Raw genomic sequence first — 57,671 nt, forward strand, 5'->3', positions numbered from 1 at the left:
TCTTTGTCGTGATAATTCCAGTTAAGTCCCGGCGCAATGTTATTTCCATACCCTAAAAAGAATGGAATGTGATAGGTCCAGCCATTTTGCGGATAGGGATAAATTGTAAAAGGTTTATAAACCAGACCTGCTTCAATGCTGTTATTGGCATTTAAGTTATAGCCAACGTATGCCTTTTCAATAGATGTTTTCTGCTGATCTTGAAATAGATAGCTGGCGTTGATGTAAGCATCATCAAACTTACCTTTTAAATCGACTCTGAAAATATCAAAATAGAGCTTACCGAAACCGCGGTTTGGGCCTTCCCAATCTTCATAGCGCTGATTTAACCGAACCACCCCACCTAACTTTAATGAGTCGGTGCCGTCATCACTTTTCCATTCAAGCAATGAGTCTTTTGCAAATGCATTGACGCTTACCCCCATCGTAAGCTGCGCAATGAATGCCATGATCAATGAAGTCTTTTTCATCTCTACATCCTTGATTGAGTTCCAGCGTCCTGCTGGAACTTTATTTGTTTTACCTGTAAAACTTCGTTTTTATTGTTTTTTAGACAAAAAAATTTATCTAAAAAAAGGATGGCTTAGCAGCTCCCATCGCATATGTACTAAACCATCCAAACTGGTTAATACAGTTTCTTTTGCGGTGGACCCGCGAAGTTTAATGGTCCAATCGAGTTCATATCGAGTTCGATTACGGTTGGCCCTTCAAAAGCGACAGCCTCTTGAATAACCGTTTTAAACTCTTCTGCACTACCGACTTTCCAGCTTTTCACACCCATTGATTCGCCAAGAAGTTTATAGTCTGGAGTATGCAGTTCATTGAAATACTGGCGACCACCAAAGTAGTTATTTTGAATGCCACGCATTACGCCATAACCACCGTCATTCATAATCATTAGGACCATATTGGTGTTTTCTTGCACCATAGTTGCAATTTCACCAATACCAAGCATTAAGCCGCCATCGCCGACTAAACCAATTACTTTTTTGTCAGGGTTAGCAACTGAAGCACCGATTGCTGTTGCAAGGCCTAACCCAATTGCACCCGCAAGTGAGTGGATGTTTTGGTTTGGCGCTTGTACTGGGAATAAACGACTGCCCCATGTACTACCCGACATGGTGATGTCACGTACAAAAATACCGTCTTGCGGTAAAGCTGCACGTAAGTGATCACAAATTAAAGCGTACTGATCGATTTGCTTACGCAGCGCATCAATTGCAGCTTGTTTAGCCGCCACTACAGCAGTATCGTAATCGGCATCAACTTTTGAAGTACCTTGAAGTTGTTCTAACACACGTGTTAAGACATCTTTGGCATCGCCACAAATGAAGTTGCGGATTTTGTAATTACGTTGCTGAGCCACTGGGTTGGCATCTACCTGAATAATGTTTTCAGGGAATTCAACCGAATAAGTTTTGGTTTCATTACTACGTAAACGAGAACCCACTACCACCATCAGGTCAGCATCTTTTAATAATTGCTCAACACCTGCCGAGTTATGGAACGCACCTAAACTACGTGGATGATCATCTGGCAACACCCCACGAGCATGAGTCGATGAAACAACCGGAATACCTAAATCTGCAATTGCTTTCACTTCTGCAACGCTATTTAAAGTTCCACCGCCAATCCAGAAAATCGGACGTTTTGCTTTTTTAATTTCGTTTACCAGAAGATCGATTTCAGCTTGCTCTGCCTGTGGCAACTCAAGTGCTTTGACTGGTCCTAAGTTAAGTGGCAAATCAATCTCTGCTGCTTGTACATCAATGGGTAGCTCAACACTTACTGGTCCCATTGGAACAGTGGTTGCGACACGAATAGCCTCACGAATCACGCCAACAGCATTGTCTGGACTGGTAATACGAAACGCCGCTTTGCTTGATGCTCGTAAGAATGTAAGTTGGTCTTTAGTTTCATGAATAAAGCTTGCATCACGGTCGAGATATTCACGCTCAACTTGACCAGTTAAATGCAATACAGGACTACCCGCATTCATTGCTTCAATCAGTGAACCCACCGCATTACCTGCCCCAGCACCCGTACTGGTCAGCGCTACACCTAAGCCTTTAAAACGTGAGTGTGCATCTGCCATGGTGACTGCACCCGCTTCACCACGCGCTGCGACAAAGCGCATTTTTTCACGGCGCCCTACTGCATCGGCAATAGGTAAATTGTGGATGGAAATAACACCATAAATACTATCAACTTGGTGCGCTTCTAATACTCTTGCGATTGCTTCGCCTACATTTACACGTTCAGTCATGTCTGTTCCTCAAAATTTGTTTTCAGTCCTTGAATTTATTAATCGCACCAAGGGTTAGGCTGTTCATTCAGCCCCATATAGATACTCTTTTGTTGCATGTACGATAAAATGCCCAAACGGCCTTTTTCGCGCCCAATCCCACTGTCTTTAAAGCCACCAAACGGCGCACTAATCGAGAATTTTTTGTAGGTATTAATCCATACCGTTCCCACTTCTAAAGCACGTGCAATTCGCCAAGCTTTGCGATAGCTTTCAGTCCAGATACCTGCGGCAAGACCAAAACAACTATCATTGGCTTGGGCAATTAAATCTTGCTCGTTGTCATATTTCATAACGACTAAAACAGGACCAAAAATTTCTTCCTGACAGGTTTGAGCACTGTTATTTAAGCCCGTGATAATGGTGGGTAAGTAATAGCTTCCTTTCGCATAGTCACCAGTCGTAAGTGCCTCACCACCAATCAGAACCTGACCACCTTCGCTTTTGGCAAGTTGCACATAGCGGTCAACTGACTGCAAATGTTTGTCATTGACCAGTGGCCCTAAATGCACACCAGCTTGTTCTGGATGGCCCACACGTAAGCCTTTGGTAATTTCAACTAAACGCGTTAAAAACTGATCGTAAAGACTGCTATGAATAAACAAGCGAGAACCTGCGATACACGCTTGGCCTGCCGAGCTAAAAATTCCGTACGCCACACCTTTAGCAGCCAATTCAACGTCTGCATCCGGCAAAACGATGGTTGGTGACTTACCACCCAACTCAAGTGAAGTGGTAATCAGTTTGTCAGCGGCAATGTGTGCCAAATGTCGCCCCGTGGTTGTTCCACCCGTAAAAGAGATTTTACGAACCAGCGGGTGCTGAGCAATTGCGTCACCAATGATAGAACCACGACCAACTAGCACACTAAGTAAGCCTTTTGGTAAACCTGCTTCTTCAAAAATTTTGGCAAGCTCTAAAGCAATGAGTGAAGTTGCTTCTGCTGGTTTTAACACCACGGCATTTCCTGCTGCCAAAGCTGGAGCAAGCTTTTGAACTTCACTCGCAATTGGAGAGTTCCAAGGGGTAATTGCTGCCACAACACCCACTGGTTCATGCACGCTCATGGTCATAAAGTCTGGAGCACGTTGAGTGGTGAGCTCATCGTTCAATGTTTCACATGCCGCAGCAACATAACGTGCAGTTGCCGCCGCGCTCATCACCAAGCCACGAGTTTCGGTTAAAGGCTTACCATTATCACGTGTTTGTAATTTCGCTAACTCATCTACACGCGCTTCAATAATGTCTGCAACTTTGTAGAGAATACGTGCGCGCTCATGCGGCAAACTGTTTTTCCAGCTCGGTTCACGCCACGCCTGATCTGCTTTTTCAATTGCTTCATTTACATCTTCAAGCGTTGCTGTTGAAAGCTCAGCGTTAACCGACTGATCTGCCGGAAACAGGCTTTGAATGACTGCACCACGGCCTAAACGCCATTCACCCGCAATATAAATTTCCTTTGCCATGATCAAATCCTTCTTAAATCTGTATTGCTTCTACACTGTTGCGACAAGCACGAATCACGCTAAGCGCAGCCAAAGTTGATGTTTTCGGGTTACTTGGCAGCGGTACTCCCACCAGTTCAATGGTCATTTGCCCAAAGCCACCTTCTGCTACAATGGTGTGTTTATTTTTGTTGATGGTTGGATCAACAGTTAACTCAACCATGGTTTCATCCATTCCAAGCCCTGCAAGTGCAATGGTTGCTGCAACATTGGCGTTGGCAGGAAATTTCATGGCAGCTTCACGGGCAGTTCCAGTAAAAAAGACCGTAGGTTCTGAAACATGGTCTAAATCGACCAATTGCTCTGCATAACTGCCCTTCCAGCTTTTTGGACTTTTACAGCCTTTATAAGTGACTTTTTGCAAACCACCTTCTTTGGCCGCAGAAATACCGTCAATACCTGCGATAGCCCCTGCCAGTAAATGCAGATGGGCATCATTTTTTTCAGCAGTTTGTTTAAGCTGAATTAAAAACTCGCTATCAGCCAAAGTACCCACCGAAATCAGACCAATGGTCCAGCCTTTCGCTAAAACTTTTTGAGCATGCTCTTTCACGGCTGCTTGACCTGCCACCTCAATGACATAGTCTGGCGTACCATCACATTGCTCAATATCTGAAATCACCTGAATGTCAGACGTGACTTGTGATTGAACTTTTTCAATACTGCGAGATGGCACGACAATCCATTTAAGTTGCAGATCTTGAGGCAAATGGGCATACACTTCTGCTGCCATTGCGCCAAAACCAATCATCATCAACTTTTTCATGACAGCACCTGATATTTATAAATGTTTGTTAAAACCACCTGAGACATCTATTGCCGAACCTGTGGTGTAAGATGCCAATGGTGATGCCAAGAAAACTAAAGCACGTGCAGGCTCTTCCGGGCGGCCTAAACGCTGCATTGGGATACCACGGTTTTTTGCGATATTGCCGGTCCACTCTTCCCATGACAGATTTAAATCTGAACGGGTCTCATAACGGCGTTTCCACTGCGCAGATTCGACCATACCGAGTAAAATCGAGTTCACACGAATGCCATATTGAGTAAATTCATGTGCCAAAGAATGGGTTAAATTCAACAGTGCAGCGCGTGCAGATGAAGTCGCAATCATGTGCGGTTCTGGTTGCAATGCCAGTAACGAGTTCACATTGGTAATTGAGGCATTTGCCGACTGTTTTAAGTCGTCAAGAAAAGCACGTACCGGATGTAAAACACTGAAATATTTCAGCTCAATTTCTTTCATCCAGTCTTCATCTTGCGTGTTTTCAAAATTTGAAACACGACCTTGCCCAGCATTGTTAATGAGCATATCCACGTTGCCCAAATTGAGTTTGACCTCTTTGGCAAATTGCTGAACTTCTTCTTTTTTCAACACATTACATGCTTTGGTAAAAATATTGGCATGTGGAAATTTTTCTAAAATATAGTGCTTAGAAGCATTTAAACGTTCTTCATCGCGACCACACCACGCAACTTTTGCACCCTCTGCAACCAGTATTTCAACAGCAGCCAGCCCAATCCCAGATGAGCCACCGGTAACAACTGCAACTTTTCCTTCAACTTGGAAGCTCATAATCCTTAATCTCTCTTACGATTGTTCCTGAATCGTCAACATAATTTGGTTAAATGCTTGCGGTTGGTCGACATAACTTAAATGTCCTGCATCTTCTATGACGAAGCGCTGTTCCAACTGCAATTCCTGAGCAAGCTCTTGTATACCTAACGCAGGAGTGATTTGATCTTGCTGCCCTGCAATCACTGTGCATGGGACTTTTAAATCGGTTAAGTAATTACGTATTTCGTCATATGCCAATAAGTACGATGCATGTGTGAAACCCTGTAGGGTCAACTGTTGCATCACTTCTGAAACTAAAGCTAAGGCTTGCGGCTCTTGTTTATAAATCAAATGAGGTCCACGGCTTTGGGCCATACCTTTAGCGCCGAGTTCTTTCAACATTTTTGGTCTTTTTTCAAAAACCTGAATTTGTGTTTGTTCATCGTGACGTTGGTAGCCTTGAGCTAAGTTAGCAACAACCAAGTGTTCCACTCGCTCTGGGTAAAGTGCAGCAAATGCACTCGCCTGTAAGGCGCCTAATGAGTGTCCGACCACAATCGCTTTTTCAATTTTTAAAACATGGAATAACGCTGCCAAACGCTTTGCGTAGTCGGTTGCATTCGGTTGATCCGTTAAAAGTTCATCTGATTTGCCATAGCCCGGTGCATCCCAGGCAATGACATGAAAATGATGAGACAGCACTTCAAGTTGGTTTACCCATGAAGCAGAACCTGAACTAATGCCATGCAACAGCACAAGGTATTCGCCCTGACCAGCTTCCCGATAGGCTTGCTGCTGGCCTTGAACATTGACCGTTTTCACCGGAAATTCTGCTAACTTTTCAATGAGTGTCATCATTTTCAATTCTTTTCCTTCATTCACTTCATCAAACAATTAACGTTTGATTTGAGACAATGGATGCTCTGGTGGATAATTAGGAATTGTTGGTTTACCTGTTCCCAACATCACGCACATCAAGGCATCTTCTTGACCTGGGTTAAACAAACCACGGTAGATCCCCGGTGGAATTGAAATCAGGTCACGCTCTTTTAAACGGGTCTGGAATTTCTCGCCGTTGTGCTCAATAAACAAATCAATTTCGCCGCGGAGCATAAAGAAAACTTCTTCAACATCGTGGTGAATGTGCAAAGGACCTTCACACTGTGGTGGTAGCACCATAGTCGAAAACGTAAAGTTCTCTGCAGGTACAGTGTTGCTGTCATTTGCAACACCAGTTGCACCCGTACCCATATAACGCATTTGAGCACGACGATATTTCGGGTCGTAATCGGCTTGGAACTTCAAAGCCTCAAAGTCATATTTACGAGTCTCAAAGCGAGCAATACGTGTGTTTAACCAATCTTCTAAAGAAGCGCCTTCCGGCTGTTTCCACGATTCGAATTGTTGTGTAGTCATTTTTTAAACTCCTATACAGTGAATTAATAACGTTTTAAAAGAGGAACCAAGAACAACGACCCAATGACAGCGACTGCAGCCAAGAAGGTAATTCCCAAATTAAAACTATGTGTTTGCATCACGATGTAACCGATAAGAACAGGCGCAATTGCACTTGCAAAATTGCCTAAACCGTTAAATATTCCACCCGCAGTCGCCCCTACATTTGAGGTAGTTACTCGGGCAAGCAGAGCAAATACCGCAGCTACTCCAAAGCCCCACGCCATCGCACTTAAAGACATGGCAGCAATAATCAATAATGGCTGGGTCATAATGACCATCACATACATGAAGATGCCCGCGAGTAATAAACCGCTAAATACCTGAATAGCGCGGCGGCCTAATTTGTCAGATAAAAACGCACCCACCACTTCGCCAATTAACATGGCAATGAATGGAAAGCTTGAATACATCCCAAACTCTTTGAGATTGAATCCTTTGTCTTGCATAAGATAAGAAGGAACCCAACTGTTTAAGCCCCACAAATAAGTCATCAATGCAATGTTAAAGAGGCAAACCAACCAGAATGCGCTGTTGCTGAGCAGCAATTTAGTATTGGCAATGTGACCCTTGAAGTTGGTGCGTTTACTCTCGCCCTCAATTTCGACAGTTTTCTTGAGCTGTAAGTTACGTAAACCAAAAACAATGCTAAAAATGGCGATCAGTGTTAAACCAGCCATCACAAAAAAAGTGGTGTGCCAGTCGTGATGAGCTAAAACATTTGCAGTGATCGGGAAACCAAGGAATGCACCAATCGGTGTACCCAGTAAGAACATGGTTGAGGCACGTGCCTGCTGACGGTCTGTGTAAGTCTGTTTAACAATGGTGTATGCCAAAGCAAATAGCGGACCTTCTGCCAAACCAAGTAAAACCCGTAAAATCAACATGCCTGAGTAGCTGGTGGTAAAGCCCATGCAAAGCATGAGTAAACCCCAAGAGGTCACACTCCAGAACAGCATTTTCTTTGGGTTAAAAATGTCGCCTAAAAAGCTTAGAAAGACTGATGAAAACCCATAAGCAAGTAAAAAGCTTGTCATGAGCCATCCGAGCTTGGCTTTATCTTCAGCAATTCCCATCGAGCTTTGAAAATGTGGGTCTGAAAATAAAACCGCAATACTGATCTTGTCGAAAAAGGCCAGTACTACACACACCATAAGGACAAAAGCAGGCACCCAATGCTTTAATCCACTTTTTTCTTCATTACTCATGTGTCATTCCTTCGATTTGGTAATGAGAACCAGATTTAATGTTTACGGTTTTAACTTCATGACATTAAATTCAGCATCTGCTAATAATTTTGGATCTAAAACGGTGTTGGCTTGCATCCAACGCTTTGCCAGCTTGATTAACTTCGAGTCATTAATGGCTATCATATTCAGCAAGCGATTTTCATGGTCTAGATATAAATAGCTCACCTGATCTTCACCGCCTTGGCGAATCACCATTTCTTTAGTTTTTTCAGGTTGATACGTTCCTAAAATCTGGATATTAAAATGGTATTGATCAGACCAGAGCCAAGGAATATCGGTATATTCAGTTTCAATTCCGAGCATTGATTTCGCAGCTGCAATCGCCTGATTTTGTGCATTTGCCCAAGACTGAATGCAATATCCCAAACCCGGATGAATCGCGACATCACCTGCGGCATAAATGTCTTGATCTGAGGTCTGTCCAAAACAATTCACCACAATGCCATCTTTCACATCGAGCCCAGCGTGCACGCCTAACTCTTTCGCAATCTCGGCACCTGCACCCACTACAACACAATCAAATAACTGACTATGTTGAGGATGGTTCACCACTTCAACTTTTTGATCTGGTGCTTCCACCAAGTGAAGGCTCTTGCTGTCTAAATGAATTTTTGTGCCTTGAGCCTCATGCATATTTTTTAAAAATGCAGAAACTTCAGGACTCACACTTCTTGCACACAAACGGTCGCCATATTCAAAAATATGAACATCTTTCCCTTGCTTACGTGCAGTTGCAGCGATTTCCAAACCAATCCAACCACCGCCAATCACAGCAACATTTTTTGCATTCTTTAAAATTTCAGCCAGACGTTCACAGTCATGTACATTGCGTAAAGTCACAACATTAGGAATGAACTGCCATGTATTGACGGGTACACGGGCACGGCTTCCTGTTGCAATCAACAATTTGTCATAGGGTAAAACCTGCCCACTTTCTAAATGAACCTGCTTTTGCTCGCGATCGACTTTTGTTGCAATTTCTGGTTTATGCCATTGAATGTTGAACTCTTGGACCTGTTCTGGGGAGAACAGATTCAAACTTTCATATGTTGCTTCTTTTGAAAGTACTTGCTTAGACAGAGGCGGACGCTCATAAAACACCTGATCTTCATTTGAGACCACATGAATTTCACCCACATAACCATTTTGACGTAAGGTGCTGACTGCCCAACCTGCAGCTTGCCCCGCCCCTACAATTACAATCTTTTCCATAGCCTTTCTTCCTTGTAAAGCAATACCTGTTACACAGGCTTTACCTGACGGCGGGTTTTGTCATCAAGACCACCTTCAATCGCCCACTCAGTGAAAAGCTCTAGACGATGTTCTTCTACACGTGGCTGCCATTCTTCAGTCAAATAATCATCGTTGGTGTAATATTCAAATGCACCACCCAATGGTGAGTTGACGTACCAGAAATAAGCAGAAGAAATTGGATGACGTCCTGGTCCAATAAAGGTTGACCACTCTGAACGGTTCATATGTAATCCGCCTCCAATCACCTCATGAATATCACGAACAACAAATGCAACGTGATTTAGACCAGCAGGTTTATTTGGAACGCTAAGTAAGAATAAATCGTGGTGATAACCTTCACCGCGGCAACGTAAGAATGCACCGCGATTTTTGTAAGCATCAGATAAGTGGAAGCCTACTTTTTCAATATAGAAGTTTTCAGTAGTTGCCAAATCCGGTGTGAAAAACACCACATGTCCAATCGCAACAGGTTGACCTTTTTTATAAACAGGACTTGCTGCATTAACACGCTGAATATTGCCGTATTGGTTAATACCTTCCGTTTTAAGTTCAGGTACTTCCTTAACAAAACTTTGTTCAAAACGAATGGTCATGCCATTTGGGTCAAGACACTGAACTGTATTTTCAGTACGTTTAAAACCGTCTACATCGGCCAAACGAGCTGCCAAGTCTTCAAGGTCTTGAAGACTATCAACACCCCAAGTGACTTCACGTAAAGTTGAACCTTGCTCAATAGCAGGCGGCAAACGGTTATCATCACAATTAAATAGATAAATCTTGCTGCCGTTTTGAGTCTGGTATAAATCTGCACCTTCAATATCAGAAGTACTTTGGCTTAAACCAAAATCTGCCAAAAACTTGTTTGAAGCGGCTCTATCTTCAACTCCAAACTTTAAAATCTCGATCCCTGTAATCATTTGACTACTCCTTAGTTAAAGACAAAACCGCCATTGACCGGAATATTTTGACCTGTCACAAAAGAGGACAAATCCGACAGTAGATACAATGCTGTTCCATTTAAATCTTGTGGAAGTTGCTGGCGTTGAATCGCTCTTCCGTTGACATATAAATCATGACGTTCCTGTGGCACATACTCGGTTGCTTCAACCAGAGTCAGCCCCGGAGACAAGGTGTTGACACAGATATTGAACTGCCCCAACTCTCTTGCCATTGAACGTGTCATAGCAACAATTGCACCTTTACTTGCAACATAAGCCATCAGGTTCGGCGCACCCCAAAGTGCTGTATCTGACGCAACATTAATAATCTTGCCAGCAGTCGATTGTTTTAAATGTGGAATACACGCTTTTGTAATTAACCATGTGCCTTTCACATTAATATTCATGACCCGATCCCAAAGTTCAGGATCGTAATCAATCATATTTTTTCCACCGACATTGGTTGCAAGCGCTGCACAGTTCACAAGACCATCCAAACCATTTAACAGTTCAACGCTTTTTGCGACAGCATTTTCAATAGAGTCTGCATTGCCAAGGTCAACAGTGACTGCATGGACCTTGAGTCCTTGTTTTTGCAAGGCTTGTGCTTCTTGTTGCACGAGGTCAGATAAAATATCTGCCATTACAACTTCAGCGCCCGCCTCAGCAATGGCTTGAGCGAAATCTCGCCCTAAACCACGTGCAGCACCAGTCACTAAAACTTTTTTGCCTTGCAACAACGCTACATTAGCCATGAGCTTCTTCCTGCATCTCAATACGGTTTGATGCATTTAGCGCAGCAATTTTCTTTAATTGCTTCTCAGCTTCTTTTTTCATTAAACGGCGTAAACGTGCAAGCCCAACATCGTGTTGATATAAGAATTCTCGTGCACGTGCATTTGGCGCAAGGTTTTCTAAAATAATGCGGTCTTGTTCCAATACATCCCAATGCAATTGTTCTAAGTGATTGCGATATAAGAAGCGCCATACATTACGTTGCCAACCACTCACTTTACGACAGCGCCAGAAAAATACACGGGTATTGTTGGCATCAATTGGTGTTGCATAACCCACAATCCAGAATTCACCACCCGGACCAAATTGTTTACGGTATGGAATGGAAAGACGTAACCAACTTGCACCTGTCGAACCGTACTCAACCCAGTCAAAGTTCACACCTGTTTGGCCTTCTTTTTCAAAAACAAAACCATTTTCAGTTGTGCGGTGTTTCATCTCTGCGGTACGTTCACCTTCTGCCATTGAGTGTGACGTACAGTGCAAATATGTACCGTGCATTGGATCCATGACGTTATCAATGGCATATTGATGGTTTACTTTCCAATCTGCTTGGCAAAGGAATGAACTCCACTCTTCGCTTGCAAGTTGCTCTGGAAACTCAAGCGCTGCGGGTTGTTCATTTGCATCGATACCAAACCAGATGAAGATAGCACCATGCTGTTCAATGACCGGATAGCTCTTTAAACATTTGGTTCCAGTCATTGGACATTCATGAACGGCTGGTACATCGGCAACTACACCATCGGCACGAACTTCAACACCGTGATACCAGCAAGCAACTCGATCACCCAAGTTCCAGCCGAGTGAAAGACGAGCACCGCGGTGTGGACAGCGATCTTCAAGCGCATGAACCTGACCTTCGGCATCACGCCAAACCACAATGTTTTCACCTAAACGGGTAATCCCAACCGGATTAGCAGCGACTTCCCAACTTGCTAAAACCGGATGCCATTGGTCACGTAAACCAAGTTCTAAATATTCTTCAGCGCTTTGTGAAGTTGATACGATTGCGTTCATTTTATTCTTCCCTGAATCAATAACCTAAACGTTGCATTTCTTCTGTAAAGCTCTCAGAAGTCCATTCATCACCAGATTCACAACGGAAACCTTGCTGATTAAGTGCAGAAACAACCTCATCTAATTCTGTTGCGCCCGCAGAAAATGCCTGAATCAAGTTCTTTACAAAGTCTTGTTCGTAGAGAGTCGGTTCTTTATAACGTGTTTGCCAAACCAACAATTCAGATTGACCTGGAACTTGAATATTGTTGATACCTGCTTCGGTTGCCGGCGTTGCATGAATCCAGCTTGCCAACTTTTCATTAAATGTCTTCATTGTTCTGCTTCCTTGTACATGTGAGGACTAGAGTTGAATTTGAATATCCTGTCCTTCAACACGAACTGGGTACGTACATAGGTTTCTACACCCGGGTCCACTTTTTAGCTCACCTGTCTGAATGTCAAAAATTGCTTCGTGCAATGGACATTCCACAGTTTGATCTTCGATAAATCCTTCCGTTAATAAGGCATACGCATGAGGGCAAACATTTTCGATAGCGAAGTAATTTTCATCGACAAAAAAAACACCAATTTTTTTCCCTTCAACTTCGACGGCTTTCGGCTCATCTTCGCTAACGTCACCCTGCTGACAAACTGAGATCCAACTCATACCTTGCGTCCTCATTTTGTTTTATATACAAAACATAATTTGATTTTCAAAACACAAGCTAAGCATAATCCTCTTGGTTATTTTTTGTCAAAGTAAAAATAATTATTTAAATCAATTAACTAATAAATTTTAAATAATTTGTTACGTTTAAGAATAGAAACATTGTTTTAAATATAAAAATTGTTTTATGTAATCTTTATAATTACAATTGTTCTAAAATAAAGCATAATGCCCTAATTCGAACCCTGTTTTATTTATAGGAAAACAACACGAATGAGCCTAGAGATTGAAGAAGATTCTCAAGAATCAGAAACAACAAAAAATGATGATCGGTATTTAGTACCAGGGCTTGTGCGTGGTTTAGCCATCTTGCAAGCATTTAATCAACAAGCACAAGAAATGACGATTACAGAAATTGCCGAAATTTTGGAAGTGAACCGTTCTAGTGCATTTCGGCTTATCTACACACTTGAAGCTTGCGGTTACTTAAGAAAAGCTTCACAAAAAACGTATGCGCTTGATTCAAAAGTTATGGAGCTTGGTTTTAACAGTTTATCAAAGCTTTCATTACTTGATTTATCGACTCCTTTAATGAAAGAACTACGTGACCAGACCAAACTTGCCGTACATTTGACTGTTTTAGAAGGTACACATATTGTTTTTGTAAATAACGTTCAATCTATGGGTACGTTTACTAGCAATATTAGTTTAGGCACTCGCTGGCCTGCCCATGCGACAGTTATTGGTCAAATGTTATTGTCAGATTTACCAGAAGCAGAAGTACGACAACGCTATCGTAATTTCAATGACTGGGATAGTTACTCAGAACTGACCCCAACCAGTTTAAAAGCGTTATTGCAAAAATTGAATTATGTAAAAACTCAAAAGTCGATGGTGAGCTGGGGTCATTACAACCATGATATGGCTGCTTGTGCTGCCCCTATTTTCAAACAATCAAATGGAAAAATGGTGGCTGTCCTTTCGGTAAGTTGCCCAATTACCACTTATGATGAAAAGACCTTTAAAGAAGATATTGCCGCTCTGGTCATCGCAACGGCAGATAAAATTTCAAAATTTATCTATTAAAAAAAGCGACGTTAAGTCGCTTTTTTTGTGCTTTGATTTCATCAATTAAAAATTACACTTAAAAGTTTCACCATTCATATCCTGAAAACTCAGTGTTGAATGATTTTCTTTAATATCAAACTTTAAGTATTGCTGTTTAAACTGTACTACTGCATAAAACTCTTCAGCCCCATCATCTAAACCTGTCGCAGAGACTTGGGTCCCTTGGGGAAAGTCCTTGAGCCAAGCAACCTTATAGAAATCTGACACTGAATTAAAATCTATATATTTTGCAGGCTCAGCCATAATTTTTTCAGCAATTTGATCAAACTGTTGTTGCTTATAAGCCTCTAAACTCAACAACATGGTTATTCTCCCAATTAAAGCTGCCCAGCACCCAAGTTCTGCTTTCTTTTAACCTTTTCCCATTGATACCAACCATAAGCTGCCATTAATACAAAGGCTGCATATAAGGCAGAAGTTAAAAATAGATCTTTATAAATAAACATTCCCACATAAATAATGTCGACAAATACCCAAAGTATCCATGTCGCAATATGCTTTCGGCTGGTCCAGTAAGTGGCAAGCAAACTAAATGCGGCAAGCTGTGAGTCGAGCATCGGCACCGCTGCATCGGTAAAGTTTTTAAGTATCAGACCAAAGAGCAAGCCACCTACCGCGGCAATGATCATTTGAAAAATTGCAACCTTAGGAGCTATTGGTTCTATACGAATGTCATGATCTTGCTGCTTTCCTTTGAGCCAATAGTAAAAACCATAAAAATTTACAGCCATAAAAAAGAACTGCAAAATCGTTTCACCATAAAGCTTAAATTCATAAAACAAATAAGCGTATAAAACAAAGGCGAAGAAATTAAACAGCCAGCACCACATATTACGGATTACCGTTAACCCGACACCAATGAGGCTAATTAAGACTGCAAAAATTTCTAGAGGTGACATAAGAGAAGCTGCTTATTGAGATCAATTTAACAGCGTATTATGAGAAAAATATGAGACTAAGCAAACTGCTAATTTAAATAAATCATGAAAATTGACATTATCTTAGGATCTGTCTTTTCGTATGAAATTGATTTACTTCAATACATACACAAAAGAAATACTGATCAAGTCACTAACAATTTCTATTTGCTAGTTTTTAAATGATTGTTTAAAAGATAATTAAAGACAAATAAAAGAGCTTGAAAATATGTCAAATCAAGAAGGAAAAGTCAGCCGTGAAACTCGCGGACATATTTTTTTAATTGGCTTAGATCGCGCAGCAAAACGTAATGCCTTTGATAGTCACATGATTAAAGACTTATCACTAGCGCTCACCGAATATGAAAATAATGACGCCCTGCGCTGTGCGATTGTTTTTGCTCATGGAGACCATTTTACGGCGGGTTTAGATTTGGTTGAGTTACAACCTAAGCTTGCTACAGGTGTTTTTGATTTTAGTGAAAATGAAATTAACCCGTGGGGCACAGTAGGCCGAAAACTGAGTAAACCTTTGATTGTGGCAGTACAGGGTTATTGCTATACCGCTGGCATAGAACTATTTCTTAACGCAGATATTGCGATTGCAAGTGAAAATACTCAGTTTGCTCAAATGGAGGTTCAACGTGGTATCTTACCTTTTGGCGGAGCAACTGCACGTTTCACTCAAGCCGCGGGTTGGGCCAAAGCCATGAGATATTTGCTTACGGGTGACTCTTTTGATGCCAAAGCAGCTTTTGACATGAACCTCATTACAGAAATATGTCCAGAAGGTACAGAGCTTAAACGTGCCATAGAACTCGCTGAACATATTGCTCAAGCAGCCCCCCTTGCCGTAAAAGCCACTCTTGCCTCTGCACGTGAAGCTATTAATGAAGGTTACGAGGTTGCTTTTCATCAATTGCAAAATCATCTACAACCTTTACTCACCACAGAAGATGTTCAAGAAGGTGTTTTCGCCATGCTTCAAAAAAGACCACCAGTGTTTAGAGGTAAATAAAATCGATTTAAACACTAGGCTTCGGGGTCTAAAATTTATGACTCACTAAGAGTAAATATGCAAAAAAGAAAGCCCACATGAAGTGGGCTTTCTTTTATTTATTAGATTTATTCAACTCTAACGATTTTACCAAATTCATCATGGTGAACGACCGTAATTTTTTGGCTACGGCCCTGTTCAATTTCTTGTTCTGGCAAATCAAAGTAACGTGCATAATCATCTGTCTGTTTCATGTTAAGTGCACTCCCTCCAACACGGCGTTCAGGCAACACATGACTCCAGAGCAGCAAGCCAATTGCACAAGCAATCAGAGCAGTAATGCCATGTTCAATTCCTACACCAAAAGCACTAAACAAACGATGTACTAAATGAGTTTTTTGGAGCTCTGCCAATACCCAAATAAATACAAACGGACGCCACAACAACAACCAACCGCCCCACATCATGGCTGTGCTTGTTGTAGAAACATAGCGTTTGTGCCATGGTAGTTGACGACGTAAATCAATAATCAACGAATTTGTCTTCATTTCTCTTTACCTAACGAAGTGCTGCGGTTTTTCCCCAGACATCAATACAGCACGATCTTTAAAATCTCATGACTCTTGCATTTCATCTAACGAATGCCCCGATCCGGGCTCACCCAACGTGCTCGTTTCTCATCTCCACGTCGTAAGACCTTTGGAAATGCCACAATGGTTGCCGAAATGGTGATTAGCCAAAAGACCAATGGATACCAGATCATCCAGAAATAATTTTTTCCTAGATGCGGTTCATAGCGACTATCCATCCATTTGCTTAAAGCAAACTGAATTAGACAGGTTGCCCCCAATAAAATACCGCTACCATACGGTAAAAATGGGGAACTCACAACGGCTAAAGCAGGGATTGGTAAAATAAAATGTACCAACCACAATAAAGCCATTGCCAGCATTAAATATGACCATACTAAAGTTAAGCAAAGCTCAAACATTAGAGGCCATAAAAAATTCAATTTTGGTTTGGTGAACACATCAATGTTTTTAATTAAAACCTGTGCTCCACCCATTGCCCAACGTAAACGCTGTTTCCATAAACCATTTAAAGTTTCAGGCATCAGAATCCAAACCAAGGCATTCGGTTCAAAACGAATGTCCCAGCCTGCACGCTGCAACTTCCAAGTAATGTCGATGTCTTCAGTCAACATATTTGGTGACCAATAATCGACTTGATGAACAGCACTTTTACGGAAAGCTGTAATTACACCAGACACTGTAAATAAACGACCAAATGTACGCTGTGCACGTTTAATCATTCCCACAATCGAAGAAAACTCACCGACTTGAATACGGCCTAACAAAGTTGAACGCGTACGTATACGTGGGTTTCCAGTTACAGCTGCAACCGTTGGGTTCTGAAGAAAATGACGAATCATCCATTTTGCTGCATGTGGGTCAAGCAAAGCATCACCATCGATACCAATTAAAAATTCGGCATCGGTCATCAGGCTACCCGCCTGTAGTCCCATCGCTTTTCCTTGGTTTTGTGCAAGGTGAACAACACGAAGTTTTTCGTATTGTTCAGCTAAACGATCGAGCACTTCACCCGTATTATCCGAACTACCATCATTAATCGCAATGACTTCAAAATTTGGATAATCCAATTTTAAAGCATGGCTAATGGTTTCCTCTGCATTATCACCTTCGTTAAAGCAAGGGATGAGTACAGCAACTTTCGGATAGCTTTCTAATGGAGCGGGTTGATCATAAGGTGGAGCCTTACGTTCCTTCCAATAGAAAATGATCGCACCAATCATCCATAGATATGACATAAACAATGGATAATAAAAAACGAATTTTAGGGCATGCGACCATATTGCAGCAAAGATTGTCATGTTTCAGCCTCGTCTATGGCACAAGACGAGATGACTTTTCAGCAAATGCTTTATGCATCACGTTCACGTCCGGATGATCTTTAATTGGGTCATCTGGATAGTATGCAACATGCATTGCACCTTGTTCATAGAGAGAATGAATCGTCGCAGCCATTTCAGTTGAAGGTACCTTTTCGTTATTACGCCAGTTTGTTGCCTGTAGCTCAAAAACTGTTTTCTTAATGCCATTTGGATATTTTTTCACGCGATCAACCATATCTTTATAGAATTGATCTGGATTTTTCACTTGCTCCATATAAGGCATCGCCATAATAGCAGTAAAATCATAACGGTTTAGTGACTCTTCAAGTGACTGAGAGTACCAATTTTCCGCATATGGTTTTAAAGCCACTTGCGCATATAAATTACGTGCTGTTAACAGGAACGGTTCATATTGACGAACCTCATCAACAAGCTGCATCGCAAAATCATCTAAATATCTTGTTTTAAATGCAGTCCACTTTTGCAAATCTTCGTCATTCGCACGAATTTTTGCCAAGTCTGTTGGTAAACCTTGTTTTGCATAAGCTTTTAAAGCATCTGGACTTGCATCTTCATAATCAGACAAGGTCACATCGTCATGGAATAAAATTCCATTAAAAGACGATGATTTTGCTAAATCTTCATATATTTCACGGATAGTTTGACGCGCTTCTGGTGAAAAAGGACTTAAACGAATGTATCCCATATTGAGGTGTCCACTCGTCTTATCCTGTTGGGTCACAACCAAGTCTTTTGATACTGGATCAGTTTTTGGTAGTTCCCATGCCAATAATGGCATCCACGCATAAATACGGCTTACAGGAGTACGTGTTTGAATTTGCCATGCAACACGGTTGAATAAATCAGCACGCATAGGAATATGTCGATTTGGGAAGTATACCATATCGGCAGAACCATTCGCATCTGCATCAGAGAAAGCCTGCAAATAAACTGTATTTACACCCATTGCATTAATACGGTCGAGTAAATTACCTAAATTGCGCTCTTGCTGTTGCGGGTCTGGATCATAAATATAGTCGAGATCCACATGCATGATTTTTTGCGGACGATTATTATCCGTTAAATTTAACTCACGATTTTTAATTTCTTGAGCTAAATCATTCGTGCTCATTCCACCCTCTACCAAAATACGACTCATATTTTGTAGAGACTGTTTTGCATGATCTGCCCCATCATCAAGTGTGATAGTAATTGGCATACCAAGCTTTTTAGCAATTTGAACAGTTTGCATATTATAGCGACCATATGGCCACACCATAATACGTGGTGAACGTATACCATGTTCTTTAAGCAACTGATTATTCTTTTTTAAATCATTATAAATTCGGGTCTGATATTGGCTGTCATTTTCATACGTTTTAGTTTTTACGTCATAAAAACGAGTTGTCGCCGCAGGTTCAGAGTTGCCTTGTGGGTTACCAGTAATACCACGGTGTAAATGATAGCTGTGGCTTGCAATTTCAACAAAACCGCTGTCTTGCATTTCTTTAAGTTCAGGCCAGCTCAAGATTTTATCACGTGAAATTTCTTCGCCAGAAAAATCTACTTTTTGATTTGCTTTTGGCTCTAGCCATGAACCAACAACAGCAAGCACTACCGGGATTTTTTTAGCCTTAATAACTGGATAGGCATTTTGATAAAAAGACTGATAACCATCATCTACAGTTAATAAAACTGGCTTGGTCGGCAGTGCAGCTTTGCCCTGATGAGCACGAATCAACTGATCTACAGTAATAAAATGGAAACCATTTTTTTGCAGCCAATCGATATGCTCACCAAATTGTTTTGTGGTCACTGCATATTGAGGAATTAAGGCATTTTTAGTATCGGTAATTTCATGATAGCCAATAACAGTAAGTTCTGAAGCATCTATTTTAGGAGGCTTAGCTAGTGCCATACCTGACAAGCCTGCTAAAGCTAAGCCAAGCGTTAGATTCAACAAAGGAGATGCAAAACGGGTAATCATGAAATAGCGTCTCAATAGCAATATAGATTATTTATGTGAAATTTAAACTTAAGAACTAAAACTCTTATTTATTTAGTTCTTAAGCTCAAACTGCCCCAAAAGAACAGTTTTTCAGTTCACCTTTATAATGAAATAAACTGAAAATAATCTTAAATATTCAAAAAGCTAAAATATAAATAACGAATATATTCATATTTAAAGCTTATATAAAAAAATCAAACGGTAAAATTTTGTTTTCATTCATCACGAGTTTTTACATCAAACAATTCAATTTCAAAAATCAAGTTTGAGTTTGCCGGAATAATTTTACCCATTTTGCGTTCGCCATAAGCCAAATGCGCAGGAACAATAAGTTTACGTTTACCACCAACTTTCATTCCCATGATGCCTTGATCCCAACCTTTAATCACACGGCCTGTACCAATGACACATTCGAAATAATTTCCGCGATCAATAGAAGAGTCAAATTTAGTACCATCTTCTAACCACCCTGTATAGTGAGTGGTAATCAAGGCGCCTTTAACCGCTTCTTTACCTTCGCCTACTTTTAAATCGATAATTTCTAATTCAGTGATCATAACATTTCCGTTTCATTTAATTTCACAGCTCAGACTCAATCTTTAGTCTAGCAAGTGAAGTTGTAAAATTTGTTGCGCTTTTCAGTTTTACTGTAATTGTGTCCACACCACATTTGCTTGGCCCTTGTCACTTAACAAAGTCCATTCGTTATCCATAACATTTAACTGTAGCTGCATGGTACGTTCACAAAGTTGTTCTAACTCTGCTGTACTTTCAGGCGCGATTTGCCATACTTGAACATTACCCAGTGTTTTAATTTTACTGTTTCTCTTCCACCAGTCTTCGACTTGGGAACCATAGGCAACAATTGCCACAGTTTTACAACGAGCACTGGCTTTTCTGACTTTATCTTCAGATGGTAAACCAACTTCAATCCAGGTTTCTAACTGCCCTGTTAGGTCTTTTTGCCAAAGTGCTGGCTCATCGGTTTCAAAAAGGTCTTTAGTGAATTCAAGACTATCACTGGCAAAGCGTGCAAATGCCATAACACGAACCATTAATCGTTCTAAAGTTTCTGAAGGATGTAAGGCAAGGGTCAATTGATAATCGCCATAAATATGGTCATCCATATTGGCAATATTCAAGTCTGCCTTATAAATTGTTGCTTTAAGCGCCATAGTTGAGATGTCCAAAAATTTGGCGCTAAGAATACTCGATTTTAATTAAAAATTTATAGAAAAAACTCAGTAATACAAAACTTCTTTCATGCTTCATTTGCATCTTATTCCAAAACAGCCGAGTACTTTCAAAGTTGGCGGGCTTTTTGCTTTAAAGGGTTGTATTCCTCTCTTTTGATTTGATGACTTATGTGGCAAAAAATTAAACGTAGTTTATTTCTACAAGTCCTCTGCGCTCTCTTCCTTGGTATTGCAGTGGGTCTTGCTTTTCATGATTTCTCCCTAGCTTTAAAACCTCTTGGTGATGGTTTTATTTCTCTCATTAAAATGTTGATTGCTCCAATTGTATTCTGTGTAGTAGTACTGGGAATCTATGGTGCAAACGATATTAAAAAAATGGGCAAAGTCGGTGCAAAAACCATTCTTTATTTTGAAGTAGTCACCAGTAATGCTTTAATTTTGGGAATTATTGTTGCTTATGTCTTTAAACCGGGCGTCGGCATGAATATTGATATTAGCCATTTAGATGCTAAAGATTTAAGTACCTATACCGACCGTGCTCACGACATGCATACGGGTTCGGACTTTCTGCTTAATATTATTCCTAAAACATTTACGGCTGCTTTTGCCAACGGTGATATTTTACAGATTTTACTCATCGCGATTTTGTTTGGTGTTTCTCTCCTTTTAATTCCTAAACATTTAGCAGAGCTGGTACGTCAGGCACTTGAAGCTTTTTCTGAAGTTTTCTTTAAAATTATGGGACTGATTATTCGTCTCGCTCCAATTGGTGTATTCGGTTCAGTTGCCTATACCACTGCAAAATTTGGATCAGACTCACTCCTGCAACTCGGTTATCTGGTTTTACTCTTTTATGCAACCTGCATTTTATTTGTTGTGATTGTTTTAGGTTCAATTCTAAAGCTTACCGACCTGAACATTTTCAAGTTTGTGGGCTATTTTAAAGATGAGCTCGCGATTGTATTAGGGACCGCCTCTTCTGACTCGGTACTTCCTCAAGTCATGAAAAAGCTTAAAAACCTAGGCATTAAAGATTCAACAGTCGGTCTGGTCATCCCAACCGGTTATTCTTTTAATTTAGATGGCTTTTCAATTTACTTAACTCTAGGGGTGATCTTTATTGCACAGGCCTGCAATATCGATCTTTCTATGCATGACTTGTTGGCTATTTTGCTGGTTTCGCTCATTACCTCTAAAGGCGCACACGGTATTCCGGGATCTGCCTTAGTGATTCTTGCTGCAACACTTTCAGTCATTCCAAGCTTACCTGCAATTGGTTTAGTACTTTTACTGTCTGTAGACTGGTTTATCGGGATTATCCGTGCCTGTACCAACCTCATTGGTAACTGTGTTGCGACCGTAGTCATTGCCCATTGGGAAAAAGACATCGACCATGCACAAGCAAAACAAGTACTTGATATAAAAAATTGAATTTTTTATGGAGAACATTGAAGTATCTTTTCAATGTTCTCTATTCAGCAATTCTGCAGTCTAATAATTCAGATTCAAATGCCAGCCAGTCGTGGTCATGTTGACTAATCATTTCAATACGATTATCAATCCCTTCTTCACCAGACTTATAGTTAAACTGTTCAGGATTAAAGTTAAAGGTCTTCCATCCCTGATCTGTATTAAAAATTCCTTTAATACGTAGCCAGTCTTTCTGTGCACATAACACATCGAGCAGAGCATAAAATTCAAATTTCCAACGTTTAGGTAATTTCCAACCCGCCACAATATAACCTTGTGCCGACTCAACATAGTGATATGGCAATTGATGAATTTCTTTAGCAACTTCAGCTTCGGTCATTTGTTTTTGAAGCTTCAGTAAAGGTTGTATAGAGCGTGCAGTTAAACGAGCAGGCATATCAATTTGCGCCAGTTCAAGTTGACCATGTTCGGTCTTTAGCCATTGCTGCTGATAAGGTTGGTATTCTTCTTTAAGCTCAACCAGTGCCTGTTCATCTTCAAAAGTCATGGTGTCAGCATGAGAGACCACCACAATTTGTGCAGCCTTTAACTGATCTTCATACAGATTTTGTTTAACCCAATTGGTGTCATGCAAACGGCTACCATCGACAACTGTAACCAATGCACGCATAGCCAAGCTGTTTTGCCAATGCGGTTCGGTTAACTGATCAAATAATTGCGAAGGGTGCCCAAGCCCAGTAGGTTCAATAAAAAGTCGGTCTGGCTTTTGTTCACTTAACAAGCGAGCCAAAGCAATATGCATTGGGAGTTGACTACTACAGCATAAACAGCCGCCCAATAATTCCTTTACTGCATAGCCCTGATCTTGTGGTAGGAGTTGTTGATCAACTCCAATTTCCCCAAACTCATTCATTAAGACCGCCCACACTTCATTTTTGGGTTTCTGACTTAACAAATGCTGCAATAACGTCGTTTTCCCTGCTCCTAAAAACCCTGAAATAATATGGGTAGGAACAGTTTTTTGGGCAAAAATTTTCACAGGTGGCTCAAATCAACAAGGTTTAAAAACTAAAAAAGGTATATCACTGTTTAACTACTATGAAAATGTTTTTTCATTTTGAAGCTATAGTTTTCAATTATCCGGCTAAAACAACCTTTATGTGACATAAATCTCATCAATTATTTAAATTAACTTTAGATAAAAAAGAATTAAACGGAATATTCTATTTATAGGCATTCATAATTCATGCCAGAGTGTTTTGTTTACGTAAACAATTTGGCTTTTTTTTACTCAACAAGAAATATTCTTTCACATTTTTAGCGTTCAACTAGCGCTTTAATTTTACAGTAGACGCACATAAACGGCCCGTATATTTCATATTGTTAAGATAGGCGTAATAGATTGTTAAGTTAATTGATGTAATCCAAAGCTCGGCTTAGCATGTGTCCTAGCTTAGTCATTCAGCCATACATGTTTTATCTCCGTTAGGTTGAACGATTAGGTTTGATTTATTTTTTAATGAATTTAAGGATGCCATAAAATGAAATTAGCTAAAACTTTACTCGCTACTACCCTAGCTTTAACTGCTGCTTCAACTTTTGCTGCTTCTAAACATGATAAAGTTCATGCTCCAGCAGAAGATAAAGTTGTAGTTTCAACTCAAGAACAAGCAAACACTGCAAATGCTGCATCTGAAGCGGTAGGTTCTGCTTCTGAAGCTGCTCCTGCTGCTCAATAATTATCTCTGTACTCTCCTCCAAGCTCAGAGATAATTTTGCTGAAACGAAACAGGAAGTTGAATTTCAGTGAATAAAAAAAAAGATCGAACCATGCTGCGGTTCGATCTTTTTTATTTTAGTCGTTTTTCTTTTTAAGAAGTTTTTTTATACATGCTACAAGAAGGATTATGATTTTCTTGTAGGCGTAATACCTTGCGGTGTTCTGCCGCTTCAAATCGACAGCGTTTCCACTCTGTATCGAGTTTTAATTGAGGCACTTCACGAGGTTTACCATTCTCATCAACCGATACCATCGTGAAATAACAGCTATTGGTGTGGCGCACGGTACGCTTTTGAATATTCTGTGCTTCTACACGAATACCCACTTCCATTGAAGTACGACCCACATGGTTCACACTCGCTAAAAATGTAACGAGTTCGCCCACATAAATCGGTTCTTTAAAATTCACTTTATCTACAGACAACGTTACGACGTAGCTGCCTGAATAACGACTTGCACAAGCATAGGCCACTTGGTCTAGCAGCTTTAGAATTGTTCCACCATGAACATTACCTGAAAAATTTGCCATATCCGGCGTCATTAAAACTGACATGGTTAATTCTGACTGATCATCAGTTACGGTTGTCATTTCATCTAATGTAGGCATGACTCAACTCTGTCTCAAACAAGCTCAGAAAACATTATGGTTGATAATTCACAAAAAAAACATGCTTAAATCCACAACATAGCATCGTATTTTTTAATATTGTTAATTCTTTTTTTGAACGAATATTTTTTAAACTATTATTTTTAATTATTTTTTAGTTTTTCTTAAATAAAAATTTGAGAAGCAGCCAAAAGTAATCAAAAGATGCTATGCCATTTTGTTCCATTTTAAATGACATAGCATCGTTTTATATGAGCCTGACTATACTTTATGGATCAGTCCGGTAATACCATTAATAATCATATCAACAGCAATCGTACCGATTAATAAAGCAGATAAACGCCCGACTATATCAAAATAGCGATCGATGTATTTTGCATGTTTGTAGCGTAAATGATCATGTGAAAATTTCATCAAAATCAAAATACTGCATGTTAAAAACATGGTAAATCCGATCACAAGTGCCGCAGCACCAATCGACATTTCAATACCTGTCACCACAGCCGCACTAATGGTACCCGGCCCGATCATAAAAGGCATCGCGATGGTTCCAGCTAAATGCTCAGGAGCACCGCGCATTTCACCAATGGTGTCGGCCCCCTGAAACACGTAGCGATAGCCAATCACCAAAAAGATAAGGCCACCAAAAATCTGGAAAGCCTCAAAGCGTACATTCAGGTATTTACTAAAGATTGCTTCACCGCCCCATGCAAACAGCATAAAGACGATATAAGCAATCAAGCTCCCCTGAATTAAGGCTTTGTTAAACACCTTGGTTTCTGAATGGCGGATCAGGCCAATCATATAAATGCTCATTAAAAAAGGATTGAGCAAAGAGAAAAATAAAGCAAAAGAATGCAGATATGGTGAGACCATGCATATTCCCCTTAAGCTTGCGGATCTGGGAATAATGGACGGTTCCCAGGGCTAATACGATTAATATGCAAGAACGTCATATGTCGTTCATATTTATCTAAAATATCATTAATGACCTGTTCTTTACTGTAACCAACAAGGTCGTTGTCTTGAGAACCTTCATAAAGATAAGTTTCGAGACGGTAATAGAACTGTTTGCCTCGTTTTACACGCTGACTAAAGTTAGGCGCGCTATAACGGACAGGCCAAATCTGATACACGAAGTTTTGCTCTTCTTCCAAATGAATGGTGATATCGAGGTGATATAGTGCCTCTTCATCTTCAAGTGGGGTTTGCTGCACATCTACGTTCATACCTTGCTTAATGAGTTCGTCAGCTACGGCCTGAACAGCAGGTTTGCAAACGGTATCGAGCATACGTCTGGTTTCAGAGGTTCCCGGATGATGCATAACCCGAGTCAAACGCTGTTTCCAATTGAGGATATCGACGTTACCCACCACAGGTGCTGCGTTCATACTGCGGCTGGCATGCCTATAGTCTTCAAGCCTGAGCGACTTATAAAGACCAGCCATCACTAAGAACATCACGAAACTAAACGGCAGTCCCATAATGATGGTTGCATTTTGCAAAGCGGTAATCCCGTTGGTCATCAGCATAGCAAGCGTTAATAAGCCAATGGCAATTGCCCAAAACACACTTAACCAACGCGGCGCATCATTATCAATATGAGTAAGCTTGGTCGTGAAGTTACCTAAAACCAATGCCCCCGAATCGGCAGAAGTCACATAGAACAAAAGACCTGTTACTGTTGCGACTGAAGCAATAAAGGTAAAGCCCGGGTACTGCGCTAACAGGTCATAAAAACCATGTGCCGGATTAGATAATACCGTTGCAGCCAAAGTCTGGTTGCCTTCAAAAATAACGCTGTGCAATGCGCTATTACCAAAAATGGATAACCACGTTAAGGTAAATAACAGAGGAATAATTAAAGTCCCGCACACAAACTCACGAATGGTACGGCCTCTAGAAATGCGGGCCAAAAACAGCCCTACAAATGGCGACCAAGCAATCCACCATGCCCAGAAGAACAAAGTCCAACTGCTCATCCAATCTTTAGGTTGCTCAAAAGCAAAACTTTGAAGAGCCAAGGTTGGGAAGCGAGTTAAATAATCACCAATATTTTGTACCAGCGCATTGAGTAAAAACTCGGTATTGCCCAAGAACAAAATAAACAGTAAAAGACCAATCGATACATAAATGTTGATTTCAGATAAAATCCGAAGGCCTTTATTCACCCCCGATGTCACTGAAATAATACTAATACCGACCGCAATGGCAATCAGTGCAAACTGCATCCAGATATTCTCTGGCAGTCCTAATAAAACATGTAAACCATAATTCAGCTGTACCACGCCAATCCCACAGGTGGTCGCAATACCAAAAATTGTCCCGATGACGGCGGCAGTATCTACACTATGGCCAATTGCCCCATTAATTCTGTTCCCAAAAATTGGGTAAAGTGCAGAACGAATGGTAAGCGGTAAGTTATAGCGATAACTGAAATAACCAAGTGCCATACCAATCAAGGCATACATACACCATCCGGTCAAACCATAGTGAAACAGCGTCCACACCATACTTTGGCGTGCCGCTTCATAGGTCTGGCCTACGCCAACAGGTGGCTGCATATAATGAGATAATGGCTCAGCCACCGAGAAGAACATTAAATCGATACCAATACCTGCCGAAAACAGCATGGCAGACCAACTCAGTAAACTAAACTCAGGCTTTGAGTGTTTAGGGCCAAGTTTAATCTCACCATACCGTGAGCAGGCAATGAAAATGACAAACACCATATACAGCGTTGCAGCCAGTAAATAGTACCAGCCAAAGGTTGACGTTACCCACGCAAGAACGGTATTAATGGTTCGATTTGCGAAATCGTTAAATAAAAAAGTAACGAGAGAAAAGATTAAAATGATTAGAGCTGAAATATAAAAAACCACACGGTTAAGCGGGTCTTTTTTAGATTTAGATAATGTTAAATCATCAACTGCTCTTGGATTATCTGTTGCCATACAATCCTCAAGGAATAGAAGAAAAATAAAATATTCAATTTAGTCTTTTCACTATTTAACAATAATGAAAAGACTGCTTTGAACGCAAAAAATATAAATAAATGTGATGAACCAAGGTTATAAAACCTCGGTCACTTTGTTCTGGTCACAATTCGATGGAATAGAAATGTCTTTTGAAATAGCTAACTGCTTTTTCGCAACATTCGGGTCAAAATCATCTTGCTTTAGGGCTTTGGCTAGGCCAAACATATAAAGCAAAATAATCACAGAAAATGGTAAACCACATAACACCACTGCACTTTGCATGGAGTTAAAACTACCTGCTAATAATAAGCCGATACTTACAATGGTAATGACCACGGACCAAAAGATGCGTAACCAGATCGGTGAATCACTATCACTGGTGCCCCCTTTCGAGGACAAATTGGCGATCATTAGTGTACCAGACCCAACCGGTGTCAAAAATAAAACGAAACAAATTACAACAACAATCCCGGCAATATAAGGATTAAACGGGAGATATTCGAGTAATTTGAATAATGACAACGCAGGGTCACTTAAAACCATATCACCTAAAACTTTCTGTTTCTGGTTAAGAATAAAATGAATTGCAGTATTTCCAAAAATCGAGATCCAAGCCAAGGTGAAACCTAATGGAATGAGGCATACACCTAAAACCACTTCTCGAATAGTTCGGCCTTTGGAAATGCGGGCAATAAACATTCCTACAAAAGGCGCCCAAGCAATCCACCATGCCCAATAAAACACAGTCCATGAACCCAACCAGCCACTGGCTTTTTGATTGTATAAATACATATCAAAACTTTTACCCATAAAATTATTAAGGTAATCGCCCGTATTTTGTACAAGACCATTTAACAAATGGTTAGTCGGTCCGGTTAAAAATACAAATAAAAGCAAAGCATAGAGTAAACGTAAATTAATACGCGATAACCATGCTAAGCCTTTTTCAATCCCGATCACTGTAGTGACTGTCGCCACAAACATCATGATTAAAACTGCAGTGATTAAAGTTGCAGAGCTATGCGGTATTTCAGGAATTAAATAACAAATACCTGAAACTAACACCAAAGCACCAATACCTAAGTTGGTCACTAATGAAATGACAGTTGCTAAAATACCAAAGCCATCAACAAAATCGCCAACTAGACCATGTACTCGCTCTCCAAAAATTGGATAGAGCGCCGAGCGTAGTGCGAGGGGTAAATCTTGTCTAAAGGCAAAATAACCTAATGTCACACCTAGCAAGGCATAAAGTACCCAGCCATGAATCCCCCAGTGCAAAAAGCTATAGGTCATAGCATTACGGGCGGCCTGAACAGTACCTGCCTCACCTTCTGGTGGTCTTAGAAAATGGTCAACAGGTTCAGCAACACCATAATAAAGTAGCGCGATACCAATACCTGCTGAAAACAACATAGAGGTCCAAGCCAAATAGCCAAACTCAGGTTTGTCGTAGTCTTTTCCTAAAGGAATTTGCCCTACTTTTGAGAAGGCAAGCCAAGCCACAAAGCCTAAACACAGCACAATGACCAACATGTAATACCACCCAAAAAAGTGGTTTACCTGCTCTTGCACATAGGTCAGCCAAAACTGACTTTTTTCTGGAAACAGTACAAATAATAGGCCAAAAATGCCGATACTGACTGCCGAACTCCAAAATACAAAACGATTTAACCGAATATGGTCTGAAGAATATCCATCACTTTTCAACACCATCTTATTGCTCCTTGCAATCGGTGTATTTTTTCCAAAATAACGTGATAAGTACTGGACTTATGCGCATCATCCTATCCGTAAGAACTTCTGATTCTACCTCTTCTTCCCCGAAGTCAGATTCAAAAATTCATTGATTTTTACACATCATACTTGTTATTGATTGAACGTTCAATCAATAACAAGTATGATAAAAAAAGTGCTATGATGCTCTGCAAGTTAACATGCTGAATTTAAAGCACCCCTAAAAGTGCTGATGTGGAAAATCATGACAAAACGCAGAGTAAAACCAGAGCATGTGCGCCGTGAAGAGATTATGAACGCTGCACTCGACGTAATTTATGAAGTGGGGTTATCCAATACCACCATTGCACAAATTGCAAAAAAAGCCGAGTTGTCGACCGGTATTGTCAGCCATTATTTTGGCGACAAACAAGGGTTAATAAATACCTGTATGCAAGAAATGCTCAATGTTTTGCGTCGGAAAACCGAACAATACAGAGCAGAAGCAGATTCGCATCCGGAAAGCCAGATTAAGGCAATTATTGACTCTAACTTTGACATTAGTCAGGTAAATGAAAAAGCAATGCGGGTCTGGTTAGACTTTTGGTCTGCAAGTATGCATGTACCGGACCTGAGCCGTTTGCAAAAGATTAATGATCAACGCCTGTATTCCAACTTGAAGTTTTATTTTCTCAAGTTAATGGATGAACAACAGGCCAGTGTTGCCGCAAGAGGTCTGGCAGCATTGATTGATGGATTATGGCTACGTGGCAGTTTAAGCCGTCACAATGAATTTGATAGCGAGCTGGCCCGTTCCATTGCTTACGATTATGTAAAAACGCAATTGCAATTTGCGAACAAGCCTTTGCAGGAGAGACAAAATGAGTGATGTACAAGTTTATCAACTGTATATCCATGGACGCTACGTTGAAGCAACCAGTGGTAAAACATTTAATAGTATTAACCCTGCCAACGGCGAGACAATCGCGACTCTTCAACAGGCATCTGAACAAGACATTGAAGCTGCTGTAAAAAGTGCCCAACAAGGACAAAAAATCTGGGCAGCCATGACCGCTATGGAGCGTTCACGTATTTTACGTCGCGCTGTCGATATTCTCCGTGAACGTAATGATGAGCTTGCCCGTCTTGAAACACTCGACACCGGTAAAGCCTATAGCGAAACATCTACCGTCGATATTGTGACTGGTGCAGATGTACTCGAATACTACGCCGGACTTGCAACAGCTATTCAGGGCGAACAAGTCCCACTTCGCGAATCAAGTTTCTTTTATACACGCCGTGAACCTTTAGGCGTGGTTGCAGGTATTGGTGCCTGGAACTATCCAATCCAAATCGCTTTATGGAAATCTGCCCCTGCCCTTGCTGCTGGCAATGCCATGATTTTCAAGCCAAGCGAAACAACGCCACTTACTGCATTAAAACTTGCAGAAATCTATACAGAAGCTGGCTTACCAGACGGCGTATTTAACGTAGTACAAGGTGCTGGTCGTGAAATTGGTCAATGGCTCACTGAACATCCTGTGATTGAAAAAATCTCATTCACGGGTGGCGTAGAAACTGGCAAAAAAGTGATGGCAAGCGCTGCTGGCTCTACCCTTAAAGAAGTGACTATGGAGCTTGGTGGTAAGTCACCACTCATTATTTGTGAAGATGCTGACCTTAACCGTGCAGCAGATATTGCGGTTATGGCGAACTTCTTTAGCTCAGGTCAAGTATGTACCAACGGTACCCGTGTATTTGTTCCAAAATCACGTTTAGCCGATTTTGAAAAAGCCGTTGTAGAGCGCGTAAAACGTATTCGCATTGGCGACCCAATGGCTGAAGACACAAACTTCGGTCCGCTCACGAGCTTCCCTCATATGGAAAAAGTGTTGTCTTTCATTGAGTCAGGCAAACAACAAGGCGCTAAAGTGTTAATCGGTGGTGGCCGCGCAACTGAGGGCGAACTTGCCAAAGGCGCTTATGTACTACCAACGGTATTTAGCGACTGCACTGACCAAATGGCGATTGTTCAAGAAGAAATTTTTGGACCGGTTATGAGCATCTTAAGCTATGAAACCGAAGAAGAAGTGATTCAGCGTGCCAACGACACGACCTTTGGTTTAGCTGCCGGTGTGGTTACTCAAGATATTAGCCGCGCTCATCGCATTATTCACCAAATTGAAGCTGGTATTTGCTGGATTAACACCTGGGGCGAATCACCTGCCGAAATGCCAGTCGGTGGCTACAAGCAATCTGGTGTGGGCCGCGAAAATGGCTTAACCACGCTTGGGCACTATACCCGTATCAAATCTATTCAAGTTGAACTTGGCGATTATCAAAGCATTTTTTAATGCCTCAATCGCACTAAAACCTTCAACCTAAATCACATATGCCGAGCAGTCTTTATAGATTGCTCAGGCAAACTGTTAGTAAAAAAAGGATAGTTATGAATATTAAAGAATATGATTACATTATTATTGGCGCAGGATCTGCCGGAAATGTACTCGCTGCGCGTCTTACTGAAGACAAAGATACCACCGTTTTACTGCTAGAAGCAGGTGGACCAGATTATCGCTTGGATTTCCGTACACAAATGCCGGCAGCTTTGGCCTACCCTCTTCAAGGTCGTCGCTATAACTGGGCTTATTTAACTGACCCAGAGCCACATATGAATAACCGTCGTATGGAATGTGGTCGTGGTAAAGGCTTAGGTGGCTCATCTTTAATTAATGGTATGTGCTATATCCGCGGTAACGCAATGGATTTAGAACAATGGGCGACCCATAAAGGCCTTGAAAACTGGACTTATGCCGATTGTTTGCCTTACTACAAAAAAGCCGAAACTCGTGACATTGGTGGCAATGACTATCATGGTGATAGCGGTCCTGTATCAGTGGCTACACCAAAAAATGGCAACAACGTGCTGTTCCATGCTATGGTTGAAGCAGGTGTACAGGCAGGTTACCCACGTACTGACGACTTAAACGGTTACCAACAAGAAGGTTTTGGTCCAATGGACCGTACGGTTACGCCTAAAGGCCGTCGTTCAAGTACCGCACGTGGTTATTTGGATATGGCGAAAGGCCGTCCAAACCTGACTATTTTGACTCATGCAACGACCAACAAAATCTTGTTTAATCAAAAGCAAGCGATTGGTGTTGAATACATTATTGGTGCCGACCAAAACAACCTGCAACGCGCATTGGTTAAACGCGAAGTATTACTTTGTGCAGGCGCAATTGCGTCACCGCAAATTTTACAGCGCTCAGGTGTAGGTCAAAGTACCTTCTTAAAATCAATGGACATTGATGTGGTTCATGATTTGCCGGGTGTGGGTGAAAACTTGCAAGATCACTTGGAAATGTACTTACAGTATAAATGTAAGCAACCCGTTTCTTTATACCCGGCTTTAAAATGGTATAACCAACCTGCCATTGGTGCCGAGTGGTTATTCAATGGTACAGGTATTGGTGCAAGCAACCAGTTTGAAGCGGGTGGATTTATCCGTAGTTCGGATGAGTTTAAGTGGCCAAACATTCAATACCATTTCTTACCAGTAGCTATTAACTACAACGGTAGTAATGCTGTAAAAGAACATGGCTTCCAAGCACACGTGGGTTCAATGCGTTCGCCTTCACGCGGTCGTATCAAACTTAAATCGAAAGACCCATTTGCGCACCCAAGTATCTTGTTTAACTACATGTCGACTGAACAAGACTGGCGTGAGTTCCGTGATGCAATCCGTATTACGCGTGAAATCATGCAGCAACCTGCGCTTGATCCATATCGTGGTGATGAAATTAGTCCGGGCAAACATTTGCAGACAGATGCAGAGCTTGATGACTTTGTTCGCAACCATGCAGAAACAGCTTACCACCCGTCTTGTAGCTGTAAGATGGGTGAAGACGAAATGGCTGTTGTAGATGGTCAAGGCCGCGTACACGGTATGAATGGTTTGCGTGTGGTTGATGCCTCAATTATGCCGCTCATTATTACCGGTAACTTAAATGCAACCACCATTATGATAGCTGAGAAAATTGCAGACCAAATTCGTGGACGTGAAGCATTACCACGTTCAACTGCACCTTTTTATGTAGCTTCATAAAACTATTTAGGGCATATTTCTTATACAGGAATATGCCCTAAATTTAATCCATACCCCACAAGCATTAATAAGAACTATGTATGACAAAAAATAAGCGACTATAAGGTGAACATTTACATAAATCGGGTATGAAATAAAAATTAATTTATTTTTATAGGCAAATTACTATTAAGTGATTCAAGTTTAATCAATATTATTTTATTTATTAAATTTCAATTATTTAAATTAAAATAAAATCTAAAAACAATCTTATAAAAGCCTAATTTGATCAAATATAAATCATATTTATGATTTTAATAGAACCCATTTATTATAAAAATTGTCTTGTCAATGCAAAATTAGTCTAAAATATAGAGTGTTTGCGATAATCCCAAGTAATTTTTCTTTTTTCAAAGTTCTCTGTTTTGGAGAATTTTATTTTCGCATTTATATCCGTTTTGTCTGGATACGCTGTCTAGGTTTCCTCACACCTTAAGTGACTCAAATAACTTATTTTAAGGTTCCCCTTGCATGAAAAAGTTTTTGAAATACCTTCTGGTATTAATCATTCTTATTTTAATTGCAGGTATTGTTTTCTTGTTTAGACCAATTGCGTCAAAACAGGTACAAACTGCAAAAGATGAGCCAGTTGTTGATGCCGTTCTTGTTGGCGGCGGCATCATGAGTGCCACTCTCGGTACTTATTTCACTGAGCTTGAACCGAATTGGCAAATTCGTATGTATGAACGTCTTGACCAAGTTGCTCAAGAAAGTTCAAACGGCTTTAACAATGCCGGAACAGGCCACTCTGGCTTTATGGAAATGAACTATACCGAAGAGAAAAACGGTAAGATGGAAATTGCCAAAGCTGAAAAAGTTGCTTCTCAGTTTGAAGTCGCTAAACAGTTCTGGTCATATCAGGTAAAACAAGGTGTTTTAGCTGAACCGAAAACATTCATTAACCCAGTTCCACACATTGCTTTTGTTTGGGGCGATAACGTTCAGTTCTTAGAAAAACGTTATGCTGCCATGATTCAAAGCCCGCTTTTCAAAGGTATGAAATTTACTGAAGACGCAGCTGTAATTAAACAATGGGCACCTTTAGTGATGAACGATCGTGATCCAACTCAAAAAGTTGCAGCGACGCGTATGGAAGTTGGTTCAGATGTAAACTACGGTTCAATCACGAATCAGTTAGTGAAACACTTAAGCCAAAATCCAAACTTCAAATTGCAGACTTCAACTGAAGTGACTGGCATCAGCCAAAATGATGACAAAACTTGGACTGTGTCTTTCAAAGATTTGAAAACTGGTAAAACAGACCACGTTAAAACACGTTTTGTGTTTATCGGTGCAGGCGGTGCAGCAGTTAAATTATTGCAACTTACTGGTTTACCAGAAGCGAAACAATATGCTGGCTTCCCTGTAGGTGGTGAGTTCTTAATTACTGACAACCCTGCAATTACTTCTCAGCACACTGCGAAAGTATATGGCCGTGCTGAACTTGGTGCGCCTCCAATGTCTGTACCACATATTGATACACGTTATATCGACGGTAAAAAATATGTTTTGTTTGGCCCATTTGCAACGTATTCAAACAAGTTCCTGAAAAATGGTTCTCAGCTTGACTTGCTTGCATCAACCAACAAAAACAACGTTTTACCAATGACGACTGTTGGTTTAGAAAACCTTGATCTTGTTAAATACTTGGTGAGCCAAGTAATGATGTCAGACAAGGACCGCCTAAACGAACTTCGTAAATACTACCCAGATGCGAAAGCTGAAGACTGGCGCTTAAGCCAAGGTGGTCAACGTGTTCAGATCATCAAAAAAGAACCGGGTAAACCTGCAACACTTCAATTCGGTACAGAAATCTTTGCCTCTAAAGATGGTGCTGTAACTGCATTGTTAGGTGCATCTCCGGGTGCTTCAACTTCTCCATACATCATGCTTAACTTGCTTGAAAAAGCTTTCCCAGAGCAAACAGAAGGTAAGTGGAACCAGAAGCTTCATGAAATTGTGGTTTCTTATAAACAAGACTTAAGCAAAGACCCTGTGCTACTCGACAAAGTTCGTCAGTACACAAGTTCTACGCTTGGCTTGAACTATACATCTCCGTTCAAAGCTGCAAACGATGAAACTGCTGCTGCCCCTGTTGCAAAAGCAAACTAAGTTTGATGATGTATAAGTAAAATATCAAAAGGATGAATTTCGATTCGTCCTTTTGTTTTTTTAGACTTCTGTTGAGATATTTAGACTAGCTATGACGCCTTTAAACTCATCACCTCGCCTCTTAACGTTTTGTTTTAAGCTCGTACTTGTTTTGCTACTGGCTTATCTTTTGTTAAGCGGGTTTTATATGTGGATGATTGGCGGTACAGCTATTTATGTCAGCTCAGCCGTGTTACTTGCCATAACGGCTTATGCATTTAAGCTCGGTAAATATCAAAAACTATGTGCTGTTTTAAATGTGCTCATGAGCGCAGTCGCGTTATATTTCAGCACGGCTCATCTATTTTTCTCCCCTATTCAGTTCTTTATATTTTTACCTGCCTTATTTTTTGTTGTGTTGGCTTTTACTCGCCTAAGTAAAGTTCGCAGTTTATCTAAAGTACTCATATTCATTAGTTTATTAGTGTGGTCAGGCGTACATTTTACGCAGCTCGAACAACTTCAAGCCTATTATAAAACACAGCATAGTGGTGAAAGCTGGCAGCAATACGGTGCGCTATAAGACTATTTTTAGTCTGTATACTTCATGAAAATCTATTTTCATTTTCACATGAAGTTCATCAGTAAAACTGAACAGCATTTACAGAATTCCTTTTAAGAAAAAATATTCATAACAATCTAATTTATTTAGAAATATAACGAGCATATTCGCGATTGAATAGCATTCATCTACACGCTAGATTAGCTGAATTATTTTTCTCCCTTTACGTTATATTTATGAAAATTTTAGATGGCGGTTTAGGCCGTGAATTGGCCCGCCGTGGCGCTCCATTTCGTCAACCTGAGTGGTCTGCTCTTGCACTTATTGAAGCACCTGAAACAGTAAAAGAAGTCCACCTTGACTTTATCAACGCTGGTGCAGAAGTCATTACCACCAATAACTATGCAGTTGTGCCATTTCATATTGGGCAAGAACGCTTTGAAACTGACGGCGTACGTTTAATTAAAGTTGCCATCGAACAAGCAAAAAATGCAGTTAAAGAAAGCGGCAAAAATGTCAAAATCGCAGGCTGCCTACCACCGTTATTTGGTTCTTACCGCGCCGACTTGTTCCAGCCAGAACAGGCTAAAAACCTTGCTGAGCCAATCATTAACACATTGGCACCAGAGGTAGATTTCTGGCTCGCTGAAACTCAATCTTGCTTAAAAGAAGTTGAAACAGTACACGCGTTATTGCCACAAGATGATAAAGACTATTGGGTGTCATTTACGCTGCAAGATGAAATTAAACAAGAACAAGCGTTACTTCGTTCTGGCGAAAACATGCAACAAGTGGCTGACTTTATAAAGCAGTCAAATGCTAAAGCAGTATTGTTTAACTGCTGCCAACCTGAAGTGATCTTACAAGCGATTAATGAAATTAAAGGGCTTATTCCTGAGTCTGTACAAATTGGTGCTTATGCCAACGCTTTTCCACCACAGGACGAAAGTGCTACTGCCAACGATGGCTTAGATGAAATTCGTAAAGACTTAGATGCGCCTGCTTATCTTGCTTTTGCCAAACAATGGCAGCAAGCAGGTGCAAGTTTAGTGGGCGGTTGCTGCGGTATTGGACCAGAACACATTGCCGAACTTTCTCAATTTTTTAAAGAATAAATACCATGTCTGCTGCCAAAATCGGATTATTGTCTCTTACAGCGCTGGTATTTAGCTCTATGGTGGGGTCAGGCGTATTTAGCCTTCCCCAAAATATGGCTCAAGTTGCCAACGGCTCTGCCCTTCTTGTTGCATGGCTCATTACCGGAGTCGGCATTATTTTCTTGGCTCTCTCATTGTTGCATTTAACCCGTCAACGACCAGACCTAGACGGTGGTATTTATAACTATGCACGCGAAGGCTTTGGAGACCTCATCGGGTTTTGCTCGGCGTGGGGCTATTGGTTGTGTACCACCATTGGTATTGTCGGTTATGTAGTGATTGCCTTTTCAGGTGTTGGCATGTTTACCGACAGCAAAGACCACGTTATTTTTGGTGAAGGTAATACACTCTACTCTCTGATTGGCTCAAGCATTTTTGTATGGCTGGTACATTGGTTAGTAAGCCGAGGTATTAAGGAAGCAGCCATTGTGAATTTACTGGCGACCATTGCCAAAATTATTCCAATGGTGGTCTTTATCTTCTTTACCTTTATTGCCTTTAAGTTTGATTTGTTCAAACTCAACTTAAATGACTTCTCTTTAAAAGTTCCCCTTTGGCAGCAAGTAAAAGATCTAATGCTCATTACCCTTTGGGTATTTACCGGTATTGAAGGTGCGGTGGTTTTATCATCACGTGCCAAAAACCGTCATGACATTGGCAAAGCGACCATTTTAGGTGTGTTACTGGCATTAAGTTTTTACGTCATGGTTACAGTATTGGCTTATGGTGTGGTGAGCCGTGAAGCCCTTGCTGGCATGCATAACCCCTCTATGGCGACCATTTTGCAGCAACTCATCGGTTTGCCGGGTACCATCATTATTACCATTGGGCTTATTATTTCAGTTTCTTCGTCTTATTTAAGCTGGACGTTATTTGCGACCGAAATTCCATATCTAGCTGCAAAAAATGGCGCATTCCCGAAACTATTTTTAAAGAATAACCAAAATAATGTGCCGATTTCATCACTTTGGCTCACTACTATTGTGGTGCAAGGTTCTCTGATTGCCGTGTATTTTTTCAATAAAAACTACACTCAGCTTTTACTGATTTCATCGGTGATGATTTTACTGCCTTATTTTCTGGTATCGGCGTTTTATCTTAAAGAATCGATTCGCCACAAACGCACGCCGCATATTGCCATTGCAAGTGTCGCTTCAATCTATGCACTTTGGTTGCTCTATGCAGCAGGCTTAGACTTACTGTTGTTATCTGGTGTGTTGTATTTGGTTGGCTTGGTTATTTTTTCAATCAGCTACTTTGAGCATAAAAAATCGCTAAAACAAAACCAGCTCAATTAATTATTTCAACCACTGTTGAGCTATTTCAGCAGTGGTTTTCTAAAAACAAAAAATTCTATTTTGAAGGCTGTGACTGCTTTAAATGCAATCTTAAAATACGGCGTAATTCTAAAATTGCCTCAGGGCTAGTTTGAATCGAATGCCCACCTTTAATAATCAGCTCCGACTGCTCCCCACCCAAATGTGAACTTTGATAAGGCACAATCCCATCACTCATTTTTGACTTATCTGTGGTGCCATTTATGTTGCCCATAATCGAGTGATAGACCACATTGGACGATGGCTGAATGGCTTGGGTCAACTGCATAAAGTTAGAAGAACGACTTAAATTACTTGCTCCGTTTTCAATTAAACCTTTTCTGAGTTTTGTATTTTTCTCATCTCTCATTTCAACCGCAATAAAAAAGTCGGCGGGTAACCGAATAATACGGCGAGCAATTTGGGTAAACCATCGGTCAGCGTAGTCAGTACCATGATGCGGCGCCGAAACAAAAACAACCCGCTTAAAATAGGGCAAATCTTTGAACTGAAAACGTTCTCGAATAACCGGATTTTCTTTTAAACGCTTTAGCTGTGCTTCATTCATTTTTTGCATGGCTTGCTCTGAAACATCAGCATCGCTTACCAATAAACGGCTAATCACTCCACCCATACTATGCCCAACCAACACTGCATCATGCGCAGCGTAACTGTCTTTGGCGACGTTTTGAAAAGCCTGATTCAACAAAGAATAAATCTGAAAACGACTTTCAAAAATCGGCATATTGGTTGAATAAAACACCTGCCAAACCTGGTAGTTTTGTCTTAATTCGGCATCACCCATAATGTCATTGGTTAGGCTTACCCACGCCTCTGGGCTACTTGCCAAGCCATGAATAAATACAATAATTTTTTTATTGGGATTAAAAGGTTCCAGCATATATAAATGTGGCATGATTAAATTGGCTTCTTTATTAATTAAAGACCAATAACCTGCTGCACCTAAATTATATTTCGATAACCATAGCCCATAAGGTGCCGAATAGTTGGCAGTGAGCGGATAGTCCACGCCTTCAACTTTTACGCGGTCCTGTCGGTATGGGTCAAACATGGCAATTTCTAACTCTGCCCCATCAATGACCTGATCGGCTGTGGCCTTTTGTTTTGGGTAAGCGATGGCCGTGACCGGAAAGAAGCGTGGTAAATGAATATTGGGATTACTCTGGTGAGCATAAAAAGCGTCGGGGTCTAAAATAAAGCCATGATTTACATCATGCTCCTTACGCCCCACAATAAATTCAGCGCCTAACCCATCCTTACGGTTGACGGTATTAAACCCTGAAAAGTTCATGTTATAGCTAGAGCGAAAGGTATCGACTTCAATGTTTTGTACATCTACGGCATGATCAAAGTTGACTTGGTACTCATGCCCATCTGCTTTTAGTAAAGGTGGAAAATGAAGCGTATTTAAATGATTAAAATACGTGGTCATGAGCTTTGATAAAGCCACGTTATAAAAAATACGTACCTGATTTTGTCGATGGTCAAATACCCGATCAAAAGGTGACTCTTCAGAATCAAACAAATAGACATAGCTATAGCGCAAGCTTTTATCAAACAACGACAGCTCTTGCTCAACACAACTGTTACTTTTAAAAGTGACATTACACTGGTTACTACGCCCAACATCTAAAGCTTTTGCCAAGTAAATTTCACTCAGCGCAGCATAGCGTTCTTCTCGGCTGCTATTTTCAGACAATCCCTGAATTTTCTTTAAACAGACATTAAAATTTTGCAGACACGACTTTTCATTTTCTTTGACCAAATACAGCAAGTTTTGGGTTTGATGACTTAAAGTATTGTCAGTCAAAATACTTTCATTTTTACTTTTTAAAGCACTGCTTAAATTACTTTCTTTTAAATGAATGACCTGACAACCGCTCAGCAGTCCCATTATAGTAAGCACTAGATAATGGCTGGATTTTGTCATTGTGCATTCCTTTCGCGAATGTATTTCCCCACTCATCATTATGCCCGTAAAGCAGTGCCCGAACAATTTCAGCTCAACTTCGATTTTGCTTTATTGAAAAAATAAAAGCCCGAATTTATTTAAATTCAGGCTCTTTCAATCGCACTGTTTAAGCTTGTTTAAACTTCTGCTGTGAAGCCAAATAAGAAAAATAAAGGATAGGTAAAATAAACGGCGCTACACTCCAAAAGTCAAAATAGACATACAGTACCGCCCCCATCAAAGCGCCTATAACAAAGCCAATGACAATACTGGCACTTTTAAACAGACTTATCCGATTGGCCTGATTATTATTTTTAAGCAAGTTGGCAATATCAATCCCAAGCTGGGTGGTGTTGCCTGTCATCATGGTACTTGGGCTAATATTTTTAATGAGTGTTTTACTTGAAGTATTACGAATAGCTAAGGCAATTAAACCGAGACCACCTGTGATTGCAACCGTAATCGCATCGGCATTTTTAAATGGCTCGAAATAAAGCCCAGCAACCATAAAGGCAAAGAGAAAAATAGCCTCAAATAAAAATAAATAAGACAGCGTTTTGTGTTTAGCTTGACTTCGGTCAATTAAAAGTTTGGTAATCACCACCGTCAAAATAAACAATGGAATAGCCGCAAGTTTAATCCAGACACCTGTACCGCCCTTCACTAAAGCCGCTCCTGCCAGTACCAAGTTACCCGTTACGTGCGCAGTAAAAAAACCAAATAACGCAATAAAGCCAATGGTATCAATTGCCCCACCGACCATAGTCAGTAAAACAGGATCTCGACATAGCGCCCATGTGCTTTGTGTTTCTTGTTGAATTGAGGTCTCTGGCATAAGCAGCATCCTGTTAATTTAAAGTCATTAAATTCAGTACAAAGATGTTTTAAATATTTAAAAACAAATCAAAGCTAAAGTATTTATCAAAACAAAAAAGCATGTAAAAACATAGACTGTTTAATGTCGCAACACTGTCTTCAAAATAGCAACAATTATGATGCGCGCCATGCAACAGTACGAGTCATGAAGTTACAAGTTTTTTAAAGCAAATCGGCCAAATTCCTAATTTCTTCCATCACCGCCTTACACGCAGGCGTTAAATAGCCATGTTTAGAAATAGACAAAGAAATATAACGCTTGAGCGCGGGGTTAATAATTTTTGCAGCTTGAATGGGAGTGTATTGGCTGGCCTTTTTTAACGCTTGCGGCCCCAGCATGGTATACATGCGAGACTCGGAAACCAAATGGGTTTGTAAACTAATCGAGTCGGCTTCAAACACAATATTTAGCTCTACCCCATTTTCATAAGCCATGTGGTCTAAAAAATTGCGCCAGTTACTTGGCCTGCAAAACGTGACCAGCGGTAACTGACTTATCATTTTAAAGTCGACTTCATTTTCACGAGTTAACTCATCTCCTTCACAGCCGACCAAATAGGTATCGGCTTGGGTAAGGTAAACATCGCCTTGTTTAGGCGTCGGGTTAAAGCGATAAAGTATGGCTAAATCGACACTACCATCTTCAAGCCATTTTTCTAAATGCACCCCTTGCCCTTCACGCACTGAAAGTTTAATTAGAGGATATTTCTCTTGAAGCACTTTATACAGAGTCGATAACAATGGATGTGCAGTAGACGGCAAACTGGCAATACGAACCGTACCAATCGGGGTATCGGTCGAGTGCAAAATTTCATTATTGAGTTGATCGGTCACATTTAGCCATGAACGAATTTTAGGAAGTAAATGCTGGCCTAAATCGGTGAGTTCGACGCCCCTTCCAGTTCGGTTAAACAAACGTCCGCCACACTGCGCTTCAAGCTCGTTCATTTGCCGACTGATTTGCGGTTGGTTGGTATTATGCAGCATGGCGACTTTACTTAAGCTACCGAGTTCCACTGCGTCTAAAAATATTTTCCATAATTCATAATTCATCGATTCTTCCTAAATCGTAATGAGGCAGCATTTTGAGCCATACATTTTCAGTATAACTGAAATTCAAGAATTGGTAATTCCTACATAGCTCACCTATTTCTATACTCCAATCATGTTCTCTACAACACGATTTAAGTCAGATTAAGAACCAGAGAATATTTAATTACACTGTATAGGAAGTACGATTATGAGTTTAGATTTACGTGGATTAACCCCAGCACCTGTGACTCCTTTTACCCGTGACGGACAAGTAGACCATGATGCAATTCAACGTTTAGGTTCATGGTTAGGCAGTATTGATGGTGTGAAAGGCTTGGTTGTTCTTGGGCATGCAGGTGAAGGAACATTCTTGTCGCAAAAAGAACAAATGCAGGTCATCGAAAGCTTTGTTAAATCGGTAGATGACAAAATTCCGGTAATCGCAGGGATTACGCTCGAAGGTACTTCGGTTGCAGCAGAAGAAGCAAAACGTGCAGTGAGTGCGGGTGCTTCGGCAGGTTTGATTTACCCTTCACACGGCTGGTTGCGTTTTGGCTATCAAAAAGGTGCGCCACAAGACCGCTATAAAGCGATTTATGAAGAAAGTGGTTTGCCATCGATTTTATTCCAATATCCAGATGCAACGAAGGCCACTTACGACCTAGAGACTCTACTCGATATTTCTGCACAGCCAGGTGTGTTTGCCATGAAAAATGGTGTGCGTAACATGCGCCGCTGGGATGTTGAAATTCCGATTATTCGCCGTGAACGCCCAGACTTACAGGTGTTGACGTGCCACGATGAATATTTGCTTCACACCATGTTTGATGTAGACGGCGCTTTGGTTGGCTACGGTAACATTGCCCCTGAACTGTTAATTGAAATGATTAAAGCAGGTAAAGCCAAAGATTATGCTAAAGCTCGTGCGATTCACGACCAATTATTACCAGTGACTCGCAATGTTTATCACCGCGGTTCACACATGGAAGGCACAGTCGCGCTTAAACATGCATTGGTTGCTCGCGGCATTTTGGACCATGCCACTGTGCGTTCGCCTCTGCTTCCACTCGCTGATGGTGCGGAGCAAGAAATTCATGATGCGATGCGTCAAGCCGGAATTGGCAAGGTCGATTTAACCCAAGCCGTTGCTTAAATTCCATTCGGGCTAGCATATACGCTAGCCTTTTTTTCCTGTACGCTGCCTGAGGCCAAACATCGGGCATGTCTCTTAAAAACAATAATAAAAAGCATGCAAACTGTGGTGAACAGGTAGTGCGAAATAGAACAACAAAACTACGAGGAATGTAGTGATAAGGAGATATAAGATGACAAATCTAGCGGATGTAGAACAAATTAGTCATCATCAAAAAAATGCGGAAATTATTGCAAGACTCGAACGACTACCCGTCACCGGACGATTGCAATTTATGCGAATTACCATCGGGATCGCGACCTTTTTTGACGCTTATACTGTTCTTGCGATTGCCTTTGCTTTACCCCAACTCATAACCGAATGGCACCTAACGCCTGCCTATGTCGGTGCGATCATTGCTGCGGGCTATGTCGGGCAACTGGTCGGTGCGATCTTTTTTGGTTCTCTTGCCGAAAAAGTCGGTCGTTTAAAAGTGCTGTCTTTTACCATTTTACTGTTTGTGGCAATGGACATTTCTTGTCTGTTTGCATGGAGCGGAATGTCACTGTTAATTTTCCGTTTCTTACAAGGTGTTGGTACAGGTGGCGAAGTACCTGTTGCGAGTGCCTATATTAACGAGTTTATTGGTGCAGAAAAGCGCGGTAAGTTTTTCTTGCTCTATGAAGTTTTGTTCCCACTCGGTCTGATGTTTGCAGGCATGGCAGCATTTTTCCTCATGCCAATTTACGGCTGGAAAGTCATGTTTATTGTGGGCTTAATTCCATCAATCTTAGTCATTCCTTTACGGTTTTTCTTGCCTGAGTCACCACGCTGGTTGGCTTCAAAAGGCCATTTTAAAGAAGCCGATCAAGTCGTCAAAAGCTTTGAAGACGGTGCCATTAAAAGCGGTAAAACTTTGCCTGAACCTGTGGTGAAAGAAATTAACCCGCAAGGCATGGCAAAAACCGACTGGCGCGAGCTGTTCCGTGGCATTTACCGCAAACGTACCTTTACCCTGTGGGGCATGTGGTTTTGCGTGTATATGGTGAACAATGCCATGGTGACTTGGCTGCCATCTCTTTACAAACAACACTTTGGCTTGTCGCTGCAAACCAGTTTAGGTTATGGCTGGATTACCTCGGGCGTGGGTGTGATTGCCTCTATTATCTGTGCCTTAATGATCGACAAAGTCGGTCGTCGTCCTTGGTACAGTGCAGCGTTTTTCTTGGCAATTATTCCACTCATGAGTCTCTCGGTTTTAGGTGCAAAATCGGCCATGCAAGTTGTGATTTTAGCGACGCTGAGCTATGCCATTTTGCAAACTATTTCATTCTCTTTATACCTTTACGCTGCCGAACTTTACCCAACTCGCCTACGTGCGATGGGCATTGGTTTTAGTACCGCTTGGTTACGTGCCGGCTCTGCAATTGGACCAGTTATGGTGGGCCTCGTGGTTGGTGGCTATGGCATTCAATATGTGTTTAGTGTACTGGCTGTCGTGGCGCTCATTGGTGGGCTTGTGACCTTCTTGTTTGCCATTGAAACCAAAGGCCAAGTGCTCGAAAAACTCTCTCCTTAATTCATCCATTTCATAAAAAGCTTGCCTAACCTAAGCGTTAGGCAAAGGGCTTATTTATGCTTAAAAAAGGAATTTAAAATGAATAAATATTTGCTATGGGGCTGTATTGGTTTAGGCAGCGTGAGCAACGCTTATGCAGAGCTTTCTCAAGAATTTGGCAAGTTAGAATTAAAACTTAACACCCGTTACTGGAACGATGAAGGCACTGCCCACCCCACGCTTGCTAACCCTTCGCCTTCGTCGAGTGAATATGAACAAAGTGCCTTAGGGCTTGAGTTAAATTATCAGTCACCTTACTTTTGGGAATGGCTTGGGGTAGATGGTTCACTCTATGCAGTCACCAAGTTATTTGACTCTGGCAAACCGAGCGCTCAGCTTTTAGAAGTCGAAAATAACGGCAAGCTCGACCAAAACTTTGCGACTTTAGGACAGCTCTATATCAAAGCAAAGCTCGGTGATAAAGGCGAAATTAAATTAGGCCGCCAGTTGCAAGACTCACTCTTGCTTAAAAGCACCAATAACCGCGCAGTGCCCGACACTTTTTCGGGTGCGAGTGGTCAGTTTCAACTGAATGATCAGCTACAAACTTACCTGGCTTACTATGACCGCTGGAAACCGCGCAGCATGGATAGTTTTGAAAAACTGGTGACTGAAAATGACGAACGCATTGACTATGTCGGTTTGCTCGGTGCCAAATATCAGTACAAAAACTGGAGCGTGAATGCCGAATATTTAAATAGCAAAGATTATTTAAAAAAGTACGGGGCGATTGCTCAATATAAATTGGCCCTGCATGGCCTTGTGTGGACATTTAACACAGGTGCTTTTTTCTCGCGTGATGATGGCAAGCTATTTAAATGTGGTGCCGAAACCGAGCTGGACTGTGTCAAAGGTCAAAACATTAACAACCGTGGGAATGGTTATTTTATAGATGTAAATGTGGCCAAGAATAATATTGAAGGCGGCATTGCCGTTTCAAAGTTTGATGGTTTTTGGATAGAAGATAACTTTGCCGTGCACTCCGACCGTAACTCGGTTTTGACGCAAGACCATGGCACTAACCCGTTTCCGACTTCTGCGACCATTGGCCCTGACTTTAGCAATAACGATGAAACTGCCGTTGCCCTTCGATTGAAATATAACTGGAAAGACTATGTGAAAGGTTTAAAAACCGAGGCGAAGTATATTTATGGCTTTGGCGCTCACCCAAGTAACATCAGCAGTGATATTGAAGGTAAAGAGCGTTACTTTGACTTTACAGTGAGTTATGCCTTACCGTGGGTAAAAAACTTAGATGTGCGTTATTCATTTTTGCATTATGAATCAAAGTTTGAAAATGCAAACCTAGGTGAAAAAATAAATGGTATGTCTCGGAAAGATTGGGACCAGCACCGTGTATTTATTAATTACCGTTATACATTTTAAGAGCAGGCTAAACGTTTAGTTTAGCTTTATTATTTTTATTAATTTTACGATTTAAAACGATTAACTTTTGAGTTTAATTAAAATATAAATTTATATTTAAAATTTTTATAATATTTTATTTAAATTGAATTGACCTATTAAAAACTTATGATTATTATGGTCCCGCTGGCCTACATTGCCAGTCGGTTTTGACAGACCGAGTATACAGCGTATCAGGTTCATACTTCCTGAGTATGACACTTGTGCGCAACCTGCACCTCCCCCTTACCGTTGCGGTAGGACGGGAGGGGGACGCGCTCGCGCGTGCTGGTCTGTATACCCAGTCTGTCAACCCCTTCTCGTTCTACCACCCTAATCAATTGACGGTGATTTTCGGTGGTAGGACTCCATACATTCTAAGGAGTTGACCATGCCACTATATAAACTTATCCCCTCTCCCTTATAAACTTTTTATTTATTTAAAATTTGGGTTTTCTATTATCTAAATTTTCAAATTTATAAATTATTTTTATTTTAAAATTTAAGTCATTTTATTTTATTGCTTTTATAGGCGGGTTAACTATTGCCTTTAAAAATGATTTTAAAACTTAAAATATAGCGGTTTATTTTTTCTCATTGAGATATCCCCAAATCATCACGAGAATAATATGAAATTTTATAAAACTATTTTGGTTTTAGGCCTCATTGTTGGCGATTACAGCGTTTCGGGTTGTGATCTTCACACGCAGCAGGAGTTTGAAAAAATTTGCCTGTCTGGTGGGCATACCCAAGCCAGTTGCGACTGTATTTACCAACGGCTCGAACAAGTGTATTCGCCTCAGCTCATGCAACGTCTAGAACATGTCAGTTTGCAAAGTCCTGCTCTCCCACAGGACTTTGCCCCTACTTTTTTTAGCGTCATGCGGCGGTGCGATAAAAACGACATGGGCTAAGCGTTTGGCTTAGCTCCTTTATCTCTGTGTCGCAACGGTGGATAACTTTAAATCAGCGCAAAAAATTAAAGTTCTGTTGTGGCACGGGGGCCTGCTTACATGAGGATTTGAATACTGATAAATTAATTTTTTAAAATAAATAATATTGGAATATTTTTATAAAATAAACAAAATGTTATATAACACTCTAAATTAAATAATAGATAAAGCAAATGATTAGTCTTACTGCTATTACTGCTGTGTTGGGGGCCTTAGTTCCTTTAATTGTTGCCTACATTTCATCACGGCATAATTTAAAAAAACATCCAAGATTGGAGTTTAGCGAAAGTATTGAAGCTGCTAAAGAGTTTGATGCAATTTTGATCTCCACTGAATCACAATTAGTAAAAGATCGCATTGCACAAAAATTGATAATGAAAAAGAATATCAATTTTCTAGAAACACGGTATTTTTATAGATATGTAGATATGGAACTTTGGGTTGAAAGATATATCGATGTTCGAAGATACATAGAACCAATTATTGATGATAACAACGAAATCGTTGAATTAAAAAATAGATATACGATGACGAAGAACATATTGTTTTTATGTATGTATTTTTTATGCGGCGTTCTAGCAGTGATCCCATTGTTATTCTTACATCATTATTTAGAAATATTAAATCAATCTATTAATAATATTAAGTTTTTACTAACATTTAATTTGATTGCTTGGCCAATTCTATCGGGTTGTATAGCATTAATTAGTCTTCATAAAGCCAATAAAATATCTGATGCTTATAACTTTTTAAAAAAATTTCAAAATGAAAGGATAAAAGTTAAGGAATAGATAATTATTGGATGACTAGCAAGCATGAAAAATCCGTATCCTATTAAATAAAAAAGAGCTCACAAGAGCTCTTACTTACTTTATTGTAATGCGCAGTATATTATTAGTTTTAGTACTTACTAAATTCACCTATAAAGTTCTGCTATTAAGAAAAATACATCAGGAATTGTCCATGAAAATTATTAACCTCAGAAAACTTCTCCTTATTAGTACACTCATGTCAGTGGGCTTTAATATCTATGCGACCCCTATTCCCAGCTATAAAGGAATACCTAAAAAAGACGTGAACTTTGCTAAATTCCTTAAGAAGAATCACAACAAGATTGTTCAACTAGATTTACACATACAAGACCCAGATGATTTTGATTTTATTACTTATGGTTACCGCTCAGTAAGTCCAACTTTTGATATAGCTCCTCTTGGTAAAGTGAAATATGACGCTTACATAGAATGCGACAAGATTAATAACCCGAATGCAGAGACGACTATTGATAAATGTGCTCCATACGTACAATGGAATACAGAAACTGGTCATTTGACAGGTAAGTTTAAAGTCCTCAGTAAAGGAAAAAATGGAATGGGTAGTATGCTTTACTATCTAGTTGCTACTAAGTAAAAAAATCTTTTTAAGATTGTTATTAACTTTTTATTTACTCTTGTTGTTGAAAAATTTAAGAATAAAAAACCACTTATCATAAGTGGTTTTTTTGAGAATTTTAGTGGGATGTAATCCGCTCAAAGATAAAGTAAGAGTACAGCAATGGTGTCTTACTTTAAATTAGCACAAAAAATTAAAGTTCTGTTACTGCACGGGGTCTTGGGGAAATAATTCTTAACTGAATAATAAATGTTAAAAATAAGCAACCATACACTCGTTAGCTTCTACTTTTTATCTCTTATTGAAGTAATTTGCTTAAACACTTCTTCTTCAAATAAAGCATGGTATTTAGCTTTTTTACTTTCATTATGAAAATTAAGTTTGGTATAAATAACCTTTGAGATAACTAAACCTAAAATTAGGAAAACTATAAAAGAGACTAGCAAACCTACAAAGTTTTTGAGTAGAAAAGCAACGATAAAAGAAATTAAAAAAGATATAACTAAGCTCTGCCATAGTACAGATTGCTGGCTAGCATGCTTAAATTGAGCAAGCTTTTCAGTAGCTATTTGATTTGCTTGTTCATAAGATTCTTGATCGTTGGCAAATTTAAAATCTCTTAACTTTTCTTTATCTCTTTGTTGTAAAGATAATTTTCTTAGCTCTTGTATTTCACTCTCATCAACAGGCTGAACACCAACATAAGAAAATAGTAACTCCATGACCTCTGGTTTATCCGTATTAATTATTAAAGTATTTCCATCCAAAAATTTAACTTTTAGCTGTAATAGATGCTTATCTATTTCTTCTGTACTTTGACTCACTTGCACAGTTTGAGTTTTTTTAGCTGCTGTCACACCTCCTATTATTTCTCCAGTTGTGCCCTTCAATGCTCCTCCAAGCAAGGTTCGAGTTATTAAATCTGAAGTGGAGGTCGTTGTTTCTGAAAATTCATAACCTTTTGTTGTCGCCTTTTTTGTAGTTAAATCTCTTATGACTTCGACTTCTTCTATTTGGTCACATCGAGCAATAGGCTTAGGAAAACCATATTCATCATGAATATAGTAAATACAGAAAGGCCCCTTATCTAAAAACATTTTATTTATTTTTGCTTTCTTCTTAACCCCAGCATTTATAATTTCAACTATAAACACAACCTGTATCCTTTTTATAAAAGTTAAACATGTTAGACAATTAGAAAGATTTATATTTTCAAATCAAAGCGACTTAACAATCCATTCGTCTTGGTATGTAAGTCCGCATAATATATTGCTCGCTTTCTTCCTAATGGTGGTTTTTTTATCGGTAGTTCTTTAATTTCATGAATGAGCGGTAACCGTTCTGTAAATTCAAAATTATCTACAACTCTATTGAACTCATCTTTTTTTAGCTGCTCTTCATTACAGAAAATATCATAGGCACGATGTTTTTCCATATCCCAAAATGCGGCAAAGGCTTCTTGTACAGTTTCCCCTGTTACCATTTTAGGAATTTGCTCATTGATAAATTTTTCAATCAAATCACGCTTATCGTATAAAGAAATATTATTATTCAATAAATCCTTAAGCTGTTTGACTCTACTGTCTTTCTGTTCCTGATTTTTAGAATTAATAATAAGTTTAAGTAATTTTAAAATGTAATCTACATTCACTCGATCACTAAACAATAAATCGAGCTGGAAATCGACCTCATCTAGTACTGAAGTTTTTTCAGCTAAGTTCGGTCTCATTTGGTAGCTAAAAGCTAGATCTTTATATTTTGATGAATAATTTTCAAAATCTTGTTTTGTAAAAGAAGTAGCATCTTGATCGTACTCTGAATACATTTTTAAACGATTATTTAGCCTCATTACATCACGGAAGGCATACACAAACGATTCTTTTTCACTTTCGCCATATAAGTCATCAACAGACTGGCATGTAGGTGTAATGTTTAATAAATTATTTACTGCTGATTCATAGAGTTTTATTACTTGCTCATAAGGGCTAACAACGACAACATTCTTTGCTTCTTTATCAGAAAACATAATCAATGCATCATCAGTCGCTTGTTTAAGATTTCGGAAGCACACGATATTTCCAAAAGGCTTTGTCTGACCATAGACTCGATTGGTACGTGAAAAAGCTTGAATTAAACCATGATGTTTTAAATTTTTATCAACATAAAGAGTATTAAGCCGTTTTGAATCAAACCCCGTCAAAAACATGTTTACGACCAGTAAGATATCAATTTCTTTACCTTTATTTTTATCTGTACCGTAGGCCTTAACTCGACTACTAATATTTTGATAATAATCGTAAAATCCTGAACCAAGACTATAGTTAGTATTAAAGGTTTGATTATAATTTGCGATATATTGGGTTAATTTCTTCTCTGCAAACTCATCAACTTGTTTAGGCGCATCAACTTCTTCCTCTGCAATAAAATCATCATCAGCTTCACTAGCTTGCTGCGCTGAAGATTGTGCATAAGAAAATATAGTTGCGATATTGAGAGGTTGATAAAGCTCATTATTCTGTTGTGCTTTTTCTAGTAGCTCAGCCTGCACTTTTTCAAATTTATCGTAATATTGAATGAGTGCTGGAACTGAAGATACACAAAACATTGCATTAAATTCACGCTGATTAGTTTTGCTAGCATGTGTTGCAATTACTTCACGTACAATTTTTTCAATTCGGCGTTCATTTTCAAAAAGTTCTCTTTTATTAATTGATTCTATTTTTTCTTCTTGTGCTTCTGGATTTTTATGTACGAAACGTCCTAAATAATCGATGTTAAACGGTAAGACATTGCCATCGTTAATGGCATCTACAATCACATATTTATGTAATAGCTTTGGAAATAAATATTCAGTGGTAAATTTTTCCCCACTTATGGTGTGGCCATTTTTTTCAAAAATTGGTGTTCCTGTAAAACCAAACATTTGCGCATTTTTAAAGAACTTTTTAATTTTTTGATGCGTTTCACCAAACTGGCTACGATGACATTCATCAAAAATAAAAATAACTTTTTGATCTTTTAGAAAAGCCATTTCATCTTCATAACGGTCATTTGAAATTGCATTGTTCAATTTCTGAATGGTTGTCACGACTAAACGGTTATCTAAAGAACGTAGTTGTTTAACTAAGTTTGCTGTATTGGTTGTACTATCTACACTGTTTTCACGAAACTTATTAAACTCTTCTGCGGTTTGACCATCTAAATCTTTACGGTCGACTACAAAGATAACTCGCTGTATTTCTGGCTGTTTAATGAGTAACTGGCTGGCTTTAAATGAAGTCAGTGTTTTGCCCGAACCTGTGGTGTGCCAAATATAAGCATTGTCTGGTGAAGTTTTAACATGTTCAATAATCTTTTCTACGGCATAAATCTGATATGGACGTAAAATCATTAAACTTTGAGTTGACTGATGCATAACAATATATTGCATCAACATTTTGGTCAGATGTTTCGGGTCTAAAAAAGTATTAGTGAATTTACCTAAATCATTAACTTTTTTATTGTTTTCATCAGTCCATGGGAAAGCAAACTCAATACTTTGTGTACCATTTGCATAGTACAAGCAATTTACACCATTGCTAATCACAAAAAATTGAATAAAGCCAAATAAACCCTCGCCTGATTTATAGGCTGTTTTGGCATATTCTAATGTTTGCTCAAAGGCTTTTTTAAGTTCTACCCCAGATTTTTTAATCTCAATTTGTACTAATGGAAAGCCATTAATTAATAATGTAACGTCAAAACGGCTAGTGCGTCCGTTTAAATCTCGGTGATCCGCTACAACTTGGTTCGATACCTGAAAACTATTTTCTTGAACATCTTCACTAATAAAATGTACATGTCTTACAGACCCATCCTCGAATTTGACGGGACAGCGATTGCGTAATAGCTCTGCTTTTTTAAATACTGTGGTTTCATTACTCAAGTAATGCCAGATTTGCTTCCACTCTGAATCTGAAAATGGTTTTTCAATTTTATTAAGCTGCTGAATTTTTCTTTTAAGATTTTCTAATAGCGTTGTTTCATTACGAAGCTGGACACGTTCATAACCTAAAGTTTCTAGTTGTTGTATAAGTAAAGCTTCTAGTTCCAGCTCTTTTTGTGTAGACACTATTCAATCTCTTAACTTTGTTTATTAATTACTGATTTATACCGATTACCGTATAATAAAATAGCATTTATTAAACTGCTGTTCCATAAGACAAAAATATAAAATAGTTTTTAAGATAAAGTTTTCTACTTTAAGAGTTGCTTAATAAGGCTCAAAATATATTCTAGATTTTCAGTATTTGAAACAACGATTTCACAATCTCCATTTCCCCAATGCCCGATATTACTTACATCTCTTGCAATCTTCTTCGGGTCATCCAATGATTCAAAAGGCATATTTAACCAAATACGGATTTGTTTTGTGCCTATACTCATATAAACATAGTTTCGTTTTCCTTTACGGAATGCGATATACATTTTTTTAGGATAGACCTCTAAATCTGTAGTTAAGCCTAAAATTGAATCTCTAAACTGTTCATAAAGTTCTTTAATATCATCTGATTTATCTGCTAGATGATAATCTTCATCGTACTGTTTGATTTCTTTTGAAATCGTTGTTATCTCTTTAAAGCTTTCTGTTTGAACTTGTTTAATTGATGGCGCAGATTTGGTTTTTTGCATTGGATTAATTGAAATAATTCCCCCTTCATAACGTTTAATTTCCCAAAGCTCGATACCTAAATCTTTAAAGTTAGTCGATTGCTTTTGAAAATCAGTAAAACTTGGTGAGACAAAAATAATTCGACTTTGTGACCAATCTACATCTTGTCGCTTTAAATTTTTAGCCTGACTTTCATTATATTCGACAATAAAATCTGCTTTATATTCAAGCATTAGATTTAAGTAAGAAACACCTTGATCTATCACGCTATAATTGCGGTCACGTTTGTATTCAATAATGACAAATGCTTTACTTTCAGGGTCAAAAGCGAGCGTATCAATACGGTTACTTTTAATCGTAAACTCAGATTTAATAAACTCTAGACCTGTAAACTCGTAAAGGTTGCTCTCAAAAACTGTTTGAATTTCTTTTTCTAAGCGAAAAGGAGTTTCTGTTAACTCAACAAGCCTCTGGTCTTGGGTACGATAAATCTGCATGTATTTAGTTCACTCTAAATCTATTAGTTTTATATTTGAAAAGCTCTATATCTTAATACTTAATTATCTTTAAACGTACAGACTGAACTTTGTAGTGACATTCCCACTAAAGTATATTTACCCTGATCTATATCTTTTGCAAAAGTAAAAGCATCGACATTTTGGGCACATTCTTCGTATTTTTTAGGTTTTCCATTCACTAATTCATTAATTTCTAAAACTACCTCATAGCGTATTTTACCCTGAATATTTTGATACTCAGTTGTAGGCCACATCGTCAATAAAACTTGTGGATTACCTTTCACTAAGACTTGATTAGGCTTATTGGAAATTTGGTATTCGCCATCTTTCATCTTATAGACATTTTTCATGATCTCATTGAGAGTAATTTGATTAATATCTATTTTTTCAAAGTTAAATGTATCGGCAAAACTTAAATTACTCATAAAAAGAAATGTTGAAAGTAAAGTCACTTTTTTCAATAATTTTTTCATGGTCGCTACCTTTTATATTTACACAAACATCTGCTGCAACAAACCTTTTTTCCACTGTTTAGTTTCTTCGATTTGCTGAGTGACCTTCTCTATTTTTTTGTCAATGGCAGATAAGAAATTAGCGATTTGGGTTTGTTCTTCTAGGCAAGGTCTATTTAAAGTAAATGATCGAATAGATTGAAAATTTAAACCTTCTCTACCACTGCCTGTTTGATGTGAATCGATTAAGTTTTGACCATCTTTAGATGCTAAAAAAGATTGAATAAACCTTGGATTATCATTAGGTGTTCTAATAATGCAAACATGCTGATTAACATTTGCTTCAGTAAAATTCATTGGAACTACACAGCTACGCCCAATTGAAGCACCCGTGATATTTAATAAAATATCATTCGCCACAACTTTACTTCCTGACATTTTTTTATGTGTCTGTTCAGGTATATAAACAACATCATCGAGTAAAAGCTGGTTGTTATTTACATTTTGACTTCGTATAAAAATAATACCATCTTCTGTATATGCTTCTGCTCCACCCCGTGGAGTACTACCACTTCCTACTTTTGAAGCGATATCACCTAATTTAATTTCCTCCCACTCCCCAAACTCACTCCCATCATCCGCTTTAAAACGAATCTGCTGACTAAACAGTTTTTGCATCATGCCTTGTTTATATTGGCTGAGAAGCTCATGCTTTTGCGTGAGTTGAGCAATCTTTTCATCGATGGTGCAAAGGAACGAGGCGATTTTAGTTTGTTCTTTTTTGGATGGAATATCTAATTGACAACTTCCAATCTCTTTTTGGCCAATCGTAGTCATCGTTGCAGTTTTACCACCTTGAATTAACTGCTTACGAACATTCGCCGTTTTCAAAGAAAAATTTAAAAATAATGGATCTATCCTTTCTAAATCAGGACTTAATTTAATTAAATGACCATCATAAGTAACATCATTGGAATTGCCTAAATATACGTTTGAAAAAGCAATACCTTCTTTAACCAAAGAAGATCGTGTAAAGAAAATATCACCATATTTAACTTTATTTCGCTCAAACTCTTTAGCGTCTAAATCTAATAATGAAAGTCTAGCTTCATCAATATCTCTTTCAATATACATATCTAAAACATTGATTAACTTATATCCTTTCCCGACCTTATTCTGATCATTAAAAACACCATTATTAAGATCTTTTTCTTTAGATAACTCTATGATAGAAGACTTTGACCAATCTTCATTAAACTCTTTAAATCGTAACTTCGGAGTAACCATTACTTCACCACCTCCTTAAATGGCGAAGCAATCCCCAGTTCTTTACAGAAATCATTAATCACTACATCAGTTTTTTGACTTTCTACTTCTAAAGCTTGCAGAGCTTGCGCAATCGCATCTAAATCAATCTCATCCTCAGCTTCAAAGGTATCGACATAACGCGGAATATTCAGATTAAAGTCATTATCTTTAACTTCTTGTAAGGTTGCGACATGCGCATATTTATCAATATTTTGGCGGTTTTCATAAGCCCCAATAATATTGTCCAAATGCTCAGGCAATAACTTGTTTTGATTTTTCTGCTTTTCAAACTCATTACTAGCATCGATAAACAAAATATTGTCTTTATGCTCACGGTTTTTCTTGAGTACCAAAATACAAGTCGGAATAGAGGTGCCATAAAAAATATTAGCAGGTAAGCCAATAATGGTATCAATCACATTCATCTGCTCGATCATAAACTGACGAATATGCCCCTCACTTGAACCACGGAACAACACACCGTGTGGAAGTACTACTGCCATTGTGCCGTGCTCATCCAGCTGGTACAGCATGTGCTGAACAAAAGCCATATCAGCTTTAGAACTTGGCGCAAGTTTGCCATAAGACTTAAAGCGCTCATCATTCATAAACAATGGATCTGCCGACCATTTCGCTGAAAATGGAGGATTCGCAACAATCGCGTCGAACTTTTTATCTAAATGCTGAGGTTTTTTTAAGGTGTCTTCTTGGCGAATATCAAACTTAGAAAAATGAACATCATGCAAAATCATGTTCATACGTGCCAAGTTGTATGTGGTGCGATTCATCTCTTGACCATAAATCGCATCGACATGATTTCCGACTTCACGCTTTACACGTAACAATAAAGAACCTGAACCACATGTTGGGTCATACACACTACGTAGACGCTCTTTGCCTTGTGTGACAATACGAGCAAGTAAGGTCGAAACCATTTGTGGAGTATAAAACTCCCCTGCTTTCTTACCTGCACCAGAAGCAAACTCACCAATTAAATATTCGTAAGCATCACCTAATACATCCGACTCTGTATTAGAAATATCAAAATCAATGGCGTCTAAATGAATGATTACTTTGGCAATCAACTCATTACGGTCGTTGGTGTTGTTACCTAACTTAGTAGAAGTTAAATCGAGGTCTTCGAATAAATGAGCAAAGTCATCTGCCGATTCAGCATCTTGCGTGCTTTGTTCAATACTTTTTAATGTCTGAATTAGGTCATCTAAAATAAATTCTTCTTTCTTTGCACGCTCAGCGATGCTATGAAACAACTGATTTGGCTCAAGAAAGTAGCCCATATTTTCTAAACTTTCTTGTTTAAGGGCTTCTAAAAATTCCTGATGTTCTTCGTTACTAGCATCTAAATCTGGGAATTCAATCCCTTCATCAGCAAGCTCGGCATTAGCACTATTTAACACTTTTTCAGACAAATATTTATAGAAAATCAGTCCTAAAATATAGTCACGAAATTCATCTGCACCCATTTTGCCACGTAAGGTGTTGGCAATATTCCAAAGTTGTTTTTGCAGTTCTTGGAGCTGTACTTGAGTCATGTTAAAAAGTAACCAAAATCATCATTTTAGAATGGTGCTTACTTTGGCATATTTATTCGTTTTTTTTAAGTAGAATTTTATCCGAACACTACAATAACGACATGAATTGACGTTCCAAACCTGTTTAAAACTTGTTTTAAA

At 39.4% G+C, this 57,671-nt stretch carries 52 protein-coding genes (1 of these 52 only partly in view); 17 read left to right on the forward strand and 35 right to left on the reverse strand.

Annotation, left to right across the window (positions count from 1 at the left end):
• The 14 genes from MKL35_RS18885 to MKL35_RS18950 all read right to left on the reverse strand — a co-directional run.
• A protein-coding gene (locus tag MKL35_RS18885) for a hypothetical protein (RefSeq protein WP_002054411.1) crosses the window boundary here: on the reverse strand, positions 1–470 show its 5' portion. 727 nt of this gene lie to the left of the window's left edge; the window shows 470 of its 1,197 coding nt (coding positions 1–470); its start codon is at positions 468–470; its stop codon lies off the left edge, out of view.
• 155 nt (positions 471–625) lie between these two features.
• Positions 626–2,266 (reverse strand): thiamine pyrophosphate-binding protein, encoded by a 1,641-nt coding sequence (locus MKL35_RS18890; RefSeq protein WP_032011371.1) that lies wholly within the window; start codon positions 2,264–2,266, stop codon positions 626–628.
• 38 nt (positions 2,267–2,304) lie between these two features.
• Positions 2,305–3,771: an aldehyde dehydrogenase gene (locus MKL35_RS18895; protein WP_032011369.1), complete on the reverse strand. Its 1,467-nt coding sequence runs from the start codon at positions 3,769–3,771 to the stop codon at positions 2,305–2,307.
• A gap of 13 nt (positions 3,772–3,784) precedes the next feature.
• Positions 3,785–4,576, reverse strand: a complete 792-nt coding sequence (locus MKL35_RS18900; protein ID WP_032011367.1) for an aspartate dehydrogenase — start codon at positions 4,574–4,576, stop codon at positions 3,785–3,787.
• Positions 4,577–4,591: 15 nt separating this feature from the next.
• On the reverse strand, positions 4,592–5,386 hold the full coding sequence (locus tag MKL35_RS18905) for an SDR family oxidoreductase (protein WP_032010794.1): 795 nt from the start codon (positions 5,384–5,386) through the stop codon (positions 4,592–4,594).
• Between the two features lie 15 nt (positions 5,387–5,401).
• The gene (locus tag MKL35_RS18910) at positions 5,402–6,226 is read right to left on the reverse strand and encodes an alpha/beta fold hydrolase (protein ID WP_106479737.1); all 825 of its coding nucleotides are present in this window, start codon (positions 6,224–6,226) and stop codon (positions 5,402–5,404) included.
• Positions 6,227–6,262: 36 nt separating this feature from the next.
• On the reverse strand, positions 6,263–6,784 hold the full coding sequence (locus MKL35_RS18915) for a cupin domain-containing protein (RefSeq protein ID WP_000211626.1): 522 nt from the start codon (positions 6,782–6,784) through the stop codon (positions 6,263–6,265).
• A 23-nt stretch (positions 6,785–6,807) separates the two neighbouring features.
• A complete protein-coding gene (locus MKL35_RS18920) occupies positions 6,808–8,031 on the reverse strand; it encodes an MFS transporter (RefSeq protein ID WP_016804087.1) in 1,224 nt (407 codons plus the stop codon).
• Positions 8,032–8,073: 42 nt separating this feature from the next.
• Positions 8,074–9,285: an NAD(P)/FAD-dependent oxidoreductase gene (locus tag MKL35_RS18925; protein WP_106479739.1), complete on the reverse strand. Its 1,212-nt coding sequence runs from the start codon at positions 9,283–9,285 to the stop codon at positions 8,074–8,076.
• A gap of 29 nt (positions 9,286–9,314) precedes the next feature.
• Complete coding sequence (locus tag MKL35_RS18930) at positions 9,315–10,244, reverse strand: VOC family protein (RefSeq protein WP_032010801.1); 930 nt, start codon at positions 10,242–10,244, stop codon at positions 9,315–9,317.
• 11 nt (positions 10,245–10,255) lie between these two features.
• Positions 10,256–11,020, reverse strand: coding sequence for an SDR family oxidoreductase (locus tag MKL35_RS18935; RefSeq protein ID WP_032010804.1), 765 nt, complete (start codon positions 11,018–11,020; stop codon positions 10,256–10,258).
• Positions 11,013–12,080 (reverse strand): aromatic ring-hydroxylating oxygenase subunit alpha, encoded by a 1,068-nt coding sequence (locus tag MKL35_RS18940; RefSeq protein ID WP_002132629.1) that lies wholly within the window; start codon positions 12,078–12,080, stop codon positions 11,013–11,015. The genes MKL35_RS18935 and MKL35_RS18940 overlap by 8 nt, the downstream gene beginning before the upstream one ends.
• A 16-nt stretch (positions 12,081–12,096) precedes the next feature.
• Entirely contained in the window at positions 12,097–12,396 is a 300-nt protein-coding gene (locus MKL35_RS18945) for a recombinase-like helix-turn-helix domain-containing protein (RefSeq protein WP_000847096.1), read from the reverse strand.
• Between the two features lie 27 nt (positions 12,397–12,423).
• Positions 12,424–12,729 carry a non-heme iron oxygenase ferredoxin subunit gene (locus tag MKL35_RS18950; protein ID WP_000118514.1) on the reverse strand — a complete coding sequence of 102 codons (306 nt, stop codon included), beginning with the start codon at positions 12,727–12,729 and terminating at the stop codon, positions 12,424–12,426.
• Positions 12,730–13,002: 273 nt separating this feature from the next.
• Between MKL35_RS18950 and MKL35_RS18955 the strand changes: the two genes are divergently transcribed.
• Positions 13,003–13,815 carry an IclR family transcriptional regulator gene (locus MKL35_RS18955; RefSeq protein ID WP_000051057.1) on the forward strand — a complete coding sequence of 271 codons (813 nt, stop codon included), beginning with the start codon at positions 13,003–13,005 and terminating at the stop codon, positions 13,813–13,815.
• A gap of 45 nt (positions 13,816–13,860) precedes the next feature.
• Here the strand turns inward: MKL35_RS18955 and MKL35_RS18960 are convergent, their stop codons facing one another.
• Positions 13,861–14,160 carry a hypothetical protein gene (locus tag MKL35_RS18960; RefSeq protein ID WP_032010806.1) on the reverse strand — a complete coding sequence of 100 codons (300 nt, stop codon included), beginning with the start codon at positions 14,158–14,160 and terminating at the stop codon, positions 13,861–13,863.
• Positions 14,161–14,174: 14 nt separating this feature from the next.
• Positions 14,175–14,756 carry a nicotinamide riboside transporter PnuC gene (gene pnuC / locus MKL35_RS18965; protein ID WP_032010807.1) on the reverse strand — a complete coding sequence of 194 codons (582 nt, stop codon included), beginning with the start codon at positions 14,754–14,756 and terminating at the stop codon, positions 14,175–14,177.
• Between the two features lie 247 nt (positions 14,757–15,003).
• On the opposite strand from pnuC, the gene MKL35_RS18970 reads away from it, so the two are divergent.
• Positions 15,004–15,792, forward strand: a complete 789-nt coding sequence (locus MKL35_RS18970) for a crotonase/enoyl-CoA hydratase family protein (protein ID WP_032010808.1) — start codon at positions 15,004–15,006, stop codon at positions 15,790–15,792.
• 107 nt (positions 15,793–15,899) lie between these two features.
• Here MKL35_RS18970 and pgaD read toward each other — a convergent pair whose 3' ends face one another.
• The 5 genes from pgaD to MKL35_RS18995 form a co-directional block, all read right to left on the reverse strand.
• A complete protein-coding gene (pgaD, locus tag MKL35_RS18975; protein WP_022575072.1) occupies positions 15,900–16,319 on the reverse strand; it encodes a poly-beta-1,6-N-acetyl-D-glucosamine biosynthesis protein PgaD in 420 nt (139 codons plus the stop codon).
• Between the two features lie 86 nt (positions 16,320–16,405).
• Positions 16,406–17,662 (reverse strand): poly-beta-1,6-N-acetyl-D-glucosamine synthase, encoded by a 1,257-nt coding sequence (gene pgaC / locus MKL35_RS18980; protein ID WP_004888283.1) that lies wholly within the window; start codon positions 17,660–17,662, stop codon positions 16,406–16,408.
• 13 nt (positions 17,663–17,675) lie between these two features.
• Positions 17,676–19,670 carry a poly-beta-1,6-N-acetyl-D-glucosamine N-deacetylase PgaB gene (gene pgaB / locus MKL35_RS18985; RefSeq protein WP_002054296.1) on the reverse strand — a complete coding sequence of 665 codons (1,995 nt, stop codon included), beginning with the start codon at positions 19,668–19,670 and terminating at the stop codon, positions 17,676–17,678.
• 236 nt (positions 19,671–19,906) lie between these two features.
• The gene (locus tag MKL35_RS18990) at positions 19,907–20,248 is read right to left on the reverse strand and encodes an FKBP-type peptidyl-prolyl cis-trans isomerase (protein ID WP_002054441.1); all 342 of its coding nucleotides are present in this window, start codon (positions 20,246–20,248) and stop codon (positions 19,907–19,909) included.
• A gap of 87 nt (positions 20,249–20,335) precedes the next feature.
• Positions 20,336–20,866: a YaeQ family protein gene (locus MKL35_RS18995; RefSeq protein WP_002054386.1), complete on the reverse strand. Its 531-nt coding sequence runs from the start codon at positions 20,864–20,866 to the stop codon at positions 20,336–20,338.
• A 189-nt stretch (positions 20,867–21,055) separates the two neighbouring features.
• Here MKL35_RS18995 and dctA point away from each other — a divergent pair, with 189 nt between their 5' ends.
• Complete coding sequence (gene dctA / locus MKL35_RS19000) at positions 21,056–22,318, forward strand: C4-dicarboxylate transporter DctA (protein ID WP_270914426.1); 1,263 nt, start codon at positions 21,056–21,058, stop codon at positions 22,316–22,318.
• A gap of 40 nt (positions 22,319–22,358) precedes the next feature.
• Here the strand turns inward: dctA and MKL35_RS19005 are convergent, their stop codons facing one another.
• The gene (locus tag MKL35_RS19005) at positions 22,359–23,357 is read right to left on the reverse strand and encodes a CobW family GTP-binding protein (protein ID WP_032010813.1); all 999 of its coding nucleotides are present in this window, start codon (positions 23,355–23,357) and stop codon (positions 22,359–22,361) included.
• A gap of 502 nt (positions 23,358–23,859) precedes the next feature.
• On the opposite strand from MKL35_RS19005, the gene MKL35_RS19010 reads away from it, so the two are divergent.
• The gene (locus tag MKL35_RS19010) at positions 23,860–24,057 is read left to right on the forward strand and encodes a hypothetical protein (protein WP_002054416.1); all 198 of its coding nucleotides are present in this window, start codon (positions 23,860–23,862) and stop codon (positions 24,055–24,057) included.
• Positions 24,058–24,189: 132 nt separating this feature from the next.
• Here the strand turns inward: MKL35_RS19010 and MKL35_RS19015 are convergent, their stop codons facing one another.
• The 4 genes from MKL35_RS19015 to MKL35_RS19030 form a co-directional block, all read right to left on the reverse strand.
• On the reverse strand, positions 24,190–24,705 hold the full coding sequence (locus MKL35_RS19015; RefSeq protein WP_002054353.1) for an acyl-CoA thioesterase: 516 nt from the start codon (positions 24,703–24,705) through the stop codon (positions 24,190–24,192).
• 261 nt (positions 24,706–24,966) lie between these two features.
• Complete coding sequence (locus MKL35_RS19020; RefSeq protein ID WP_002054351.1) at positions 24,967–25,581, reverse strand: MarC family protein; 615 nt, start codon at positions 25,579–25,581, stop codon at positions 24,967–24,969.
• Positions 25,582–25,592: 11 nt separating this feature from the next.
• Positions 25,593–27,659 (reverse strand): choline transporter, encoded by a 2,067-nt coding sequence (locus MKL35_RS19025; RefSeq protein ID WP_002054451.1) that lies wholly within the window; start codon positions 27,657–27,659, stop codon positions 25,593–25,595.
• Between the two features lie 117 nt (positions 27,660–27,776).
• Positions 27,777–29,399, reverse strand: a complete 1,623-nt coding sequence (locus tag MKL35_RS19030; protein WP_032010816.1) for a BCCT family transporter — start codon at positions 29,397–29,399, stop codon at positions 27,777–27,779.
• A gap of 265 nt (positions 29,400–29,664) precedes the next feature.
• On the opposite strand from MKL35_RS19030, the gene betI reads away from it, so the two are divergent.
• The 7 genes from betI to MKL35_RS19065 all read left to right on the forward strand — a co-directional run bounded on the left by betI (position 29,665) and on the right by MKL35_RS19065 (position 38,654).
• On the forward strand, positions 29,665–30,288 hold the full coding sequence (betI, locus tag MKL35_RS19035; protein ID WP_000166965.1) for a transcriptional regulator BetI: 624 nt from the start codon (positions 29,665–29,667) through the stop codon (positions 30,286–30,288).
• Complete coding sequence (gene betB, locus MKL35_RS19040) at positions 30,281–31,753, forward strand: betaine-aldehyde dehydrogenase (protein WP_002054363.1); 1,473 nt, start codon at positions 30,281–30,283, stop codon at positions 31,751–31,753. The genes betI and betB overlap by 8 nt, the downstream gene beginning before the upstream one ends.
• A 95-nt stretch (positions 31,754–31,848) precedes the next feature.
• Positions 31,849–33,507 (forward strand): choline dehydrogenase, encoded by a 1,659-nt coding sequence (gene betA / locus MKL35_RS19045; RefSeq protein WP_004888295.1) that lies wholly within the window; start codon positions 31,849–31,851, stop codon positions 33,505–33,507.
• A gap of 510 nt (positions 33,508–34,017) precedes the next feature.
• Positions 34,018–35,658 carry a malate dehydrogenase (quinone) gene (mqo, locus tag MKL35_RS19050; RefSeq protein ID WP_270914431.1) on the forward strand — a complete coding sequence of 547 codons (1,641 nt, stop codon included), beginning with the start codon at positions 34,018–34,020 and terminating at the stop codon, positions 35,656–35,658.
• 91 nt (positions 35,659–35,749) lie between these two features.
• Complete coding sequence (locus tag MKL35_RS19055) at positions 35,750–36,220, forward strand: hypothetical protein (protein WP_032010818.1); 471 nt, start codon at positions 35,750–35,752, stop codon at positions 36,218–36,220.
• Positions 36,221–36,435: 215 nt separating this feature from the next.
• The gene (locus tag MKL35_RS19060; protein WP_032010821.1) at positions 36,436–37,314 is read left to right on the forward strand and encodes a homocysteine S-methyltransferase family protein; all 879 of its coding nucleotides are present in this window, start codon (positions 36,436–36,438) and stop codon (positions 37,312–37,314) included.
• Between the two features lie 5 nt (positions 37,315–37,319).
• Complete coding sequence (locus MKL35_RS19065) at positions 37,320–38,654, forward strand: basic amino acid/polyamine antiporter (protein WP_001271336.1); 1,335 nt, start codon at positions 37,320–37,322, stop codon at positions 38,652–38,654.
• A gap of 55 nt (positions 38,655–38,709) precedes the next feature.
• Here MKL35_RS19065 and MKL35_RS19070 read toward each other — a convergent pair whose 3' ends face one another.
• From MKL35_RS19070 to MKL35_RS19080, 3 genes are all read right to left on the reverse strand, one after another.
• Positions 38,710–40,623 carry a lipase family alpha/beta hydrolase gene (locus tag MKL35_RS19070; RefSeq protein WP_032010824.1) on the reverse strand — a complete coding sequence of 638 codons (1,914 nt, stop codon included), beginning with the start codon at positions 40,621–40,623 and terminating at the stop codon, positions 38,710–38,712.
• A gap of 148 nt (positions 40,624–40,771) precedes the next feature.
• Positions 40,772–41,479 carry a YoaK family protein gene (locus MKL35_RS19075; RefSeq protein ID WP_032010826.1) on the reverse strand — a complete coding sequence of 236 codons (708 nt, stop codon included), beginning with the start codon at positions 41,477–41,479 and terminating at the stop codon, positions 40,772–40,774.
• 203 nt (positions 41,480–41,682) lie between these two features.
• Positions 41,683–42,573: a LysR family transcriptional regulator gene (locus MKL35_RS19080; RefSeq protein WP_002054446.1), complete on the reverse strand. Its 891-nt coding sequence runs from the start codon at positions 42,571–42,573 to the stop codon at positions 41,683–41,685.
• 187 nt (positions 42,574–42,760) lie between these two features.
• Between MKL35_RS19080 and MKL35_RS19085 the strand changes: the two genes are divergently transcribed.
• From MKL35_RS19085 to MKL35_RS19110, 6 genes are all read left to right on the forward strand, one after another.
• On the forward strand, positions 42,761–43,705 hold the full coding sequence (locus MKL35_RS19085; protein WP_000050874.1) for a dihydrodipicolinate synthase family protein: 945 nt from the start codon (positions 42,761–42,763) through the stop codon (positions 43,703–43,705).
• A 172-nt stretch (positions 43,706–43,877) separates the two neighbouring features.
• Positions 43,878–45,263 (forward strand): MFS transporter, encoded by a 1,386-nt coding sequence (locus MKL35_RS19090; RefSeq protein ID WP_106479740.1) that lies wholly within the window; start codon positions 43,878–43,880, stop codon positions 45,261–45,263.
• Between the two features lie 78 nt (positions 45,264–45,341).
• Entirely contained in the window at positions 45,342–46,688 is a 1,347-nt protein-coding gene (locus tag MKL35_RS19095; RefSeq protein ID WP_270914435.1) for an OprD family outer membrane porin, read from the forward strand.
• Positions 46,689–47,335: 647 nt separating this feature from the next.
• Positions 47,336–47,620: a hypothetical protein gene (locus tag MKL35_RS19100; RefSeq protein ID WP_032010831.1), complete on the forward strand. Its 285-nt coding sequence runs from the start codon at positions 47,336–47,338 to the stop codon at positions 47,618–47,620.
• Between the two features lie 212 nt (positions 47,621–47,832).
• Positions 47,833–48,450, forward strand: coding sequence for a hypothetical protein (locus tag MKL35_RS19105; RefSeq protein WP_032010834.1), 618 nt, complete (start codon positions 47,833–47,835; stop codon positions 48,448–48,450).
• A gap of 88 nt (positions 48,451–48,538) precedes the next feature.
• On the forward strand, positions 48,539–49,066 hold the full coding sequence (locus MKL35_RS19110; RefSeq protein ID WP_081404425.1) for a hypothetical protein: 528 nt from the start codon (positions 48,539–48,541) through the stop codon (positions 49,064–49,066).
• Positions 49,067–49,332: 266 nt separating this feature from the next.
• Here MKL35_RS19110 and MKL35_RS19115 read toward each other — a convergent pair whose 3' ends face one another.
• The 6 genes from MKL35_RS19115 to MKL35_RS19140 all read right to left on the reverse strand — a co-directional run bounded on the left by MKL35_RS19115 (position 49,333) and on the right by MKL35_RS19140 (position 57,530).
• Positions 49,333–50,202: a hypothetical protein gene (locus MKL35_RS19115; protein WP_032010836.1), complete on the reverse strand. Its 870-nt coding sequence runs from the start codon at positions 50,200–50,202 to the stop codon at positions 49,333–49,335.
• A gap of 50 nt (positions 50,203–50,252) precedes the next feature.
• Positions 50,253–53,159 carry a type I restriction endonuclease subunit R gene (locus MKL35_RS19120; RefSeq protein ID WP_032010838.1) on the reverse strand — a complete coding sequence of 969 codons (2,907 nt, stop codon included), beginning with the start codon at positions 53,157–53,159 and terminating at the stop codon, positions 50,253–50,255.
• Positions 53,160–53,284: 125 nt separating this feature from the next.
• Entirely contained in the window at positions 53,285–54,196 is a 912-nt protein-coding gene (locus MKL35_RS19125; RefSeq protein ID WP_032010841.1) for a DUF5655 domain-containing protein, read from the reverse strand.
• Positions 54,197–54,255: 59 nt separating this feature from the next.
• The gene (locus MKL35_RS19130) at positions 54,256–54,690 is read right to left on the reverse strand and encodes a hypothetical protein (protein WP_032010842.1); all 435 of its coding nucleotides are present in this window, start codon (positions 54,688–54,690) and stop codon (positions 54,256–54,258) included.
• 18 nt (positions 54,691–54,708) lie between these two features.
• Entirely contained in the window at positions 54,709–55,956 is a 1,248-nt protein-coding gene (locus MKL35_RS19135; protein WP_106479741.1) for a restriction endonuclease subunit S, read from the reverse strand.
• Positions 55,956–57,530, reverse strand: a complete 1,575-nt coding sequence (locus MKL35_RS19140) for a type I restriction-modification system subunit M (RefSeq protein WP_032010847.1) — start codon at positions 57,528–57,530, stop codon at positions 55,956–55,958. Before MKL35_RS19140 ends, MKL35_RS19135 begins: the two co-directional genes overlap by 1 nt.
• Positions 57,531–57,671 lie beyond the last annotated feature (141 nt).

This window comes from Acinetobacter sp. AOR41_HL (assembly GCF_027854645.1).
Taxonomy (GTDB): domain Bacteria; phylum Pseudomonadota; class Gammaproteobacteria; order Pseudomonadales; family Moraxellaceae; genus Acinetobacter; species Acinetobacter nosocomialis.

Coding starts and splice junctions, on each gene's coding strand:
- MKL35_RS18930 (WP_032010801.1), bottom strand. CDS start 10,244: ATGATTACAGGGATCGAGATTTTAAAGTTTGGAGTTGAAGATAGAGCC.
- betA (WP_004888295.1), top strand. CDS start 31,849: ATGAATATTAAAGAATATGATTACATTATTATTGGCGCAGGATCTGCC.
- MKL35_RS18890 (WP_032011371.1), bottom strand. CDS start 2,266: ATGACTGAACGTGTAAATGTAGGCGAAGCAATCGCAAGAGTATTAGAA.
- MKL35_RS18925 (WP_106479739.1), bottom strand. CDS start 9,285: ATGGAAAAGATTGTAATTGTAGGGGCGGGGCAAGCTGCAGGTTGGGCA.
- MKL35_RS19095 (WP_270914435.1), top strand. CDS start 45,342: ATGAATAAATATTTGCTATGGGGCTGTATTGGTTTAGGCAGCGTGAGC.
- MKL35_RS19020 (WP_002054351.1), bottom strand. CDS start 25,581: ATGGTCTCACCATATCTGCATTCTTTTGCTTTATTTTTCTCTTTGCTC.
- MKL35_RS18950 (WP_000118514.1), bottom strand. CDS start 12,729: ATGAGTTGGATCTCAGTTTGTCAGCAGGGTGACGTTAGCGAAGATGAG.
- MKL35_RS18970 (WP_032010808.1), top strand. CDS start 15,004: ATGTCAAATCAAGAAGGAAAAGTCAGCCGTGAAACTCGCGGACATATT.
- MKL35_RS19060 (WP_032010821.1), top strand. CDS start 36,436: ATGAAAATTTTAGATGGCGGTTTAGGCCGTGAATTGGCCCGCCGTGGC.
- MKL35_RS18945 (WP_000847096.1), bottom strand. CDS start 12,396: ATGAAGACATTTAATGAAAAGTTGGCAAGCTGGATTCATGCAACGCCG.
- MKL35_RS19100 (WP_032010831.1), top strand. CDS start 47,336: ATGAAATTTTATAAAACTATTTTGGTTTTAGGCCTCATTGTTGGCGAT.
- MKL35_RS19015 (WP_002054353.1), bottom strand. CDS start 24,705: ATGCCTACATTAGATGAAATGACAACCGTAACTGATGATCAGTCAGAA.
- dctA (WP_270914426.1), top strand. CDS start 21,056: ATGTGGCAAAAAATTAAACGTAGTTTATTTCTACAAGTCCTCTGCGCT.
- MKL35_RS19070 (WP_032010824.1), bottom strand. CDS start 40,623: ATGACAAAATCCAGCCATTATCTAGTGCTTACTATAATGGGACTGCTG.
- MKL35_RS18940 (WP_002132629.1), bottom strand. CDS start 12,080: ATGAACGCAATCGTATCAACTTCACAAAGCGCTGAAGAATATTTAGAA.
- pgaD (WP_022575072.1), bottom strand. CDS start 16,319: ATGAAGACAAATTCGTTGATTATTGATTTACGTCGTCAACTACCATGG.
- MKL35_RS19125 (WP_032010841.1), bottom strand. CDS start 54,196: ATGCAGATTTATCGTACCCAAGACCAGAGGCTTGTTGAGTTAACAGAA.
- MKL35_RS18915 (WP_000211626.1), bottom strand. CDS start 6,784: ATGACTACACAACAATTCGAATCGTGGAAACAGCCGGAAGGCGCTTCT.
- MKL35_RS19065 (WP_001271336.1), top strand. CDS start 37,320: ATGTCTGCTGCCAAAATCGGATTATTGTCTCTTACAGCGCTGGTATTT.
- betB (WP_002054363.1), top strand. CDS start 30,281: ATGAGTGATGTACAAGTTTATCAACTGTATATCCATGGACGCTACGTT.
- betI (WP_000166965.1), top strand. CDS start 29,665: ATGACAAAACGCAGAGTAAAACCAGAGCATGTGCGCCGTGAAGAGATT.
- MKL35_RS19055 (WP_032010818.1), top strand. CDS start 35,750: ATGACGCCTTTAAACTCATCACCTCGCCTCTTAACGTTTTGTTTTAAG.
- MKL35_RS19075 (WP_032010826.1), bottom strand. CDS start 41,479: ATGCCAGAGACCTCAATTCAACAAGAAACACAAAGCACATGGGCGCTA.
- MKL35_RS18955 (WP_000051057.1), top strand. CDS start 13,003: ATGAGCCTAGAGATTGAAGAAGATTCTCAAGAATCAGAAACAACAAAA.
- MKL35_RS19110 (WP_081404425.1), top strand. CDS start 48,539: ATGCGCAGTATATTATTAGTTTTAGTACTTACTAAATTCACCTATAAA.
- MKL35_RS19010 (WP_002054416.1), top strand. CDS start 23,860: ATGAAATTAGCTAAAACTTTACTCGCTACTACCCTAGCTTTAACTGCT.
- MKL35_RS19030 (WP_032010816.1), bottom strand. CDS start 29,399: ATGGTGTTGAAAAGTGATGGATATTCTTCAGACCATATTCGGTTAAAT.
- MKL35_RS19085 (WP_000050874.1), top strand. CDS start 42,761: ATGAGTTTAGATTTACGTGGATTAACCCCAGCACCTGTGACTCCTTTT.
- MKL35_RS18895 (WP_032011369.1), bottom strand. CDS start 3,771: ATGGCAAAGGAAATTTATATTGCGGGTGAATGGCGTTTAGGCCGTGGT.
- MKL35_RS19105 (WP_032010834.1), top strand. CDS start 47,833: ATGATTAGTCTTACTGCTATTACTGCTGTGTTGGGGGCCTTAGTTCCT.
- MKL35_RS18910 (WP_106479737.1), bottom strand. CDS start 6,226: ATGATGACACTCATTGAAAAGTTAGCAGAATTTCCGGTGAAAACGGTC.
- MKL35_RS19025 (WP_002054451.1), bottom strand. CDS start 27,659: ATGGCAACAGATAATCCAAGAGCAGTTGATGATTTAACATTATCTAAA.
- MKL35_RS18995 (WP_002054386.1), bottom strand. CDS start 20,866: ATGGCGCTTAAAGCAACAATTTATAAGGCAGACTTGAATATTGCCAAT.
- MKL35_RS18900 (WP_032011367.1), bottom strand. CDS start 4,576: ATGAAAAAGTTGATGATGATTGGTTTTGGCGCAATGGCAGCAGAAGTG.
- MKL35_RS18935 (WP_032010804.1), bottom strand. CDS start 11,020: ATGGCTAATGTAGCGTTGTTGCAAGGCAAAAAAGTTTTAGTGACTGGT.
- pgaC (WP_004888283.1), bottom strand. CDS start 17,662: ATGACAATCTTTGCTGCAATATGGTCGCATGCCCTAAAATTCGTTTTT.
- MKL35_RS19090 (WP_106479740.1), top strand. CDS start 43,878: ATGACAAATCTAGCGGATGTAGAACAAATTAGTCATCATCAAAAAAAT.
- MKL35_RS19140 (WP_032010847.1), bottom strand. CDS start 57,530: ATGACTCAAGTACAGCTCCAAGAACTGCAAAAACAACTTTGGAATATT.
- MKL35_RS18905 (WP_032010794.1), bottom strand. CDS start 5,386: ATGAGCTTCCAAGTTGAAGGAAAAGTTGCAGTTGTTACCGGTGGCTCA.
- MKL35_RS19080 (WP_002054446.1), bottom strand. CDS start 42,573: ATGAATTATGAATTATGGAAAATATTTTTAGACGCAGTGGAACTCGGT.
- pnuC (WP_032010807.1), bottom strand. CDS start 14,756: ATGTCACCTCTAGAAATTTTTGCAGTCTTAATTAGCCTCATTGGTGTC.
- MKL35_RS18960 (WP_032010806.1), bottom strand. CDS start 14,160: ATGTTGTTGAGTTTAGAGGCTTATAAGCAACAACAGTTTGATCAAATT.
- MKL35_RS18990 (WP_002054441.1), bottom strand. CDS start 20,248: ATGATCACTGAATTAGAAATTATCGATTTAAAAGTAGGCGAAGGTAAA.
- pgaB (WP_002054296.1), bottom strand. CDS start 19,670: ATGATTACCCGTTTTGCATCTCCTTTGTTGAATCTAACGCTTGGCTTA.
- MKL35_RS18920 (WP_016804087.1), bottom strand. CDS start 8,031: ATGAGTAATGAAGAAAAAAGTGGATTAAAGCATTGGGTGCCTGCTTTT.
- MKL35_RS19130 (WP_032010842.1), bottom strand. CDS start 54,690: ATGAAAAAATTATTGAAAAAAGTGACTTTACTTTCAACATTTCTTTTT.
- mqo (WP_270914431.1), top strand. CDS start 34,018: ATGAAAAAGTTTTTGAAATACCTTCTGGTATTAATCATTCTTATTTTA.
- MKL35_RS19135 (WP_106479741.1), bottom strand. CDS start 55,956: ATGGTTACTCCGAAGTTACGATTTAAAGAGTTTAATGAAGATTGGTCA.